The following is a 57,671-nucleotide window of genomic DNA, read 5'->3' as shown; positions in this document are numbered from 1 at the left end:
CCTTGGTTTGATGATCCAAAATATTGGGAAAGTCAGGTATTGGCATTTAAAGAACAAATTGCGGCGTTAAACGAAGCACCTTTGACCCTAATGCCGCAATGGTAACGTCTAAAAAAACAATAAAATGGAGATAATAATGAAAAAGCTGTTTGCACTTGTGACCACCCTTCTGCTGAGCCTATCTGCTCACGCAGCGCAATTTTCTGAAGGGGAGCACTACAAGGTTCTTGATCTTGAAGCATCAAAAAAACCAACGGTCACTGAGTTTTTCTCATTTTACTGCCCACACTGTAAAACTTTCGACCCAATCATTCGCCAACTAAAAGCGCAACTACCAGAAGGCGTGAAGCTAAACAAAGCACACGTATCCCTAATGGGTGGCGCAATGGGCAAAGAGTTAAATAAAGCTTTCGCTACCATGGTGGTACTGAAAGTAGAAGACAAGATGGCTCCAGTGATGTTTAACCGCATCCAGACAATGCGTAAAGCACCAAACAGCGCAGAAGAAGTGCGTCAAATCTTCCTTGATGAAGGTATTGATGCGAAGAAATTTGATGCGGCTTACAACGGTTTTACGGTTGACTCAATGGCACGTCGTTACGACAAGCAATTCCAAGATGCTGGTTTAACCGGTGTTCCTGCTGTTGTGGTAAATAACAAATACCTTGTTCAAGCACAATCAATTGAAAGCCTTGACCAATACTTTGCACTGGTGAATTACCTAACCACGTTGAAATAGTGGCCTTGAAGTAATCACATTTTTCGCCATTCATTTGGCCACATTCAATAAGGGAGCTTCGGCTCCCTTATTATTTTTTACTTTCCAACCGATACGACTCAACATTATTGCCTACCCATTAGTCCTATTAATACCCGACAAAAAAACATTGTAGCAATCAATCCCCCCCTTGAAGAAAGCACACCACGGCAACTTCTATTCGGCTACGATTACGACAACCATCTATGCTTTTGTTGCACTTTTGTGCAAAAAGACAACAAAAACGGTCGACAGAATAAACAATGTAAAAAAAACAGAGTCATACAGGTGATCAATAAGTAGCAACAGAAATAAATAACAACTCATGATGCATTTTTAGAAAATAATAGATTCGCCCAGCGAATAAAAAAGAGTAAAATCCGCGCCGAATAAAATAATCATATGCAATTGTACAAACCCACTCGCAGTTTGGAATATCGAGCAGATTGATCAGATTTGTTGCACTACACTCTTTTTTTGATCACTTTTTTATCCAAGCGAAGCCATGCTGGTTAGGTAAGTTGCGCGGAGATATACATAAATGAAATTACAATACAGCTTACTAGCACTTGCCATCGTAAGTGGCTCAAGCTTTGCTCAACTGTCTGATACAGCAGGTTTTAGTGGTGAAGTATCAATCAGTACTGGTTTTTACTCAACTGAATCAAACCTAAACACCAACGATGACAACAAGAAAATTGATGACCTAGGCGCGCCTAGTGACTCAGTTTCTGGTGCGCTAATTCTGCCACTAGGTAACGTTGCTTATACATTTGGTAACGGCTTAAACCAACAGTTCTACGCGGGTACGTCTCGTGAAGATATCGCCACTGGTACACTAGCGTTTGAACTCGGTTACAAATACCAACTAGCGTCAGGCATGATCATCAATGCGTCTATGCTGCCAACCATCATGTCTGGTGAAGTTTGGGCTGACCCATTCGTAACAGGTACTGATCGTAAAACCACCGATGAAGATGGCAACGCCTACCGCCTAAAAGTGGAAAACATTGCTGGCTCTAAATTCTCAGTAGACATGGCGTACGCAATTAAAGATATTGAAAATGAGCAATCAGGTGTTAGCCACCCAGACTTAAGCTCAGCTGAACTGAATAGCCTACGTCGCGACTCAAAAGGCTTCATATTCAAGACCGATTACAAACTGGCACTGGATCAAACACACCATCTTAACGCCACGTCTGTCTTACACCAATATTGATGCTGATGGTGATGTAAACTCATTCACGGGTTACGGTGTTGAGCTAAGCTACTTCAAGTTGATGGAGCGTCACCAACTAGCCCTAACTGGTGGCTTCAAAACGCGTGACTACGATGCGAACTTCCCTGGCACAGGTAAAGCTCGCCAAGATGATGAATTCAGCCTATTCGCTGCTTATGAATACGCAAACATCATGGATTGGCAAGATTGGTCTCTGATTTCACTTGTTGGTTTCACTAACAGCGATTCAAACATCGACTTCTACGACCGCACCGATTACATCATGTCAGTGGGTATGAACTACCACTTCTAATCTGACTGATTATCAATTTAAGCCCACCGAACTTGGTGGGCTTTTTTATATCGTTATTTCCCCCTCAGATGTCAGCTATACCGCTTGTGCGTGCAAATGGCGCATTAATCGATCCATTGCGCGATAACCTAGCGCTTCAGATAAATGTGCTCGTGAAATCTGCGCTTCACCAGCCAAGTCAGCAATGGTGCGCGCCACTTTAATGATGCGATGATAGGCGCGAACCGATAAGCCTAAACGATGCAACGCTTGCTCTAAAAATTGCGCGTCACTTCTATCAAGGTGGCAGTATTGCTCGATCTCTCGACTGCCCAATAGAGCATTGGCTTTACCACTCCGAGCAAGCATCTCCTCGCGAGCTTTTTCCACGCGGGCTTTCACCACCTCAGTCGCTTCTCCTCGCTCACCACCTTCGGCCAATGTCCCTTGTGGCAAGGCTGGGATTTCTAACGACATATCAAAACGATCCAACAACGGCCCTGACAAACGACTTAAATAACGCAGTGCCGCTTGGGAGTTGCCATGACTTTGCTTGGCATCATAATGACCACTTGGGCTAGGATTAAGCGCTCCGACTAACTGAAAGCGCGCAGGAAAACGGGTTTTGCCCTGCGCACGGGAAATAATAATCTCGCCAGATTCCAGCGGCTCACGTAATGCATCCAGCACTTTACGTTCAAACTCAGGCATCTCATCGAGAAATAACAGCCCATTATGCGCCAAAGAAATCTCCCCCGGCCTAGGAACCGAGCCACCACCGACCAGTGCAGCCATTGAACTGGAGTGGTGCGGCGAGCGAAATGGCCGACATTTCCAGTTAAATTGATTGATTTCTTGCTGGGTCAGCGAAGCCACCGAGGCTGACTCTAACGCTTCATCATCCGACATTTCTGGCAGCAAATCGCGCAGGCGTGAAGCGAGCATGGTTTTACCGGTGCCCGGAGGGCCAAGAAACAACAAGTTATGATGACCCGCGGCAGCGATTTCCAGCGCACGCTTACCCTGCTGCTGACCAATGATGTCACGCAGATCTCGCGCATGAGTGGCGATATGTGGCTGCGTATCGGTTTGGTGCAAGGCTAATGCTTGTTGACCACACAGGTCGGCGCACACCTCAAGCAAGCTTTGTGCTGATTTATGTTTTTCTTTACCCACCAATGCGGCTTGGTCACCATTGCAATGGGGGACCACCAAACGGCGTCCTTGTTGCTGCGCGATCAGTGCCGCGGGCAACACGCCTTTCACCGCTCGCAATTCCCCTGATAATGCCAGTTCACCAATAAACTCACTTTGAGTGAGTGGATTGAGTGGAATTTGCTGTGAAGCCGCTAAGATGCCTAACGCAATTGGCAAATCAAAACGGCCACCTTCTTTGGGTAAATCGGCGGGCGCTAAATTGACCGTAATCCGCTTGGCCGGAAACTCAAAACGCGAGTTAATGATCGCGCTGCGCACGCGATCACGAGACTCCTTCACCGTTGTCTCTGGCAAACCCACCAGCGCAAAACCCGGCATGCCATTACTAATGTGCACCTCAACCGTCACCAACGGCGCTTCCACGCCCACCGATGCACGGCTGTATACCACAGCTAAACCCATACATTCCCTTATTATGTTCACTTTTAAGGCGGCTATTTCTATAGCACCTTTGTTATATAGCGTGGCGACTTGCTGAGATAATGTGAAAAAAGAATGAGTTTTTGCTTGTCATTTAACGGATATGTGTGATACCACTAGAGACGCAAACAATTACGTACCATATTACGCACACGCAACCATTAGATATTAATAATGACATTAAACGCCCGCTCACATGCACTGATTGCCCTGATTATCGTGGTCATTATTAGATTGCGCGGGGTCTAGTGGGCTAAAGAAAGCCAAGAATTAGATAAACCCCCGCACTGAAAAGTTCGGGGGTTTTTTTCAATCAATTAAGATAGAAATCAGACAGGCAAGACCAGCAAATTATAATCAACTCTCCGCACATCGCTCATGAACGAGCAGGATTACTTGGCGAGAGAGTACAGGAAGAATGGGAGCGCACATGAAGTGCAAACAACACAAGGACAGCTACCAAGGTAGCGCAGGAGGTGGTCAATGACCGGTGCAGAATTAGTTGTAGCCGCACTGGCACAACAAGGAATTAAAACCGTATTCGGTTACCCTGGCGGTGCCATCATGCCAATCTACGATGCGCTCTATGATGGTGGCGTGGAGCACATCCTCTGCCGCCACGAACAAGGCGCGGCTATGGCAGCAATTGGTATGGCGCGCGCAACGCAAGATGTCGCCGTGTGCATGGCAACCTCAGGCCCTGGCGCGACCAATCTGGTCACTGGCCTTGCTGATGCTTTCATGGACTCCATTCCTCTGGTTGCAATCACTGGTCAGGTCGCTAGCTCCCATATCGGTACCGATGCCTTCCAAGAAATGGATGTGATCGGCATGTCGCTTTCTTGTACCAAACACAGCTACCTCGTCACCGACATCCAAGAGTTAGCGCCAACGTTAGCCGAAGCATTTGAAGTGGCGAAAACCGGTCGACCTGGTCCGGTGATTGTGGATATCGCCAAAGATGTTCAGCTAGCCCAAGCTCCTACATCAATCTTACCCCCTTGCACGCCGCCGGATCACCCCGTGGTCAGCAGTGAAGCGCTAAGTCATGCTCAACAACTACTAAGTAGCAGTTCTCGCCCGGTTTTATACGTGGGTGGTGGGGTACAACTGAGTAATGCCACCGACACGGTTCGCGAGTTTTTGCGCATCAATCCTATGCCATCAGTAAGTACCCTCAAAGGCTTGGGCACCATCGAGCGCCATGATTCACATTACCTTGGCATGCTCGGTATGCACGGCACCAAAGCCGCTAACCTTATCGTCCAAGAATGCGATCTCTTATTAGCGGTTGGGGCGCGTTTTGATGACCGTGTGACAGGCAAGCTCGATACCTTTGCTCCTAATGCCAAGGTGATTCATATCGATGTGGATGCCGCTGAAATCAATAAACTCAGAACCGCCAACGCACCTCTGCGTGGGGATGTAAAAGCAGTATTGCCTCTACTGGAACTGACCCACGACATTACGCCATGGCTAAGCCACAGCGAGAGCCTGCGTACGGGCTTTACTTGGCGCTATGATCACCCAGGTGAACTTATTTTTGCTCCGGGCTTATTAAAACAACTCTCCGACATGATGCCAGATAGTTCGATTGTCTCGACCGATGTCGGCCAACATCAGATGTGGGCAGCACAACACATTCAGCCACGTGAACCGCAAAACTTCATCACCTCAGCTGGGCTTGGCACCATGGGTTTTGGCCTACCTGCCGCAATGGGCGCTTCGGTTGGTCGCCCTGACGATCAATCCATCCTTATCACTGGTGATGGCTCATTCATGATGAATGTCCAGGAACTTGGCACGCTGAAACGTCGCCAGATTCCAGTCAAGATCGTACTGCTCAACAACCAACGTTTAGGCATGGTGCGCCAATGGCAATCGCTGTTCTTTGATGGTCGCCATAGTGAAACCATTTTGGATGACAACCCTGACTTTGTGATGCTAGCAAAAGCGTTTGATATTCCGGGTAAGACCATCACTAAAAAAGAAGAAGTTGAACCGGCTCTAAAAGAGATGCTTGCAAGTAAAACTGCCTACTTACTTCATGTATTAATTGATGAGGAAGAAAACGTATGGCCACTCGTTCCACCGGGTGCGTCAAACAGTGAAATGCTGGAGAACACTTAACATGGAAAGATACTTACTTGATATCAAAGCGGACGATAAACCGGTTCTTCTTGAGCGTGTTCTTCGCGTGATTCGCCATCGTGGTTTCATCATCAAACAAGTGGCGGCAACACAAAACCATGAAAGCCATGTCGCCAGTGTGGAAATCATTGTCGACAGCGATCGTCCGATCACCTTTATTACCAATCAAATTGAAAAACTGTGGGATGTTCGCACTGTCGATGTAACCAAAATCGCTCGTGACCAACTACCAAATAACAACTTACAACAAAAAGTTTGTGCATAAGGAAGGCAATACAATGGCGACAAATACAGCAGATTATATTTGGTTTAACGGCGAAATGGTGCCTTGGGCTGAAGCGAACGTTCACGTACTCACGCATGCAATGCATTACGGCACATCCGTATTTGAAGGGGTACGTTGTTACAACACGCCTAAAGGCCCGATTGTTTTCCGTCACCGTGAGCACGCACAACGCCTGAAAGATTCAGCAAAAATCTACCGCTTCCCAATCCCTTATACGGTCGATGAAATCATGGAAGCAACTCGTGAAACCTTGCGTCAAAACAAACTCGAAAGCGCCTACATTCGCCCACTCGGCTTTGTTGGCAACGTCGGTTTAGGTGTTTGCCCACCGGCAGACACCGCAATGGAATTAATCATCGCCGCCTTCCCATGGGGTTCATACCTTGGTGAGGAAGCGTTAGAAAAAGGCGTCGATGCGATGATTTCCAGTTGGAACCGCGCCGCACCCAATACCATCCCAACCGCCGCAAAAGCGGGTGGTAACTATCTTTCATCACTGCTAGTTGGCGGTGAAGCGCGTCGTCATGGCTATGACGAAGGGATTGCACTGAGCGTTGATGGCTACCTGTCAGAAGGTGCCGGTGAGAACATCTTTGTCATTAAAGATGGCGTCATTTTGACCCCACCAACCACCAGCGCGATCCTACCGGGTATCACCCGTGATTCGATCATGATACTGGCGCGCGATATGGGTTACGAAGTTCGCGAAGCCAATATTGCCCGTGAAGCACTGTACCTTGCTGATGAAGTATTCATGACCGGAACCGCTGCAGAAGTGGTTCCCGTTAGCACTGTCGATAAAATTGAAGTTGGCTGTGGTAAACGAGGCCCAATAACCAAAGCGCTGCAAGCGGCGTATTTTGGTCTATTCAATGGCACCACTGAAGATAAGTGGGGTTGGTTAGATTACGTTTACTCACAAGAAGCCGCAAAGTAGTAGAGGAATAAGGATATGCCTAAATATAGATCTGCCACCACCACCCACGGTCGTAACATGGCAGGCGCACGCGCATTATGGCGTGCCACCGGTGTCAAAGAAGAAGATTTTGGTAAGCCGATTATCGCGGTAGTGAACTCTTTCACCCAGTTTGTTCCAGGCCACGTCCATCTTAAAGATATGGGCCAACTGGTTGCGGGCGAAATTGAAAAAGCTGGCGGCATCGCCAAAGAATTTAATACCATCGCCGTTGATGATGGAATCGCGATGGGCCATGGCGGCATGCTGTACTCGCTGCCTTCACGTGAGCTGATCGCTGATTCGGTTGAATACATGGTGAATGCCCACTGCGCCGATGCGATGGTGTGTATCTCTAACTGTGACAAAATCACTCCGGGGATGATGATGGCCGCGATGCGCCTAAATATCCCCGTAATCTTTGTATCTGGCGGCCCAATGGAAGCGGGCAAAACCAAACTTTCCGATCAAATAATCAAGCTAGATCTGGTTGATGCGATGATCCAAGGTGCCGATCCAACCATTTCCGATGAACAAAGTGAGCAAGTGGAACGCTCTGCCTGCCCAACTTGTGGTTCATGTTCTGGCATGTTTACCGCCAACTCGATGAACTGTTTGACCGAAGCGCTGGGTTTATCTCAGCCAGGCAATGGCTCAATGCTGGCAACGCACGCCGATCGTGAGCAACTGTTTATCAATGCCGGTAAACGTATTGTCGAATTGACTCGTCGTTACTACGAGCAGGATGACGCCTCTGCACTGCCACGCAATATCGCTGATCGCGCTGCATTTGAGAATGCGATGGCGCTGGATATCGCGATGGGCGGATCAAGCAACACCGTTCTGCACCTGCTCGCCTCAGCGCAAGAAGGTGAGATCGACTTTGATATGAATGACATCGACCAGATGTCTCGCCGCGTGCCGCATCTATGTAAAGTTGCACCTTCGACACCAAAATACCATATGGAAGATGTTCACCGCGCAGGTGGCGTGATGGCCATTCTCGGCGAACTTGATCGTGCTGGATTACTCAATAACCAAACTCGCACAGTGCTTGGTCTAACCATGCAAGAGCAGCTCGCTCAATACGACATCATGCAAACCGAAGATGAAGCGGTGTTGAAGTTCTTCCGCGCAGGTCCAGCTGGCATTCGCACCACCAAAGCTTTCTCGCAAGATTGTCGTTGGGATCGCCTTGATGATGACCGCGTTGAAGGCTGTATCCGCACCAAAGAAAACGCCTTTAGCCAAGAAGGCGGCTTAGCGGTGCTTTCGGGCAATATCGCGTTAGACGGTTGTATCGTTAAAACAGCTGGGGTTGATGAAGGCAGCCTTGTATTCCAAGGCCCTGCGGTGGTATTTGAAAGCCAAGATACCGCGGTTGACGGCATTTTAGGTGGCAAAGTCAAAGCAGGCGATGTGGTCGTGATCCGCTATGAAGGCCCGAAAGGTGGCCCAGGTATGCAAGAAATGCTTTACCCAACCACCTACCTAAAATCAATGGGGCTAGGTAAGTCTTGTGCCCTACTGACCGATGGCCGCTTCTCTGGCGGCACTTCAGGTTTATCGATCGGTCACGTTTCACCAGAAGCGGCGAGTGGCGGCACCATTGGTTTGGTGAACGATGGCGATATTATTGCCATTGATATCCCGAGCCGTTCAATCTCACTGCAAGTGAGCGAGTCAGAATTGGCAGAGCGCCGTGCTAAGCAAGATACTTTCGGTTGGAAACCAGTCGATCGCCAACGTACCGTGTCATTAGCGCTAAAAGCTTATGCCAGCTTAGCCACCAGTGCCGACAAAGGTGCGGTACGCGATAAAAGCAAATTAGAGGGCTAATCAATGGTCAATAATGGATTGGTAGAAGATCTATCGCCCGACCAAGCCTTGCCATCTGGCGCAGATTATCTGCGTCAGGTGCTGCGCGCGCCGGTATATGAAGTCGCAACAGTGACACCTTTGCAAGCGATGCCTCGCTTATCTGCCCGGCTCAACAATCAGGTACAGCTTAAACGCGAAGATCGCCAACCGGTACACTCGTTTAAACTGCGCGGCGCCTACAACATGGTCGCGAGCTTAACTGAAGAACAAAAAATCGCGGGTGTCATAGCCGCATCAGCTGGCAACCACGCTCAAGGAATGGCGTTATCTGGTACGAAACTTGGCATTAAAACCACCATCGTTATGCCAAAAACCACGCCAGATATCAAAGTAGACGCCGTACGCAGTTTTGGCGGCAAAGTGGTTCTACACGGCAACAACTTCGATGAAGCCAAAGCCGAAGCGGAGCGCTTATCAGCCAAGCATGGCTACACCTTCGTGCCCCCATTTGATCACCCACTGGTGATTGCAGGCCAAGGCACCATTGGTATGGAGATGCTACAGCAAAATGGGCACTTGGATTACATCTTCGTACCGGTCGGTGGTGGAGGTTTAGCCGCAGGGGTTGCCGTATTAGTCAAACAACTGATGCCTGAAATTAAAGTCATCGCCGTTGAACCGGAAGATTCAGCCTGCTTAAAAGCCGCACTGGATGCGGGTGAGCCAGTGGTTCTTGATCAAGTCAGCATGTTTGCCGATGGCGTAGCGGTAAAACGCATTGGTGACGAAACTTTCCGTTTATGCCAAAAATACATCGATGGTCACGTTACGGTATCAAGCGACGAAATTTGCTCGGCAGTGAAAGATATCTTTGAAGATACTCGCGCCATTGCGGAGCCATCTGGTGCTCTAGCACTCGCTGGCTTGAAGAAATATGTTGATAAACAACAACTGACGGGGAAGCGTTTAGGCACGATTTTGTCGGGCGCCAACACTAACTTCCACGGTTTACGCTACGTATCAGAACGTTGTGAGTTGGGTGAGAAGCGTGAAGGTTTATTAGCCGTCACGATTCCTGAACGCCAAGGCGCTTTCTTTGAATTTTGTAATTTGATTGGTGGCCGTGCCGTGACGGAGTTTAACTACCGTTATAACGACGATTCCTTAGCCAACATTTTTGTTGGTGTTCGCCTCAATGACGGCCAAAGTGAGTTAGATAACATCATCCAAGATCTGCGTGCCGGTGGCTATCCGGTTGTCGATCTCTCTGATGATGAGATGGCCAAACTGCACGTACGTTACATGATTGGTGGCAAACCATCGAAACAACTGAAAGAACGGTTATACAGCTTTGAGTTTCCAGAATATCCCGGCGCACTACTGAAATTTCTTAGCACTCTGGGTACCCATTGGAATATCAGCCTGTTCAACTACCGCAACCACGGCGCGGATTATGGTCGAGTATTGTGTGGTTTTGAATTAGATGAGCAAGATTTAGCCCGCTTCTCGCTGCATTTAAGGGAATTGGGCTATCAATGCAAAGATGAGACTAACAACCCGTCTTATCAATTCTTCTTATCGTAATACGTCAATCGTCAGCCGCTTTCTACGGCCTGATAGAAACCGCTCAACAAAGTCAGCCCTCTCGGCTGACTTTGTTCTATTCTAATCAAGTCAACGCACCTTAATCATGCGCAAAGCGCATAGACTCAATGCTAAAGTTTCATTTTCGTCATACCACATTCCAGACTACACTATCGTTAGTTAATTAATTGCTGTCCCTAAGTGGAGAAACCTATGTTTAACGCTCTGATTTTAAACCAAGAAGAAAAACGTACCATTGCTGCTATCGAGCAGATCGATGAATCACAACTGCCTGAAGGCGATGTATTGATCGAGGTGGATTACTCCTCTTTAAACTTTAAAGACGGCCTAGCGATCACTGGTAAAGGTAAGATCATTCGTAACTTCCCAATGGTACCGGGTATTGACCTTGCGGGTACGGTGATTAGCTCAGAAGACAACCGTTACCAAGCGGGTGACCATGTTGTACTGACCGGTTGGGGCGTAGGTGAAAATCATTGGGGCGGAATGGCGCAACGTGCTCGCCTAAAAGCAGATTGGTTAGTACCACTACCACAAGGCTTAGACAGCAAAAAAGCGATGATGGTGGGTACAGCTGGCTTTACCGCAATGCTTTGTGTACAAGCACTGCTGGATGCCGGTGTAAAACCTGAAGCGGGTGAAGTTCTCGTTACAGGCGCAAGTGGTGGCGTGGGCTCTGTCGCAGTAACACTGCTTGCTCAGCTAGGCTACAAAGTGGCAGCCGTGACGGGCCGTGTTGAACAAAATGGTCCACTACTAGAAAAACTAGGTGCTAGCCGTATTATCGATCGCAGCGAATTTGCTGAGCCAGCTCGCCCACTAGAAAAACAAATCTGGGCTGGTGCGGTAGACACCGTTGGTAGCAGCGTACTGGCCAAAGTACTGGCACAAATGGATTACAACAGCGCAGTAGCCGCTTGTGGCCTTGCGGGCGGCTTTGACCTTCCGACGACGGTTATGCCGTTTATCTTACGTAACGTACGCCTACAAGGGGTAGATTCAGTTTCATGCCCATTTGAAAAACGTATCGCAGCATGGGAAAAACTGGTTGAGCTACTACCAGACAGCTACTTTGAACAAGCATGTACTGAAGTAGAATTGGCTGAAGCGCCAAAATACGCTGAAGACATCACCAATGGTCAAGTGACTGGTCGTGTTGTGATCAAGCTATAAGCGCTTCTGAGTCATCCCTTAGAGTGAGGAACGAGCGAGTAAGGAGTCTCTATACGCTAGAGATTCCGGACATTTCGTTCCTCTATTCCGGAATGACATGTCTCATTCTTTTCGATCAATCTAAACCCATATCTTCAATACGCTTGGCAATCAAACGACTGCACTCTTCTTTAACAATCGCTCGTAACCACTCTTGGGCTGGTGAATGCTCACAGCGCGGATGCCAAATCAATGAATAGTCAAATGGCGTGAAGTGAAACGGCAACGGTTTCACCACCAAGTCATAACGCTCAGCAACCAAATAAGCCAAATCAGCGGGAACCGTAATGATCAACGGCATGGTATCCACAATCGCCAATGCTGCTTCCAAATGATAAGCCCGTAACACCATACGACGCTGTGGGTGACCAACCAAGGCTTGTTCTATTAGTGCTTTCACCCCATCACTCACTGCAATCATCGCGTGAGGATAGCTAAGATAATCGTCTAGACTCATCTCTTGCTCCGCCAGCGGATGCTGTTTAGAGAGCAAGCAAAATACGCCAACGCGGCCAATGACTTCACTACATAACGGGTCAACGGTCCCAATCGGACGACAAATCGCTAAATCTGCCCCTTCGTAGGTCAACTGATCGGCCAATCGGTCATGCTGCAATGGCAAGAAATTAAGCGACACCAGCGGCGCTTCTTGATAGATGCGGGGGAGTGCAAACGGCAAAATCGTTTGTAATGCATAATCGGTCGTCGCGATGGTAAAGGTTTGCTCGCAACGCTGTGGATCAAACTCACGAGGTGACAGCAGTTGACGTAACGACTCCAGCGGGTCCCCTAAACGCGCATTAATCTCTAACGCTTTTTCGGTTGGGATCAGTTGCTGTCCTTGACGAGTAAACAGTGGATCGTTGAGTAAGGTGCGTAAGCGACCTAGCACTCGGCTCATCGCCGACTGACTGAGGTTGAGTCGCGTCGCCGCTTTGCTGACACTGCTTTCTTCAATTAACACTCGCAGTGCGACCAATAAATTCAAATCACGACGATAGATATCTTCTAGTTCCACTTCACTCATCCAAGCTCGATTGATGCTCTAAGTGTACTATTAACAAGTGGAATTTATCGAGTCATCATCGCGATAACTGTCGGTCGCTCTCGATAAATGACTTGCAAAAAAATCCCGCCTTTCGGCGGGGAAGCCCAAGAAAACTGGGGATAGTGTCGGAATGTAGTCGTGTGGAAACAATACCGTGTGCTGATATACGATGTGATAAAGCAACGCTTGCCTCTGGACTCTTTAAGCCAAATCCCTACAATTATGACTTAAATGGCAAGCTACATCAGACGTCGCCTTATACAGATAGAGCCTTAAAGCGATGGGTTTATCGCGGCAGACGACAACTCAAACACGTTTAAAACTCCTTGGTCACAATTAATTGTTACCAACTTGTTAATTAAATTAAAACAAAATGATCACTTTGCCAAGTGATTATTGAATATTTTTTCTCCACGCGTATTATCTGCGCCTCGTAAAGCAAACAAGTGACGACCATGACATTCAATCCAGAACAGGCTACGCATACTCTAGAAGCAGAAGGACTACGCTGCCCAGAGCCAGTGATGATGGTCAGGAAGACAATCCGTAACATGCAAGAAGGGGATGTACTGCTCGTCAAAGCAGATGACCCATCAACCACTCGTGACATTCCGAGTTTTTGCCGCTTTATGGATCATCAATTAGTTGCTGCGCAAACCGAACAACTACCTTACCTGTATCTCATTAAGAAGGGGTTGAGCTAAACTTCGCTCAGTTCGTAGAGAGATAAAATGAAAAACGGCTGCCTAGGCAGCCGTTTGATTATTCGTCGTATTCTATGGTTCGAATTTCCGCTTGCAGCTTGTGAATCTGCTTTTGCATCACTCGCATCTCTTCATGCATCGGAATTATATGGGCGACACGAATCCATGATTCAACCGTTAATCCCGCCAAAATGATCGCACCTGCAACCATCGGCAACCACATGTCGGTCAGCATCATGCCAAGCAATGTCAGCACCAAACCAAAAGTAAATAGATAGCTTTGACTCTTTGGGGACATCCCCATATAACGTGTCAGCATACTGTCGCCCTCCACCACTATTGTTATGGTTAAAGTAGCATGACAATGATGACACTTATATGTCATCGGTCACGCATTTCACCGATTTTACCTTCAAACGATCACCGATCTCTAACAACATATTGAACGTACAGCTCAATGTAACAAGATAAAAAAAGGCCCTAACCAAAGGTTAGAGCCTGAATCGCGTGAGGTCACTTTAATCCGCAGATTATTAGCTACGTGGTTTTAGATCCAACACGTGCAGTAGACGCTCTGGTGTTCCTTCCCAAATCATAGGACGACCTTTCGGGTTGTCTTTTGTCCACCAGCCAGTAAAGCGCTTAGTGTTGTATTGGTAGAAGTTAGGACCAGACAATACCGGAACCGTCACTTGATTTTCTGCAATCAACGCTTGGATATTATTCGCAATTTGGCGCTGCTCTTGGCTATCCGCTGTTTTGTAGAAGCTGTCTAGCAACTTATCCAAATCAGCGTTTTTCCAGTGGTGCATCGCAAAGCGCGGCATACCTTCAGAGCCTTGTAGGCGCGAGTGGTAACCACTATCCCAGTAAGTATGCGGCGTTGGACCATGGAAATAGTTGGTGTAAGCGATGTCGTAATCCGCATTAATCATCGCATTGTTGTAGATAGAGAAGTCAGGAGTACGTGCTTTCACCTTAATACCCACTTCTGCCAACTGCTCCGTCGCCAACATAACGGTGTTGTTAAAGTCCGTCCAACCTTGCGGTGACTGAATGTTTAACTCAAACGTCTCACCTGATGGCGACTCAACAAAGCCATCGCCATTGATGTCTTTATAGCCTGCTTTCGCAAGAGCCGCTTTGGCTTTTTCGGCTGAGTAGGTCATAAACGGCTTGTACTTATTATGCGTTTTTTCATCTGACCACGTTTCAAACGCGTAGCCTAGACCCGATGCAAAGTCATTCAATACTGCGTTGCCATAGTTAGCAATATCAATCAGTGTTTGACGATCCAGAGCCATTGAGAAAGCACGGCGGAACTCAACATCGCTCAACACTTCATGCTTCACTTTATCTTTTGACTCATAGTTAAACACAAAGGCTTGTGTCCCTGCAGGTGGATACCAGTAACCATGATCCGAGGATGCCGCTAAATACGTCTGATCAATGTCTGGAACGAACGAACCCGCCCAGTCGATGTTGGAATTCATTAACTCACCCAACACTTGGTCATTGTGGTTCATTTGCGGTACGCGCAGACAGTCGACATCTAGGCTCGCGTTATCCCAGTAATTTGGGTTACGACACTGCAGGAACAAGGTTGAAGTAAATTGAGGCAGTTCGGTGAACGGACCAGTACCAATTGGGTTCGGGTTCATAAACGCAGCTGGATCTTCAACACTCTTCCACTGATGCTCAGGCACAACGGGTACTAAAGCAATCTCGTAGCTGATGTTGGTGTTCACTTCATTAAGGTGGAAACGCACTTGGTAAGGGCCTAATTTTTCCACTGACTTAATTTTAGTGTTGATACCGCGATCATCGATATTTGGGTTCGCTTGAACCAAGTTGAAGGTAAACACCACGTCATCGGCGTTGAATGTTTCACCATCAGACCATTTTACCCCTTCACGCAAATCAAAAGTGATGCTGAGAAGATCGTCACTCATTTGGTAACCCGTCGCAAGACGGAACTCAGGGATATTGCCCTTCAATTCATTGAAAACCACTAACGGTTCAAAAATGAAGTCACGCGCTGTATGCAAACGAGAAACAGCGTAAGGGTTAAAGTTACGAATCAATGACGCATTATGGTTTGGGATAATCGTCACTTTGGACAGACTATCCAGATCAGCAGCAACCACAGATTGCGCAGATAGAGTCAATGCAGAAGCAATCACTGCAGAGAGTAAAGTGGTTTTCATAGCAATACCTTATGAATGGATACGACCACAAAATAACCACTTTCCTCACAAGCAGCAATCCAACCAAAATCACCAAATAAAACATAAGGTTGCACACATGTTACATCCAACCTTCCATTTGACCGATGAGCGACGTCTTTTTTTCTTGCTTTGCGATATATTAGCGATTCAATTCAAATTTTATGTTTCAAAATGGTAGAAAATTACAACACTTCGAAATAAAAAGGGCGGCCTTAATCATCGGTGAGAAATGCGAGCTGATTAAAATTTCAACACCAACTCGCCGTCATTAATGCTCACTATTTAAGACGTTTCTATCATAACCCCCCATGCCAATCACCCCTGCGAGCACCAACAAACACCAATATTGCGAAGCACCCGCCCATACGATAGCAACCCTAGCGTCGTAACGAAAAATGCCCCTTTAAATTCGATTTAAGCCGTTTAAAGATAAATATGCGGAGAAATAGGCAAACTTAACCTTTCTGGCTATGAAATAAGCAACATTGCCTCTACTCCCATCTACAATATCTGGGTATACTTGATTGTTATTTTTTTTAAATCATTCAGAAGAATCGCGCGAACCTGACTATGCAAAAATACGATATCAAAACCTTCCAGGGAATGATCCTCGCGCTGCAGGATTATTGGGCTCAAAATGGTTGTACGATTGTTCAACCGCTAGATATGGAAGTAGGTGCTGGCACCTCTCACCCAATGACATGTCTACGTGCACTTGGCCCAGAGCCAATGGCAACAGCGTATGTTCAACCTTCACGTCGTCCGACCGATGGTCGCTACGGTGAAAACCCGAACCGTCTGCAGCACTACTATCAATTCCAAGTAGCACTAAAACCATCTCCAGATAACATTCAGGAGTTGTACCTAGGCTCACTTGAAGTTCTTGGTGTCGATCCGCTTGTTCACGATATTCGCTTTGTTGAAGACAACTGGGAAAACCCAACATTGGGTGCTTGGGGTCTTGGCTGGGAAGTTTGGCTAAACGGTATGGAAGTAACGCAGTTTACTTACTTCCAACAAGTTGGCGGCCTTGAGTGTAAACCAGTGACTGGCGAGATCACTTACGGTATTGAACGTCTAGCAATGTACATCCAAGAAGTTGACTCAGTGTACGACTTGGTATGGAACGTCGCACCAGACGGTTCAAACGTCACTTACGGTGATATCTTCCACCAAAATGAAGTTGAGCAATCAACTTACAACTTTGAACACGCAGACGTTGAATTCCTATTCGGCTTCTTCGAGCAGTGTGAGAAAGAGTGTAAAAAGCTACTTGAACTTGAGAAGCCATTACCTCTGCCAGCTTACGAGCGCATCCTAAAAGCAGGCCATGCTTTTAACTTGTTAGACGCCCGTAAAGCTATCTCAGTTACTGAGCGTCAACGTTACATCCTTCGTATCCGCGATCTGACTAAGTCTGTCGCAGAAGCGTACTACGCATCGCGTGAAGCACTGGGTTTCCCAATGTGCCGCTCAGCAGAACAAAAAGCGAATAACGAGGAGAAGTAACCCATGGCGCACAATTTTCTAATTGAACTAGGTACCGAAGAGCTGCCACCGAAAGCACTTCGCTCACTAGCAGAAGCGTTTGCCGCAAACTTTGCTGCAGAACTAAACAACGCTGAAATCGCATTTGACGATCTTAAGTGGTACGCGACCCCTCGTCGCCTTGCGCTTAAAGTGGCAAACCTAGCAGCAAGCCAAGCAGACAAAATCGTTGAAAAACGTGGCCCTGCCGTTGCTGCTGCGTTTGATGCAGAAGGCAACGCAACCAAAGCAGCTCAAGGTTGGGCGCGTGGTTGTGGCATCACTGTTGACCAAGCTGAGCGCATGGTGACAGACAAAGGTGAATGGCTACTGTTCAAACAAGAAGTGAAAGGTCAGCCAGTTAAAGAGCTTGTGGTCGATTTTGCGGCGAAAGCACTCGCAAACCTACCAATCCCTAAAGCAATGCGCTGGGGTAACTCTGACATTCAATTTATTCGCCCAGTAAAAACGCTAACGATTCTACTTGGTGATGAGCTGATCGAAGGTGAAATCCTTGGCGTGGCTTCTGCACGTACTCTACGTGGTCACCGCTTCATGGGTGAGCGCGAGTTCACGATTGATTCTGCCGATCAATACCCTGCGATTCTTGAAGAGCGCGGCAAGGTAATGGCCGATTATGATGCGCGTAAAGCCATCATCCTGGCTGATGCTCAAAAAGCAGCAGCAGCGGTAGGTGGTGTTGCGGATCTAGAAGATGACTTGGTTGAAGAAGTGACTTCATTGGTTGAATGGCCAGTTGTGCTAACCGCCAAATTTGAAGAAGAGTTCCTAAAAGTCCCTTCTGAAGCCTTGGTTTACACCATGAAAGGTGACCAAAAGTACTTCCCTGTCTACGATGACAACAAGAAGCTACTACCAAACTTCATCTTTGTATCAAACATTGAGTCGAAAGAACCTCGCTACGTTATCGAAGGTAACGAGAAAGTGGTTCGTCCACGTCTAGCGGACGCGGAATTCTTCTTCAATACTGACCGTAAGAGCCCGCTGATTGATCGCCTGCCGCAACTTGAAACGGCGATCTTCCAGAAGCAGCTTGGTACGATTAAAGACAAGACAGACCGCATCACTGAACTTGCTGGCTACATTGCTGAGCAAATCGGTGCTGACGTTGAGAAATCTCAGCGTGCTGGCCTGCTAGCGAAATGTGACCTAATGACCTCGATGGTATTCGAATTTACCGATACCCAAGGCGTTATGGGCATGCACTACGCCACACATGATGGTGAAGATGAGCAAGTTGCACTGGCACTTTACGAGCAATACATGCCTCGTTTCGCTGGTGATGACCTACCAAGCACGGGGATCTCTTCAGCCGTTGCGATGGCTGATAAGCTAGATACGATTGTGGGTATCTTCGGCATTGGCCAAGCACCAAAAGGTTCAGATCCATTCGCACTACGTCGTGCATCTCTTGGTGTACTACGTATCATCGTTGAAAACGGCTACAACCTAGATCTTGTTGATTTGATCGCGAAAGCGAAATCGCTACTTGGCGACAAGCTAACTAACGCGAACGTTGAAGCTGACGTACTTGAATTCATGCTAGGTCGTTTCCGCGCATGGTACCAAGATGCTGGCTTTAGCATCGATATCATTCAAGCGGTATTGGCACGTCGTCCAACGAAACCAGCTGATTTCGACCAACGTGTTAAAGCGGTATCTCACTTCCGTGAGCTAGACGCAGCAGAAGCACTGGCAGCCGCGAACAAGCGTGTGGGTAACATCCTAGCGAAATTCGATGGCGAACTTGCCTCTGAAATCAATCTAGCACTTCTGCAAGAAGATGCAGAGAAAGCGCTAGCTGAAAGCGTTGAAGTGATGACAGAAGCGCTAGAGCCTGCGTTCGCAACGGGTAACTACCAAGAAGCACTAAGCAAACTGGCAGACCTACGTGAGCCAGTAGATGCATTCTTCGACAACGTAATGGTTATGGCTGATGATGAAGCACTGAAGACGAACCGTCTGACGCTACTGAACAACCTACGTAACCTATTCCTACAGATTGCCGATATTTCTCTACTGCAAAAGTAGTCGGCTAGATAAAACGTTCAATCTGTGCGGATAAACGCTAGTGTAAAAAGCCCAGCTCATCGAGTTGGGCTTTTTTTATTGAATTGCGATTTTGTGCTTTGCGTCTCTTATCCATTACGGTATGTTCAAGGATTACTCGATTCGTCAGCAATGTACTGGCGCCACGCACATGAAAGCAAACACAATGTATTAGGTTTAACAGCACATGCAGTTCTCTAAATTTGGTGAAAAATTCAATCAATACTCTGGGATAACCCAGTTAATGGACGATTTAAATGATGGCCTACGCACGCCAGGTGCCATCATGCTTGGAGGAGGCAATCCTGCCGCCATTCCTACCATGCTCGATTACTTTCACCAAGCCAGTGACGAGATGCTCGCCAATGGAGAGCTCATAGCTGCGCTTGCCAACTATGATGGACCACAAGGTAAAGATGCTTTTGTAAAAGCATTGGCACGACTGTTCCGCGAAACCTACGGTTGGGATATCTGTGAGAAGAACATCAGCCTAACCAATGGCAGCCAAAGTGGCTTCTTCTACTTATTTAACTTATTGGCAGGTAAACAAGCTGATGGGTCACATAAGAAAGTCTTACTGCCACTGGCACCTGAATACATCGGCTATGGTGATGCAGGCATCGATGAAGATATTTTTATCTCCTACCAACCAGACATTGAGCTACTGGATAACGGTTTATTCAAATACCACGTCGATTTTGAACAACTGACGGTGGATGATTCCATTGCTGCGATCTGCGCATCACGTCCAACCAATCCAACAGGTAATGTGCTGACTGACGAAGAAATCCATAAACTGGATAAACTGGCTCGCCAACACAACATCCCACTGATCATTGATAATGCTTACGGCTTGCCGTTCCCAAATATCATCTTTGCTGACGTTCAGCCTTTTTGGAATGACAACACCATCTTGTGTATGAGCCTATCGAAACTCGGCTTACCTGGTGTGCGCTGTGGCATTGTGATCGCCAATGAAGCAATCACTACGGCGATGACGAATATGAATGGCATCATTAGTTTAGCGCCAAGCAGTGTCGGCCCAGCCTATGCTAACCATATGATCGAAAAAGGCGATTTGCTCAAACTCAGCACCGAAGTAATCAAGCCTTTTTATCAACAGAAAGCCCTGCGCGCAGTCGAGTTATTACAACAAGCGATCACCGATGAGCGCTTTCGTATTCACAAACCTGAAGGGGCGATTTTTCTTTGGTTGTGGTTTGATGAGCTGCCTATCACCACCATGGAACTATATGCGCGCTTGAAAGCACGTGGTGTTTTGATTGTACCGGGTGAATACTTCTTTATTGGTCAGGAAGAAGGTTGGGATCATGCCCATCAATGCTTGCGTATGAACTATGTTCAAGATGATGAGATGATGCAAAAAGGCATTACTATTATTGCAGAGGAAGTGGCAAAAGCTTACGCGGGTTAAGCAGGTCTATCCAACTCTGCCTATAAATAAAAAGAGCGCCCTTTCCTTGATGGAACGGCGCTCTTTCTCATTCTATAACGTTCGCGGTGAGTTGCGAACGATAGTCACAATAATTAGTTGTTATCAATCAACTGGCTGCCACCAATGGCAATCTTACGTGGTTTCATTGCTTCTGGAATTTCACGAACCAAATCAATATGCAATAAACCATTTTCCATTGAAGCGCCGGCCACCTTAACATAATCCGCTAATTGGAATTTACGTTCAAAATCACGCTCTGCGATACCTTGATAAACGTAGTTTTTGCCTTCTTCAGCTTTACGTTCACCCTTCACGATCAGCATATTTTCATTCTGAGTCAGATCAAGCTGCTCTTCAGCAAAACCAGCAACCGCCATAGTGATACGGAAGTTATGCTCATCTTTTTGCTCAATGTTATACGGAGGGTAACCGCCAGATGTGTTTTTCGCTGTTTGGTTTTCCATCAAGTTGAACAGACGGTCAAAACCAATCGCATTACGGTATAGTGGTGAGAAATCTACATTACGCATAATCCTATCCTCTTTTTAAGCAATAGTCTCAGCCCGGATGAAGGTCATCCATATGGCGCATTTATGCAAGACAGCGCCGAGCTAAGGGATTCAATCATTCATTCCTCTGACCTACTCTTTAGGTACGTGGACATGATGTCGAATCGAGAGTTAAGTTGTGAGCTAACACTGAGTATCCTCTCCTGAGCGATCTCGTTTAGCGATTTCAGAGGTGCCAATCTTCTCTTGTTGAGCAAGCTAGCTTTCCCTCTTCATTAATAGATATATGACCCGATCCGGCCACTTTCAAGCGATCTGCTGAAACTTTTATATTTATAGTCCAAGATCCCGACTCATTCGTTCCTCGCTCTCGAGGATGACGCGCTAATATGCGGAGAATGAAAAACGCCAATCCACTTTTTCTGTAAACGTCGTGCTCTCAAAACCAAGCGTTACCGCAGCCATATCTCGTTTCTCAACTCTCGGCTCGTTTATTTCACGCAATAAAAAACGCAGACATTACTGTCTGCGTTTTTAAATTTAGACGACAAATCAGCGTCTACACATCCAAGTTAGCAACCTTCAACGCGTTCTCTTCGATGAAGTTACGACGCGGCTCTACTTGGTCACCCATCAGAGTCGTAAACAATTGGTCTGCGCCTACCGCATCTTCAATCGTTACTTGCATCATGCGACGCGTTTCTGGGTCCATGGTGGTTTCCCAAAGTTGATCTGGGTTCATCTCACCTAGACCTTTGTAGCGCTGTAGGCTTAGACCACGACGCGACTCTTTGATTAACCACTCAAGTGCTGCAGCAAAGCTTGCTACTGGCTGAGTACGCTCACCACGTTTAATGTACGCGCCATCTTCAATCAAGCCATCTAACGCTTCAGAAAGAGAGGCTAGTTTGCCGTATTCTTTTGAATTCAGTAGATCTGCGCTCAACGGATAGTAATGCGTCACACCGTGAGTACGAACAACGATCTTAGGTAAGAAGATACCCAGTTCTTCGTTTGCTTCCACTTCAAAGCTGTATTGGCTTGCGCCCACTTCTTTGGCATTTAGCTGATCAACGAGGTTTTGAGTCCACGCTTGAACTGCCGCGGTCTCTTTACATTGTTCAACCGTAATACGCGGGATGTAAAGCAACTCATGAATCATTGCACGAGGGTAACGACGGCTCATACGATCAACTAATTTAATCGTTGCGTTGTACTGTTGTACTAGTTTCTCTAACGCTTCACCACCTAATGCTGGCGCTTCTGCGTTAACGTGTAGAGAAGCATTATCCAATGCCAAAGCAACTTGGTATTGGTTCATTGCATCTTCATCTTTGATGTACTGCTCTTGCTTACCTTTCTTCACTTTGTAAAGTGGTGGCTGAGCGATGTAGATGTAACCACGCTCAATTAGCTCTGGCATTTGACGGTAGAAGAAGGTCAACAATAGCGTACGGATGTGCGAACCATCGACGTCAGCATCCGTCATGATGATGATGTTGTGGTAACGCAGTTTATCTGGGTTGTACTCGTCACGACCGATACCACAGCCTAGTGCTGTGATAAGCGTTGCCACTTCTTGAGAAGAGAGCATTTTATCGAAACGTGCTTTCTCTACATTTAGGATTTTACCTTTTAGTGGCAGAATCGCTTGGTTCTTACGGTTACGCCCCTGCTTGGCTGAGCCGCCAGCAGAGTCCCCTTCCACAATGTAGAGTTCAGAAAGCGCAGGGTCTTTCTCTTGGCAGTCTGCCAGTTTACCTGGGAGACCGGCTAAATCTAATGCGCCTTTACGACGAGTCATTTCACGCGCACGACGCGCAGCTTCACGAGCACGCGCTGCATCGATGATTTTTGAACAAACCATCTTCGCTTCGGTTGGGTTCTCAATTAGGAACTCAGCTAATTTCTCACCCATTGCCGATTCAACGGCTGATTTCACTTCAGATGAAACCAGTTTGTCTTTAGTTTGGCTTGAGAATTTTGGATCAGGCACTTTCACCGAAACAACAGCCGTTAGACCTTCACGTGCATCATCACCTGAAGTGGCCGTTTTCGCTTTCTTAGAGAAGCCTTCTTTATCCATGAATGAGTTTAACGTACGCGTTAGTGCCGCGCGGAAACCAGCAAGGTGAGTACCACCATCGCGTTGAGGGATGTTGTTAGTGAAACAGTAGATGTTCTCTTGGAAACCATCGTTCCACTGCATCGCCACTTCAACCGTGATGCCATCTTCACGTTCGAAATCGAAATGGAAAATTTTCTCAATGATAGGCGTTTTGTTGGTGTTTAAATGCTCAACGAAAGCTTGGATACCACCTTCAAACTCAAAGTGGTCGCTCTTATCTTCTTCACGCTCATCGATCAATTTAATTGATACGCCAGAGTTCAAGAAAGAGAGTTCGCGTAGACGCTTGGCAAGAATATCGTAATGGAATTCAAGAACGTTCGTAAACGTTTGATCACTTGGCCAAAAACGAATTTTTGTACCCGTCTTTTCAGTATCGGCAATCACCGCAAGAGGCGCTTGAGGCTCACCGTGGCAGTAAGTCTGTGTATGTACATGACCACCACGCCAGATCGTTAGCTCTACTTTTTCTGATAGTGCGTTTACTACTGAAACACCTACGCCGTGTAGACCACCCGATACTTTGTACGAGTTATCATCAAACTTACCACCAGCATGAAGAACCGTCATGATAACTTCAGCTGCTGAAACGTTCTCTTCTGGGTGTAATTCGGTTGGAATGCCACGACCATCATCACTGACTGAAACTGAGTTGTCCTCATGGATTGTCACAACGATGTCTTTACAGTGACCAGCCAACGCTTCATCAATTGAGTTATCTACCACCTCAAAAACCATGTGGTGAAGACCGGTGCCATCATCCGTGTCGCCGATGTACATACCTGGACGCTTACGTACCGCATCCAGACCCTTCAGTACTTTAATACTCGATGAATCGTAATTTTCAGACATGAATTATCTTCCGCTATTTATCGTTGCTCTATTGTGCCATGTTCCACATGGAACATCTTGCCATTCTCACCGCGCATGTCGGCAATATGGCTTTCGGTTATAGAACTTACAAAAACTTGAGCCCCCGTCTCTTTTAAGCAGTCTGCGAGACGCTTACGACGTTGACTATCTAATTCCGATGCAAAGTCATCAATAAGGTAAATGCATTGCTTTCCGGTCATTTCCGTTAAGTGTTGTCCTTGCGCGACGCGCAATGCACACACCATCAACTTAAGTTGACCACGTGATAGCACATCTTCAACTGGTGTTGCGTTTACCTTGATGCGTAAATCCGCTTTGTTTGGCCCACTAAAGGTGTAGCCTAACGATTGGTCACGCTCGAAGTTTTTCTCGAGGATTTCCTGATAAGGAGTGTCCTTATCCCAGCCTCTATAATACTTCAATTGAATATCAAATTCTGGCAAAAATAGCTTACATAGTTGCTCAGCTTTGGCGCTCATCTGCTCGATATACAGAGCGCGCCATTGGCTTATATTCTCAGCCAAACGCGCCATTTCTTGATCCCAATAACTGAGCTCTCGATAACTGCGCGCCGTTTTCAATAACGCATTACGTTGCTTGTTTAATCGCTTAAAGCGACCCCAAGCATCAAAAAATGCATTTTCGGTGTGAAACACACCCCAATCAATAAATGCACGACGATGTTTTGGCCCATCCGTCAACAAATCAAACCCTTCAGGGTGAATAAGTTGCAGTGGTAACACCTGCGCCAATTGAGCCAATTTTTGCCCAGATTGACCGCCTATTTTAACCTCTGTCGTGCCATCACGCTGCTTATTAATGCCAATTGGTAGCTCAAATTGATCCGAGTTCAAAAAACGGCCATGTACAAACAGCTCGTCACACTCATTTTGGATCACGCGTCCAGTTAGCGAACTCTTAAAAGAGCGACCATGTCCGAGCAAATAGATCGCTTCTAAGACACTGGTTTTGCCGCTGCCATTTGGGCCAATAAGAAAGTTAAAGCCTGCTGATAGGTCAATATCACAGGCTTTAATGTTTCGAAATTGCTGAATAATTAGACGAGAAAGCGGCATGCTAGAGTCGAATTGGCATCACCACGTAGAGTGCGCTGTCATCATCAGCGTTTTCAATCAACGCACTGGCGTTGGCATCTGACATTGATAAGCGTACTTTTTCGCAACGAAGCGTATTAAGCACATCCAGAACATAACTCACGTTAAAACCGATTTCGATCGCGTCACCTTCAAAGGTCACGTCTAACATTTCTTCGGCTTCTTCTTGCTCTGGGTTATTAGCGGTAATGCGCATTTCGTTATCAGCAAGATTAACGCGCACACCACGGAATTTTTCATTCGATAGAATCGCTGCACGTGAAAAGGCTTGGCGCAACTCATCACAACCCGCTTCTAGGGTTTTGGTCGTTGTTTGCGGCATTACGCGACGATAATCAGGGAAACGCCCATCCACCAGCTTAGAGGTGAAAACAAAGTTGTTCACTTCAGCACGAACGTTTGAACTACCAATTTGCAAAACAACCGGCTGCTCAGGTGCATCCAGTAGTTTCACCAATTCTTGTACGCCTTTACGCGGAACGATGATCTGCTTAGTTGCAAAATCAGCGCCTAGAGACACTAAAGAAACCGCCATACGGTGGCCATCAGTCGCCACGCTACGCAGTGTGGTGCCGTCGATTTCAAATAGCATGCCGTTAAGGTAGTAACGCACATCTTGGTTCGCCATAGAGAATTGTGTTTTCTCAATCAAACCGCGCAGTTCTGCTTGGGTCAGTGACACTTCAACTTCACTTTGCCAATCTTCAATATTAGGGAAATCATTAGCTGGCAATGTCGCCAATGAGAAACGGCTACGGCCAGAACGCACTTGAACGCGATCGCCTTCGAGAATAAAGGTGATCACAGAGTCATCAGGCAGGCCACGACAAATATCGAGGAACTTACGTGATGGCACAGTAATGCTACCAGCTTCAAAATCCCCTTCGAGCGTGACACGGCTGATCAACTCTACTTCTAAATCGGTGGCCGTCATGGATAAGGTATTTTCTTCAACCTTAAGCAAGAGGTTACCTAAGATAGGCAGTGTTGGACGCCCACCTAAAGCACCCGACACTTGTTGCAGGGGTTTAAGTAGATGACTACGTTCGATGGAAAATTTCATAATGCGCTCTTGTTTGAATTCGTTATGGCTTTACGTTTGGCTACGATTCTTTAGCCAATATTAGCAACTGTCTAGAATACCGCGAATTACGATGAAAGGGTACGAATCAAGTTAGAGTAATCTTCTTTGATATCGTGGCTTTCTTCACGCAGTTGAGCAATCTTACGACAAGCATGCAATACCGTCGTATGGTCACGACCACCAAATGCATCACCGATTTCCGGCAAGCTGTGGTTGGTCAATTCTTTCGATAGTGCCATCGCTAACTGGCGAGGACGCGCAACGGAACGAGAACGGCGTTTTGACAATAAGTCAGCCACTTTAATCTTGTAGTATTCCGCCACGGTTTTTTGAATATTGTCGATGGTCACCAGCTTCTCTTGTAGAGCCAGCAAGTCACGCAATGCTTCACGCACAAAATCAATCGTAATTGGACGACCGGTAAAGTTGGCATTGGCAATCACGCGGTTCAATGCGCCTTCCAGCTCACGAACGTTCGAACGTAGACGCTTCGCAATAAAGAACGCCACTTCATCCGCAAGGTGAATTTGGTGATCCTCGGCTTTCTTCATCAAGATCGCCACGCGCGTTTCAAGCTCAGGTGGCTCGATCGCAACGGTCAGACCCCAACCAAAGCGAGATTTTAAACGATCTTCTACGCCGTTGATCTCTTTGGGATAACGGTCAGAAGTAAGAATGATCTGTTGATTGCCTTCCAATAACGCATTGAAGGTATGGAAGAATTCTTCTTGAGAACGCTCTTTATTCGCAAAGAATTGAATATCATCGATAAGTAACGCGTCAACACTGCGGTAGTAACGTTTGAATTCTTCAATCGCGTTGTTTTGCAGTGCTTTCACCATATCTTGCACGAAGCGCTCTGAGTGCATGTAGATAACTTTCGCGTTCGGCTTGTTATCAATAATAGCGTTACCAACCGCATGCAAAAGGTGGGTTTTACCCAAACCCGTACCACCGTACAAAAACAGTGGGTTATACGCTGTGCCCGGGTTATCAGAAACCTGGCGAGCCGCAGCTAAACCAAGCTGGTTAGATTTACCTTCAACAAAGTTATTAAACTTATGCTTTGGATTGACGTTTGAGCGGTGGTTAATATCCGCCAACGCTTTATCGTCATCCCAGGTTTTATGTACTGGCTTGCGCGCTTGCAACTGTGCTGGCGCTGATGATTCAGCGGCTACATCTGCTGGTGTGCGTTTAGTCGGCGCCGGTTTTGGCGCAGCAACTGGGCGACTACCTACTTCAAAACGTAAGTTCGGGATATCGTTACCACAGTACTCTTGCAGTAGACGATTAATACTATTGAGATACTTATCGCGTACCCAATCCAACACAAAACGGTTAGGTGCAAATAAGGTAAGTGTATTATCACTGAGCTCCGCTTGTAGCGGACGTACCCACATACTGAATTCTGTAGCTGGTAGCTCTTCTTGAAGCTGTTGCAAACATTGCAACCAAAGCGAAGATGACACAGTGCCCCCACTCGAAGTAAATAGATCGGAAAAGATTAGCGATTTTACCTGTTGATAACCAAGATCACCAGCGATTGATCGGTGATCCAGTGAATAAGATCCAAGTTATTCACAATTATTTTGTGATTATTCGCTGGATCATCACACCTCACCCCAGCCTTACCCACAATTTGATCCACATTTGCCTACTTTTACTCAGATCATCACTTTGGTGATAACTCTGTGAATGAATGTTTTTTTGATCACGTTATCCACAACGTCATCTTTCATTATTGGGCAACGTATTACCCGTCATCAACGCGATGTGAATAAACTACTATCAACAAACTTATTACTAACCTGTCTAGGTTATCGCTCTTGGTTATTTATCGAATCAAGTCACCAGACAGTAGTATTTACTCCCATAATTAGATGGAGTCTCAATATGAAAAACTGGATTAAAGCAGCCGTTGCTGCAATCGCACTATCCGCTGCCACCGTACAAGCCGCAGATGCCGCTATCACTGAGGTAAAAGTGGGGATGTCAGGTCGCTACTTCCCATTTACTTTTGTGGAAAAAGATAAATTACAGGGGTTTGAAGTCGATTTATGGGATGAGATAGGTCAACGTAACGGCTACCAAGTGGAATACGTGACCGCGAGCTTTTCTGGTTTATTCGGCTTACTGGAAACAGGTCGTATCGACACCATCTCCAATCAAATCACCATCACCGAAGCGCGCCAAGCCAAATTCCTGTTTGCGGATCCTTATGTGGTTGATGGCGCACAAATTACCGTTCGTAAGGGGAATGACAGCATCCAATCCGTGACCGATCTGGCCGGAAAAACCGTGGCGGTCAATTTAGGATCGAATTTTGAGCAACTATTGCGCAGCTACGATAAAGACAACCAAATTACGATCAAAACTTACGATACCGGTATTGAGCATGATGTCGCGTTAGGTCGCGCCGATGCATTTGTGATGGATCGCCTTTCTGCACTAGAGTTAATTAAAAAGACTGGGCTTCCGTTACAGCTGGCAGGTGAACCGTTTGAAACCATCGAAAACGCCTGGCCATTTTTAAACAACGCTCGTGGCCAGCAACTGCAAAGCGAAGTCAACCAAGCACTCGCCGCTATGCGCGCCGATGGCACATTAGCCACAATTTCTGAGAAATGGTTTGGAGCGGACATTACGCACTAAAGCGTTGTATTACTCGCCACACCAATGGCTCGTCAAACAAAGGTGGATTTATTCCACCTTTTCTTTCTTTTTTAGGTAAACATTTATGGGATTCGATTTTCACTACATGCTGGAACTGATGCCGATCTTGCTTAAATATCTCGGCACCACAATGGAAATGGCCACGTTAGGGTTGGTTTTCGCGCTCACTTTAGCGGTCATTTTGGCCAATATTCGCGTGTTTCGCATCCCGATGCTTGATCAACTCAGCCAGCTCTACATTAGCTTTTTCCGCGGTACACCGCTGTTAGTACAACTATTTTTACTCTATTACGGTTTACCGCAAATCTTTCCGATCATGGTCGGTGTCGATGCGTTTAGTGCTGCCGTAATCGGCCTTACTTTGCATTTTGCCGCCTACATGGCTGAAACGATTCGAGCCGCCATTATCGGTATCGATCGCAGCCAAATGGAAGCCAGTTTGTCTGTTGGAATGACCACTACTCAAGCGATGCGCCGCATTATTTTGCCGCAAGCAACCAGAGTCGCTCTCCCTTCATTGATGAACTATTTCATCGATATGATCAAATCAACTTCGTTAGCTTTTACCTTAGGCGTAGCCGAAATTATGGCGAAAGCGCAGATGGAAGCCTCTTCGAGTTTCCGCTTTTTTGAAGCATTTTTAGCCGTTGCATTAATTTATTGGGGCGTAGTACTGATTTTGACCCGAGTGCAAACATGGGCAGAAGTAAAATTAAATAGGGCCTATTTACGATGATCCGACTAAATAACATTCACAAACACTTTGGCGATACCGAGATATTAAAAGGTATTGACCTTGAAATTAATCAGGGAGAGATCATCGTTATTATCGGTTCAAGTGGCACCGGTAAATCGACACTATTACGCTGCGTAAACTTTTTAGAGCAAGCCGATCAAGGCTCGATTCAAATTGATGATGTCATCGTCGATACCGCGAAACACAGCAAGGCAGAAGTACTCGCGCTACGAAGGAAAACTGCTTTTGTGTTTCAAAATTACGCTCTGTTTGCTCATATGACAGCACAACAAAACATTGCTGAAGGCCTGATTACTGTGCGCGGTTGGACAAAAAAGGCCGCATTAGAAAAGGCACAGCAAATACTTGATAATATTGGACTTAGCGACAAAGGTGACAGCTATCCCGCCGCCCTTTCTGGTGGTCAACAGCAACGTGTAGGCATTGGCCGAGCGATGGCCCTTCAGCCCGAACTGCTGTTATTTGATGAACCAACTTCGGCACTCGATCCAGAATGGGTAGGTGAAGTATTACAGTTGATGAAACAGCTCGCGATCCAGCATCAAACCATGCTGGTGGTCACTCATGAAATGCAATTTGCCAAAGAAGTTGCCGATCGTGTGATCTTCATGGCGGATGGGCATATTGTTGAACAAGGATCGCCACAAGAGTTGTTCGATAATCCCCAAGATCCAAGATTGCAAAAATTTCTCAATCAGGTGTCGGCAAAATAAAGATCAAGATAAGGATCGTTTGATCCTTGAGATTTTGCTCACACTACGTATAATCGCCCGACGCGGAATTTCACACACATGAGTCGTTGACACAATTTGTGAGTGTGATTACAATTCCGCCTCTTTGTTGAGAGGCGTCGGTTGTCCTCTATATATATAAAGAAGACTACATGCCCACGCCGGGTTAACTAAAGAACCTAAAACTACTGATCAGTAAGGTAATTATCATGAAACGCACTTTTCAACCTACAGTTCTAAAGCGCAAGCGTACTCACGGCTTCCGTGCACGCATGGCTACTAAGAACGGCCGTAAGGTTATCAATGCACGTCGTGCAAAAGGCCGTGCGCGCCTGTCAAAATAATAATTAATTTATTTTGAATACGTACGCGTTCAATCGGGAGTTACGCTTGTTAACTCCCGAGCATTATCAAAACGTCTTCCAGCAAGCTCATCGAGCAGGCTCACCTCATTTCACCATCATTGCACGCAATAATAACCTATCTCATCCTCGACTAGGTTTGGCTGTTCCTAAGAAGCAAATCAAAACTGCTGTTGGTCGCAACCGCTTTAAACGTCTATCTCGTGAAAGTTTCCGTAATCATCAACATCAACTTCCAAACAAAGATTTTGTTGTAATTGCCAAGAAATCTGCGCAAGATTTAAGCAATGACGAAATGTTTAACCTATTTGAAAAGCTATGGCAGCGTCTGTCTCGCCCATCACGTGGCTAGCCATCGGCGTCGTCCGACTCTATCAAGGCCTCATTAGTCCTCTAATCGGACCACGCTGTCGTTTCCATCCAACTTGTTCAAGTTACGCTGTAGAAGCGCTGAAAGCTCACGGTTTTGTAAAAGGATGTTGGTTATCCAGCAAACGTCTATTAAAATGCCACCCTCTAAGTGAAGGGGGCTTTGACCCCGTTCCACCAATTCAAAAACAAGACAGAGATAAATAACGATGGATTCTCAACGTAATATCCTGTTAATCGCTCTAGCTTTGGTGTCCTTTCTACTTTACCAGCAATGGAATGTAGCTAAGAATCCAGCGCCGCAAGCGATTGAACAGGCTCAATCAAGCAGCTCCCTACCTGCACCATCTTTTGCCGATGAGCTTGACCCAGCGCCATCTCAACAGGCAGCTGCAAAAATCATTACTGTAACAACGGATGTATTAACTCTGTCTATTGATGCGGTTGGTGGTGATGTTGTTCAAGCTGATTTAAACCAATACTCAGCAGAATTGGATTCTCCAGAACGTTTTGAACTACTGAAAAACGAACCTGGCCATCAATTTATTGCTCAAAGTGGTCTTGTTGGCCCACAAGGCATCGATTTAAGCAGCACTAACCGTCCTGCTTACACAGTCAGCGCAGATAGCTTTAAACTAACTGATGGTGTTGATGAACTTCGCATCCCTATGACTTTCTCTGCTAATGGCCTTGATTACGTCAAAACCTATGTATTAGAACGTGGCAGCTATGCGGTTAACGTTGAGTACGATGTGGTCAACAACTCAGGCAACAATGCGACTTTCGGTATGTACGCCCACCTACGTCAAAACGTAATGGATGACGGCGGCAGCATCACTATGCCAACTTACCGTGGCGGTGCTTACTCGACTCAAGACGTTAACTACAAGAAATACAGCTTCGATGATATGCAAGATCGCAACCTGTCTCTTAACCTGACTGACGGTCAAGGTTGGGCAGCAATGATCCAGCACTACTTCGCAACAGCATGGATTCCTCGTGACGAACCAGGCACAAACTTGTACACCCGTGTAATTGGCAACCTTGCTGATATCGGTGTACGCATGCCAAACAAAACCATCGCAACGGGTGACACTGCAAACTTCACCGCAACGCTATGGGTAGGTCCTAAACTGCAAAATCAAATGGCAGAAGTCGCACCGCACCTAGACCTAGTAGTCGATTACGGTTGGTTATGGTTCATCGCGAAGCCACTACACTCACTATTGTCGTTTATTCACGGTTTCGTGGGTAACTGGGGTGTGGCAATCATCTGTTTGACCTTTATCGTTCGTGGTGCCATGTACCCACTAACGAAAGCACAATACACTTCTATGGCGAAAATGCGCATGCTACAACCTAAGTTGGCAGCAATGCGTGAGCGTATCGGCGATGACCGTCAACGCATGAGCCAAGAAATGATGGAATTGTATAAGAAAGAGAAAGTGAACCCGTTAGGCGGCTGTTTACCTCTAATTCTACAAATGCCTATCTTCATTGCGCTTTACTGGGCACTAATGGAATCGGTTGAGCTTCGTCACTCACCATTCTTCGGTTGGATTCACGATCTATCAGCGCAAGACCCATACTACATCTTGCCATTGTTGATGGGTGCGTCGATGTTCATGATTCAAAAAATGAGCCCAACAACCGTTACCGATCCAATGCAGCAGAAGATCATGACCTTTATGCCGGTTATGTTTACCTTCTTCTTCCTGTTCTTCCCATCAGGCCTAGTACTGTACTGGTTGGTATCGAACATCGTAACGCTTATCCAGCAATCGCTAATCTACAAAGCGCTGGAAAAGAAAGGCTTACATACTAAGTAAGCAATAAATCAAAGACAAAGGCGGCCAAAAGGTCGCCTTTTTTATTTGAGCTGATTACAATTCAGCTAATTATGTTTTTATCGCGCCAATACGGCACATTCAATCACAGGCACTCTTTATGACTACAGATACCATTGTCGCTCAAGCTACCGCACCGGGTCGTGGCGGTGTCGGTATTATTCGCGTCTCAGGCCCTTTAGCTGAGAAAGTGGCACTTGAAGTGGCAGGCAAGGCGCTACGCCCTCGTTACGCGGAATACCTGCCATTTTGCGACGAAGCAGGCAAACAACTCGATCAAGGCATTGCACTCTTCTTCCCTAACCCTCACTCCTTTACTGGTGAAGATGTTTTAGAGCTGCAAGGCCACGGTGGTCCCGTAGTCATGGATATGCTGATTAAACGCATTCTAAAAATTGACGGCATCCGTACCGCACGTCCTGGCGAATTCTCAGAGCGCGCTTTCCTGAACGATAAGTTGGATTTGGCGCAAGCAGAAGCGATTGCAGACCTTATTGATGCCAGCTCAGAAGAAGCGGCGAAATCCGCGCTGCAATCACTGCAAGGCGCTTTCTCACAACGTATTAATACCTTGGTCGATTCTCTTATCTATCTGCGTATCTATGTTGAAGCGGCGATTGATTTTCCAGAAGAAGAAATTGATTTCTTGGCCGATGGTAAAGTCTCTGCGGATTTACAAGCCATCATTGATAATTTGGCAGCGGTGCGCAAAGAAGCCAACCAAGGTTCGATTATGCGCGAAGGGATGAAAGTGGTGATCGCTGGACGCCCGAATGCGGGTAAATCCAGTCTATTGAATGCATTGTCAGGTAAAGAGTCAGCCATTGTGACCGATATTGCCGGCACAACACGTGATGTTTTACGTGAACATATCCATATTGATGGCATGCCACTGCACATTATTGATACCGCTGGCCTTCGTGAAGCATCCGACGAAGTTGAAAAAATTGGTATCGAACGCGCTTGGGATGAAATAAAACAAGCCGATCGCGTATTATTTATGGTTGATGGCACCACCACTGATGCCACCGATCCAAAAGAAATTTGGCCTGATTTTGTTGATCGTTTACCAGATAACATCGGTATGACGGTTATTCGCAACAAAGCGGATCAAACAGGTGAAGATCTTGGTATTTGCCATGTTAATTCTCCAACATTAATCCGTTTATCGGCTAAGACTGGCCAAGGGGTCGATGCACTGCGTAATCACCTAAAAGAGTGTATGGGCTTTGCTGGCGGCCACGAAGGCGGCTTTATGGCACGTCGTCGCCATTTAGAGGCACTAGAGAAAGCAGCAGATCATCTCGATATTGGTCAACAGCAGCTTGAAGGCTATATGGCTGGAGAGATTTTGGCTGAGGAGCTACGTATTGCTCAGCAACACCTAAATGAAATCACCGGTGAGTTTAGCTCAGACGACTTACTTGGACGCATCTTCTCTTCATTCTGTATCGGTAAATAATGCAAAAACGCGCCCTTGAGGCGCGTTTTTTAATTCAATCTCGCTAACGTTTTTCCTAACGAAGCATTGGTAATAAGGAAATCAAATGATTCATATCATTACTGGCAGCACCTTAGGGGGTGCAGAGTATGTCGGTGATCATCTTAGTGATCTGCTGATAGAAAAGGGCTTTGAAACAACGATCCATAATCAACCTAATTTGGATGAGATCAAGAACGATGGCGCTTGGTTGATCATCACTTCAACCCATGGTGCTGGGGATTACCCAGACAACATTCGCCCTTTTATTCAAGCGCTACAGACAACACCACCTAAAATGTCAGAGGTGAAATTTGCAGTATTAGCGATTGGAGATTCAAGCTATGACACCTTCTGTGCGGCAGGTAAACACGCTCATGATTTGCTGCTAGATATCGGCGCAAATGCCATTTCTGATTGTTTTACCATCGATATATTGGCTCATTCTGTCCCAGAAGACGCCGCTGAAGCTTGGTTAAGTGACAATATTAACCAGTTATAGGTCCAATTTTGCTTAACAAGGTCAGCTCTCGCTGGCCTTTTTTTACGTCTGTGGATAGAAACAGACAGCTTGGTTCGATTCAAGCGAACAAAAAACAACCGAACGGACTGTGTATAACTAGTACGTTATCCGGTGATTAACCTATAGTTATCCCAATAACAACTTTGATCATCACGACCCCCTGTGTATAACTACCCTTTTTGATCCCAGCTAATCCTCATCATGATCAAAGTAAGATCACATGATATGATCCATAAAAGATCCATGATCTTGTTGATCATTTTTCACTTATCCACAGAGATCGTCGATCCTAATAATAGATCTAATAAAAGATCATATATATAGATCTTATATATATTAACTTCGCCCACTAAACTTAAAAAACACAAAAGCCTTTTTCTCTCTACACGAAAGCAGGTAGAATATCGCTCTTTTATCTGTCCGAATTATCTGAATACCAGAGGTCAGTTCATGCTTTATCACGAAAACTTTGACGTCATTGTTGTTGGTGGCGGTCACGCAGGAACGGAAGCCGCACTCGCATCAGCGCGTACAGGGCAAAAAACCCTCTTACTCACCCATAACATTGACACTTTAGGGCAAATGTCTTGTAACCCTGCCATTGGTGGTATTGGTAAAGGTCATCTTGTCAAAGAAGTCGATGCTATGGGCGGATTAATGGCACAAGCCATTGATCATGCTGGTATTCAATTTCGCACTCTCAATGCATCAAAAGGTCCAGCGGTACGTGCTACTCGCGCTCAAGCGGATCGAGCGTTGTACAAAGCGTACGTTCGCGATGCTTTAGAAAATGCGCCAAACCTCACCTTGTTCCAACAATCAGTCGATGATCTTATTGTTGAAAACGATCAAGTGATGGGTGTTGTAACCCAAATGGGCCTTAAATTCCGCGCTAAAGCTGTTGTATTGACCGTTGGCACCTTCCTTGGTGGTAAGATCCATATCGGTATGGAAAACAGCGCAGGTGGCCGCGCAGGCGATCCTCCTTCGATCGCTCTTGCCGATCGTCTACGTGAAATGCCATTCCGTGTTGATCGTCTAAAAACCGGTACTCCACCACGTATCGATGCTCGTAGTGTCGATTTCTCAGTGTTGGAAGCGCAACACGGTGATAACCCAACGCCTGTATTTTCGTTTATGGGTTCACGTACTCATCATCCACGACAGATTCCATGTTTTATCACTCATACCAATGAGCGTACGCATGATGTTATTCGTAACAACCTTGACCGCAGCCCGATGTATGCTGGTGTGATTGAGGGTATTGGCCCACGTTACTGTCCGTCGATTGAAGACAAAGTGATGCGTTTTGCGGATAAGAACAGTCACCAAATTTTCATTGAACCTGAAGGTTTAACCACACACGAACTCTATCCAAATGGTATTTCCACCAGCTTACCGTTTGATGTTCAAGTACAAATTGTTCGTTCGATGAAAGGCTTTGAAAACGCCCATATCGTGCGTCCAGGTTACGCAATTGAGTATGATTTCTTTGATCCTCGCGATCTGAAACATACCTACGAAACCAAATTTATTAGTGGTTTATTCTTTGCTGGTCAAATCAACGGTACCACCGGCTACGAAGAAGCGGCGGCACAAGGTTTGATGGCCGGTTTGAATGCGAGTCTCTTCAGTCAAGACAAAGAAGGTTGGAGTCCACGCCGTGATGAAGCTTACGTTGGCGTATTGATTGACGATTTGTCGACCATGGGTACCAAAGAACCATACCGCATGTTTACCTCACGTGCTGAATACCGTTTGTTGCTGCGTGAAGATAATGCCGACCTACGTTTGACGGAAAAAGCCCGTGAACTTGGCTTGATTGATGATGCTCGTTGGGCACGCTTCAACGAGAAAGTGGAGAACATGACGACAGAGCGCCAACGTTTGAAAGAAACGTGGATGAATCCAAATTCTGTCGGTATTGATGCGCTAAACAGTGTGCTGAAAACGCCAATGGCGCGTGAAGCTAGCGGTGAAGATCTTTTGCGTCGTCCTGAAATGACGTATGCACAATTGACTCAGCTTGATGCATTTTCTCCAGCACTGGAAGATCAGCAAGCGGCTGAGCAAGTTGAAATTCAAGTCAAATACGACGGTTACATTAAGCGTCAACAAGAAGAAGTGGAGAAATCACTTCGTCATGAGAACACGAAACTGCCCGTTGATCTTGAATACAGCGATGTGAAAGGTTTATCGAATGAAGTGGTGCTTAAGCTAAACGACGCCAAACCAGAAAGTATTGGTATTGCATCGCGTATCTCCGGTATCACGCCAGCTGCGATCTCTATTTTGCTCGTGCATCTAAAAAAACACGGCTTATTGAAAAAAGGCGAGGAAGCTTAATGTCGCTATTACGCCAAAAGCTTGATCAATTAATTGATCAAACAGATTTATCCGTGACGGATCATCAACGTGACCAGTTAATTGGTTACGTTGAAATGCTCAATAAGTGGAATAAAGCCTACAACCTGACTTCAGTACGCAATCCAGAAGAAATGTTGGTGAAACATATTCTAGATAGCATCATTGTCAGCACTCATTTAGAAGGTGAGCGCTTTATCGATGTCGGTACCGGCCCTGGTTTACCTGGTATTCCATTGTCGATCATGTGCCCAGAGAAAGAGTTCCATTTATTGGATAGCTTGGGTAAGCGTATTCGCTTTATCAAGCAGGTTGTGCATGAGTTAAAAATCGAAAACGTGACGCCGATTCAAAGTCGAGTGGAAGAGTATCTACCTGAAGAGAAGTTTGATGGTGTACTAAGCCGAGCCTTTGCTTCAATGTTAGATATGGTTGAGTGGTGTCATCATTTACCGAAAGAAAACACCGGTCGCTTTTTAGCATTGAAAGGCCAATTATCACAGGATGAGATTTCAGAGCTCCCAGAGTGGTGTTATGTGACCGATGTCAAAGCTTTGCAAGTTCCTCAATTGGAAGGTGAGCGTCATCTAGTAATCTTATCGCGCAAGGAATAATAGCGAGGTAGATCGTGGGAAAAATTGTAGCCATTGCCAACCAAAAAGGCGGTGTTGGAAAAACAACGACTTGTATAAACTTAGCCGCATCTATGGCCGCGACTAAGCGCAAGGTATTGGTTATCGATCTTGACCCTCAAGGCAACGCGACTATGGCCAGTGGTGTCGATAAGTATCAAGTTGACGCCACTGCTTATGAGTTGCTTGTTGAAGATGTGCCGTTTGAAGAAGTCGTGGTGACGAAAACGTCTGGCCACTACGATCTTATCGCTGCAAATGGCGATGTGACGGCCGCTGAAATTCGATTGATGGAAGTGTTTGCGCGCGAAGTTCGCCTAAAGCAAGCGCTTGCGTCGGTTCGCGATAACTATGATTTCATCTTTATCGATTGTCCTCCTTCTCTAAACCTTCTTACAATCAATGCGATGGCGGCTGCAGATTCTGTGCTAGTGCCAATGCAGTGTGAGTACTTCGCACTAGAGGGTTTAACCGCGTTAATGGATACCATTAGTAAACTCGCAGCTGTTGTAAATGAGAATCTCAAAATCGAAGGGCTACTACGAACGATGTATGACCCTCGTAACAGACTGTCTAATGAAGTATCTGATCAATTGAAAAAACACTTTGGTGACAAAGTGTACCGCACCGTTATTCCTCGCAATGTTCGTCTCGCAGAAGCGCCAAGCCATGGTAAGCCTGCGATGTATTACGACAAATATTCTGCTGGAGCCAAAGCCTATTTAGCGCTGGCTGGCGAAATGTTACGTCGCGAAGAAGTACCTGCATAAATCATCATAATTTAAGGAACGTAAACTCATGTCTAAACGTGGTTTAGGTAAAGGGCTTGATGCTCTTCTTTCGACCAGTTCATTGGCGCGCGAAAGACAGCAAACAGCCATCAATAGCCAAGCTTTGTCTAGCAATGGTGAGTTAACGGAACTTAGCGTAACCAGCTTACGCCCAGGCGTGTATCAGCCACGCAAAGATATACAGCCAGAAGCGTTAGAAGAGTTGGCTGCCTCTATTGAGTCACAAGGCATTATCCAGCCAATAGTGGTTCGTATGGTGGAAGGTGGCCGTTATGAGATCATTGCCGGTGAAAGACGTTGGCGTGCGGCGAAAAAAGCCGGCCTTAGCCAAGTACCGTGTTTGATCAAACGCGTCGAGGATCGTGCTGCGATCGCGATGGCATTGATCGAAAATATTCAGCGTGAAGATCTGAATGTCATCGAAGAAGCGCAAGCATTAGAGCGCTTACAAAATGAATTTTCACTGACACATCAACAAGTCGCTGATGTGATTGGTAAATCTCGAGCTGCTGTGAGTAACATATTACGTCTAAATCAGCTCGAAAATGATGTAAAGAGTTTAGTCTCTGGTAATCAGCTTGATATGGGGCATGCTAGAGCTCTATTGGCCTTAGAAGGTGCTCAGCAGATTGAAATTGCTCAGCATGTCGCGCACAAAAATCTGACCGTTCGCCAAACCGAGCAGTTAGTGAAAAAGTGTCTACAGCCTCAGGTTGAAGTAAAAAGCGTGTCACACGACGAAGAAACCCAACATATGTCACAAAAATTGAGTGAAATGCTGGGTGCAAAAGTGTCGATTGTCCGTTCTAATAACGGCAAAGCAAAAGTCACCATTAGTGTGGAAGAGCCCGAAAAGCTGGCACAATTGATTGCCAAGTTAGAGAGCTAGATGAGATAATTGATCTCAATCAATTTATGCAAAAAACGAATTTTTGTGTAAAAGTTGTCGGTTTGTAAACAAAATTGTAACTTTTTGCTGTGTTTTCATTGCATTCAGTTCGACTCACCGTATAATTTTTGCAAATTTCCTCAGCGTCTAAGGATGTCTCGCTGTGGATTTTACTAGAGGTACGAATACATGGTAGCTGCGTTGGCTAGACCAGGACGAGAGCTTGCTAAGCAATTGTTAATGATCCAGCTTGGCGCGGTTACATTAGTGGCGGCGGGAATGGCTGCGACTGTGAATGTTGAATGGGGTCTTTCTGCACTTATTGGCGGCGGCATTTTTGTCATTGCTAATGCGGTGTTTGCTTTATGTGCTTTTGCATTTAGCGGCGCGCGGGCAGCAAAGAAAGTTGCAGCATCTTTTTTTACAGGTGAAGCGCTAAAAATCCTTATCACAGTAGCTCTCTTCTCTCTTGTCTACATGTATATACAGGTGGAACTTGTTCCCCTAAAACTAACCTATTTACTGGCACTAGGTATTAATATCTGTGCGCCAGTGCTATTCATTAACAACAATAAATAGGATGAGTTATGGCTGCGCCAGGTGAAGCGCTAACACAATCCGGATATATTGCCCACCACCTCTCTAACCTCTCTTTAGCTAAGTTAGGTTTAGTAGCGGAAGAAGCAAGCTTCTGGAATGTACATATCGATAGCCTGTTATTTTCTTGGTTTACTGGTTTAATTTTCTTAGGAATTTTTTACAAGGTCGCGAAGAAAGCAACAGTCGGTGTACCAGGTAAGCTTCAGTGTGCTGTAGAAATGATCGTTGAATTTGTCGCGGAAAACGTCAAAGACACGTTCCATGGACGCAACCCTCTGATAGCGCCTTTAGCACTAACTATCTTTTGTTGGGTATTTTTAATGAACGTGATGGACTTAGTTCCTATCGATTTCTTACCTTACCCAGCAGAGCATTGGCTCGGAATCCCTTACTTGAAAGTGGTACCGTCAGCTGATGTGAACATCACCATGGCTATGGCACTAGGCGTATTCGCTCTGATGATTTACTACAGCATCAAAGTGAAAGGTCTGGGCGGCTTTGCAAAGGAATTGGCTTTACATCCATTCAATCACCCAATCATGATCCCGTTTAACCTGCTGATTGAAGTGGTATCGCTACTGGCGAAACCTCTATCACTTGGTATGCGTCTATTCGGTAACATGTTTGCTGGTGAGGTTGTATTCATCCTTTGTGCGGCAATGCTACCATGGTACTTACAATGGATGGGCTCACTACCATGGGCAATTTTCCATATTTTGGTAATTACGATTCAAGCATTCGTGTTCATGATGTTAACTATTGTTTATCTATCAATGGCACACGAAGATAGTGATCATTAATTTTTTTAAGCTTTTTATTTGGGCACATAAGCCAACAACTATAAATTGGAGATAGTAATGGAAACTTTACTGAGCTTTTCTGCAATCGCCGTAGGTATTATCGTCGGTCTTGCTTCTCTTGGTACAGCGATTGGTTTCGCACTTCTTGGTGGTAAATTCCTTGAAGGTGCAGCACGTCAACCAGAAATGGCTCCTATGCTACAAGTTAAGATGTTCATCATCGCTGGTCTACTTGATGCGGTTCCAATGATCGGTATCGTAATCGCGCTACTGTTCACTTTCGCAAACCCATTTGTGGGTCAACTAGCAGGCTAATTAACAACTCTGTTAATTGTATTTTTGTAGTTGATTCTTAAAAGGGAGTAGCTGTTGTGAATATAAACGCAACTCTGCTAGGTCAAGCAATCTCGTTCGCACTGTTTGTGTGGTTCTGCATGAAATATGTATGGCCGCCACTAATGAGTGCGATTGAAGAACGTCAGAAAAAAATCGCTGACGGTCTACAAGCGGCAGAACGAGCTTCTAAAGACTTGGACCTAGCACAAGCCAACGCTTCTGATCAATTGAAAGAAGCGAAGCGCACAGCAACTGAGATCATTGAGCAAGCGAACAAGCGTAAAGCTCAAATTCTAGATGAAGCTCGTGAAGAAGCTCAGGCAGAACGCCAGAACATTCTTAATCAAGCTGAAGCGGAACTTGAAGCTGAACGCAACCGTGCGCGCGATGACCTGCGTAAACAAGTTGCGACTCTGGCTGTCGCTGGTGCTGAGAAAATCCTTGAGCGTTCTATCGATATCGATGCGCAAAAAGATATTCTCGACAACATTACTGCAAAACTTTAAGTCTGGGGGCGCATATGTCTGATTTGACTACTATCGCACGCCCCTATGCTAAAGCAGCTTTCGACTTTGCAGTGGAAAAAGATCAACTAGACCAATGGGGTCAGATGTTGTCTTTTGCTGCTGAAGTTGCCAAGAACCAACAAGTAAAAGAGCTGTTAACCAGCTCTATGTCTGCCGATAAATTGGCAGAAATATTTGTTGCTGTTTGCGGTGAACAAGTTGATGCACACGGTCAAAACCTATTGCAGGTAATGGCTGAGAATGGTCGTTTAACGGCCCTTCCTGATGTAAGTGAGCAATTCTTCGCATTGAAGAAAGAACATGAGAAAGAAATCGATGTTGATGTTATTTCAGCATTTGAACTTTCAAGTGAACAGCTAGCAAACATCAGCAGCAAACTTGAAGTGCGTTTAGCGCGCAAAGTGAAGCTGACTTGCAGTGTAGATCAGGCCCTACTTGGTGGGGTAATAATTCGAGCCGGAGACCTAGTCATCGATGACTCAGCGCGTGGTCGTTTGAACCGCCTGAGCGATGCATTGCAGTCTTAATGGGGATTGGAGCATGCAACTTAATTCCACTGAAATTAGCGATCTAATCAAACAACGTATCGAATCTTTCGAAGTTGTTAGTGAAGCTCGCAACGAAGGTACTATCGTATCGGTAAGCGATGGTATCATCCGCATTCACGGCCTAGCGGACGTGATGCAAGGTGAAATGATTGAATTACCGGGTGGCCGTTATGCACTAGCACTTAACCTTGAGCGTGACTCGGTTGGTGCGGTTGTAATGGGCCCATTTGCTGACCTTAAGGAAGGCATGAAAGTTACAGGTACTGGCCGCATTCTTGAAGTGCCAGTTGGTCCAGAATTGCTAGGTCGCGTAGTGAACACACTAGGTGAACCTATCGATGGTAAAGGTCCAATCGAAGCGAAACTAACTTCACCTGTAGAAGTGATTGCACCAGGCGTAATCGACCGTAAATCGGTAGATCAACCTGTGCAAACTGGTTACAAGTCAGTTGACTCAATGATCCCAATCGGTCGTGGTCAGCGTGAACTTGTTATCGGTGACCGTCAAACTGGTAAAACAGCGATGGCGATCGATGCAATCATCAACCAGAAAAACTCTGGTATTTTCTCAATCTACGTAGCTATCGGTCAGAAAGCATCGACTATCGCTAACGTGGTTCGCAAACTAGAAGAGCACGGCGCACTAGCAAACACTATCGTGGTTGTGGCATCGGCTTCTGAATCTGCTGCGCTACAATACCTAGCGCCATACGCAGGTTGTGCGATGGGTGAATACTTCCGTGATCGCGGCGAAGACGCACTGATTGTTTACGATGATCTATCTAAACAAGCTGTTGCTTACCGTCAGATCTCTCTACTACTAAAACGACCACCTGGCCGTGAGGCATTCCCTGGTGACGTTTTCTACCTTCACTCGCGTCTACTTGAGCGTGCAGCTCGTGTAAACGAAGAGTATGTAGAGCGTTTCACTAATGGTGAAGTGAAAGGTAAGACCGGTTCTTTGACTGCGCTTCCTATCATCGAAACTCAAGCTGGTGACGTTTCAGCATTCGTACCGACTAACGTAATCTCGATTACCGATGGTCAGATCTTCCTACAAACTGAGCTATTCAACGCGGGCGTACGTCCAGCAGTTGACCCAGGTATCTCAGTATCTCGTGTAGGTGGTTCAGCGCAAACGAAAATCATCAAGAAGCTATCTGGCGGTATCCGTACAGCACTAGCTCAGTATCGTGAACTAGCGGCATTCGCACAGTTCTCGTCTGATCTTGATGACGCAACGAAGAAGCAGCTAGACCATGGTCAAAAAGTTACAGAGCTAATGAAGCAGAAACAATATGCTCCTATGTCTGTATTTGACCAAGCGCTAGTTATCTTTGCGGCAGAGCGTGGCTACTTGGCAGATGTTGAAATCAACAAACTGCTCGATTTTGAAGCTGCTCTACTATCGTATGCTCGCAGTCAATACGCTGAATTTGCAGCTGAGATCGACAAGACGGGTGCTTACAACGATGAAGTTGAAGCTCAGTTGAAAACACTGACTGACGACTTCAAAGCAACCCAAACTTGGTAATAGGTCGGTGGCAGTAATGCCACCAACTAATGGAGAGTAACGATGGCCGGCGCAAAAGAGATACGTAATAAAATCGGTAGTGTTAAAAGCACGCAGAAAATTACGAAAGCTATGGAAATGGTAGCCGCTTCAAAAATGCGTCGTTCTCAAGACGCAATGGAAGCATCTCGTCCATATGCTGAAACAATGCGTAAAGTGATCGGTCATGTGGCTAATGCAAATCTAGAGTACCGTCATCCGTACCTAGAAGAGCGTGAAGCCAAGCGTGTTGGTTACATCATCGTTTCGACAGACCGTGGTCTGTGTGGTGGTTTGAACATTAACGTGTTCAAAAAAGCCCTAACAGACATGCAAACTTGGAAAGAGCAAGGTGCTGAAGTAGAACTGGCTGTTGTCGGTTCGAAAGCAACGGCTTTCTTCAAGAGTAGCGGCGCGAAAGTGGCTGCTCAGGTTTCTGGTTTGGGCGATAGCCCAAGTCTTGAAGACCTTATCGGTTCTGTTAGCGTTATGCTTAAGAAATACGATGAAGGTGAACTGGATCGCCTGTATGTGGTTTACAACAAGTTTGTGAACACCATGATTCAGCAACCAACGATCGATCAATTGCTACCTTTGCCTAAATCGGACAGCGAAGAGATGCAGCGTGAGCACTCATGGGACTACATCTATGAGCCTGAACCAAAGCCTCTATTAGACACACTTCTAGTGCGTTACGTAGAGTCTCAGGTTTATCAGGGTGTCGTCGAGAACCTTGCTTGTGAGCAAGCGGCTCGAATGATTGCGATGAAAGCTGCAACGGATAACGCGAGTGACCTGATTGAAGATTTAGAACTTGTGTACAACAAAGCCCGTCAGGCTGCGATTACACAAGAACTGTCTGAAATCGTATCAGGCGCAGCAGCGGTTTAAGCTTAGGTTAAACGAAATAGTTTAGAGGATTAACGATGGCTACAGGTAAGATCGTACAGATCATCGGTGCGGTAGTCGACGTAGAGTTCCCACAGAGCGATGTACCTAGTGTATATGACGCTCTAAACGTTACGGACTCAAAAGAGCGTTTAGTTCTTGAAGTTCAGCAACAGCTAGGCGGTGGCATAGTTCGTTGTATCGTTATGGGTAGCTCAGATGGTTTACGTCGCGGAGTTGAAGTTGTAAACACTGGCGCTCCAATTTCAGTACCAGTAGGTACTAAAACCCTAGGTCGTATCATGAACGTTCTAGGTGACGCGATTGATGAGCGTGGTGAGATCGGTGCGGAAGAGCTTTACTCTATCCACCGTGAAGCACCAAGCTACGAAGAGCAATCAAACGAAACAGCACTTCTAGAAACCGGTGTTAAAGTAATCGACTTGATTTGTCCATTCGCTAAGGGTGGTAAAATCGGTCTATTCGGTGGTGCAGGTGTAGGTAAGACCGTTAACATGATGGAACTTATCAACAACATTGCATTACAACACTCAGGTCTATCTGTGTTTGCGGGTGTTGGTGAACGTACTCGTGAAGGTAACGATTTCTACTACGAGATGCAGGAAGCAGGTGTTGTAAACATCGAAAAACCTGAAGAATCAAAAGTAGCGATGGTTTACGGTCAGATGAACGAGCCACCAGGTAACCGTCTACGTGTTGCACTGACGGGTCTAACGATGGCAGAACGTTTCCGTGACGAAGGTCGTGACGTACTACTGTTTATCGATAACATCTACCGTTACACACTTGCAGGTACAGAAGTATCAGCACTACTAGGTCGTATGCCATCAGCAGTAGGTTACCAGCCTACACTTGCTGAAGAAATGGGTGTACTACAGGAGCGTATCACGTCAACTCGTCAAGGTTCTATCACGTCTGTACAGGCGGTATACGTACCAGCGGATGACTTGACTGACCCGTCTCCAGCAACAACGTTCGCGCACTTGGATGCAACGGTTGTACTTAACCGTAACATCGCAGCGATGGGTCTATACCCTGCGATCGACCCACTAGATTCTACATCTCGTATGCTAGATCCATTGGTTGTTGGTCAAGATCACTACGACACTGCTCGTGGCGTTCAGCAGACACTTCAGCGCTATAAAGAGCTGAAAGACATCATTGCTATCCTAGGTATGGACGAGCTATCTGAAGCTGATAAGCAAGTTGTATCTCGTGCACGTAAGATTGAGCGTTTCCTAACTCAGCCTTACCACGTAGCAGAAGTATTTACAGGTGACCCAGGCGTATACGTATCTCTTAAAGAGACTCTACGTGGCTTTAAAGGTCTACTAGCTGGTGAATACGATGACATTCCAGAGCAAGCGTTCATGTACTGCGGTACGATTGACGATGCAATTGAGAATGCTAAGAAGCTATAAGGCTAACTAGGAGGCGATATGGCAGCAATCCCTTTTCATCTAGACGTTGTTAGTGCAGAGAAAAAACTTTTCTCTGGCCTAATTGAAACGTTTCAGGTGACCGGTAGCGAAGGTGAACTTGGTATTTTCCATGGTCACACTCCGCTGTTGACCGCTATCAAGCCTGGTATGGTGCGTATAGTTTTACAAAACGGCCATGAAGAAATTATTTATGTTTCTGGTGGTATGATAGAAGTACAACCAAGTACAGCAACTGTACTGGCTGATACGGCTATCCGTGGTGAAGAGCTAGACGCAGCGAAGGCAGAAGAAGCCAAACGTCGCGCTGAAGAGAATATTCAGAATCAGCATGGCGATATGGACTTCGCACAAGCGGCCAGTGAACTGGCTAAAGCCATTGCTCAGCTACGAGTTATCGAGTTGACGAAAAAACGCCGTTAATTTGCATTAAAGGTGTTTTATAAATGATAAAGGCGGTCATTAGACCGCCTTTTTGTTTATCTGTTGGCAAATTTTTAAATGTGGCATTAACTATTACCAGTGACATGTTTACAATAAGCCCCTAATTATAAATCGACGTCTACGGGTTAAATAATGAAATTCAGTGCTGTAATTCTTGCCGCGGGTAAAGGTACCCGTATGTACTCCAATATGCCAAAGGTTCTGCATACATTGGCAGGCAAACCGATGGCAAAGCATGTGATTGATACTTGTGCCGGACTGGGTGCGCAAAACATCCATCTAGTGTATGGCCACGGCGGCGATCAAATGCAAGCGACCTTGACGGATGAGTCGGTTAACTGGGTATTGCAAGCTGAGCAACTGGGTACTGGCCACGCTGTGGATCAGGCCTCTTCTGAATTTGCCGACGACGAAAAAATTCTGGTGCTTTACGGTGATGTACCACTGATCTCTTCAGAAACGGTTGAGAACTTATTGGATGCGCAACCAACGGGCGGTATTGCACTGCTTACGGTGGTATTAGACAACCCAATGGGCTATGGCCGTATTGTGCGTAAAAATGGCCCTGTAGTGGCGATCGTGGAGCAAAAAGATGCGACCGATGAGCAGAAATTAATTAAAGAGATTAACACGGGTGTGATGGTTGCAACCGGTGGTGATCTAAAACGTTGGTTGGCGGGCTTAAACAACAATAACGCTCAAGGTGAATACTACCTAACCGACGTGATTGCGGCAGCGCATGAGGAAGGTCGTGCAGTTGAAGCGGTTCATCCGGTCAACCCGATTGAAGTAGAAGGCGTTAACGATCGTGCTCAGCTTGCTCGTTTAGAGCGTGCCTTCCAATCGATGCAGGCGCAGAAACTACTTGAGCAAGGAGTGATGTTACGTGACCCAGCTCGCTTTGATTTACGTGGCCAACTGCAATGCGGTATGGACGTTGAAATTGATGTTAACGTGATCATTGAAGGTTCCGTCTCCATTGGTGATAACGTAGTGATTGGTGCCGGTTGTGTACTGAAAGATTGTGAAATCGATGACAATACTATTATTCGCCCATACAGCGTGATTGAAGGCGCGACGATTGGTGAAGAGTGTACCGTCGGTCCATTTACTCGTCTTCGCCCTGGTGCCGAGCTGCGTAAAGATGCGCATGTGGGTAACTTTGTTGAAGTTAAGAATACTCGCTTAGGTGAAGGTTCAAAAGCTAACCATCTTACTTACCTTGGTGATGCTGAAATCGGTCAACGAGTGAATGTTGGTGCCGGTGTGATTACCTGTAATTATGATGGTGTGAACAAGTTTAAGACCATTATTGGCGACGATGTATTCGTTGGTTCTGATAGTCAGCTTATTGCTCCTGTGACGGTTGCAAATGGCGCAACTATTGGTGCTGGTACCACATTAACCAAAGATGTCGCTGACGGTGAGTTAGTGATCACTCGCGCGAAAGAGCGTAAGATCACTGGCTGGCAACGTCCGGTAAAGAAAAAGTAATCGTGCTGGCTGCGCCACTCATTTACTAGATACGAAAAAGCCGCTCACTGAGCGGCTTTTTTATTTGTATGGATTATACCGTGCAGATTATTTTTCGTCACTGACAACACGAGAGTTGTCTGGTGCGGTGAAATGGTTGGCAAGTTCACGGTTAGAAACGACATATCCAATCCACATGCCACCCATACAAATCACGATTGCAATACCCGTCACCACGAGCGCTTGGCTTGCCATTGATGCAACAAGCGCACTCGCTAGACTGCTTACACAGATTTGTAAGCTATTCTGCAAACCCGCTGCGGTTGCTGGGCTCTGTTTTGCACTGCCTAGAGCGCGGCTTACTACGATTGGGTACATAGCACCGTTTGCCACCGCGATTAAACAGAACGGCGCTAGGATTGGCCAGATAGAGCTTAGCTGCCACTGTGAAGCAACAAAAATCATAATGGCTGAAGTACTGAACAGCGCAATCAATTGACGAAGAATCTTTTCATCACCGTATTTCGCAACGGCACGCTTACCGAAGTAACCACCGACCATAAACGCGATGGTTTGTGGAATGAAGCTAAGACCAATATCTTTTGCTTCGTAGCCCAGCTTTGCCATGATTTCTGGCATACCGGTTAGGTAAGCAAAGAAAGCAGCAGAAGCAGTAGCAAACATCATTACGTTACCAAGATAGGTCTTTGAGCTCAGTAGCGCTTTAATGTCACCTTTAATTGAGGTTTGTTTCACTTCAACGTGTTCTTTTGGCTGCATCAGTGTTGCCGCTGCCAGTAATACACCGATCAAGGTTAGGCAGACAAAAATCGAGTGCCAACCAAAGTTGTCAGCCAGCAGTACCCCTAGCTGAGGTGCTAAAGCTGGCGAAAGTGCGACCAAAGGCATAATGGTGGCAAAGACTTGTTGGCTAGTACTCGCTTCATAGCGTTTGATGACCATTGCTTGCCAAATAACCGCAGGGGCACACACACCAATCGCTTGAACAAAGCGTAGGCTCAGTAACTGCCATACTTGCTCACTAAACGCTAAACCGAGTGATGCGAGAGTAAAGACAATCATACCGGCGAATAGTGTATTACGGTGGCCATATTTATCGGACGCTAAGCCCCACAGTAACTGACCACTTGCCATGCCAACCAAGAAAATGGTTAACGATAGTGCAATTTGCTCTGGACCGGTCGCAAAGTCGATTTCCATCGCTTTGAATGCTGGAAGATACATATCGGTCGCAACAAAGCCCAACATGGACAGTGCAGCAAGGTAAAAAAGTTGTAGTTTGGATACTGTCATAATTATATTCAAAAAAATTGATTGATTAACGACCTTGCTAGTGTCGTTTTAATAAGGGTTATTATTCTATTTTTGATTGTATTGAATTAGAAACGTTAAAAATTGCGGTTATCAATCAAAAAATTTGAAAGCTAACTAGGCTCGGGCTAGGCTAGGTGATGGATTATTTCGGTTTGTTGGTATAGAAGTATGTTTTCAAAGTCGTCATTAGAAATGCTCGACACCGTCGCGCGTTTAGGTAGTTTTACCGCCGCAGCTGAAGCGCTCCATAAAGTGCCTTCGGCGATCAGCTATGGTGTGCGTCAGATTGAGCGAGATCTCGGTGTGGTGCTGTTTCGCCGCTTACCACGTAAAGTGGAATTAACCACTGCTGGGGAATTGTTTATTGTCGAAGCACGCAGCATGTTGAGACAGATGGAGGAACTGACAGCGCAAACTCGTCGTGCAGCTCATGGCTGGCAAAAAACACTGCGTCTTACACTCGATAATGTCGTTAAGCTGGATAAGATGAAGCCTTTGATTGAAGACTTTTATCAGACCTTTCAACATGCAGAACTGCAGATCAATATGGAAGTGTATAACGGCTCTTGGGAAGCGATCTCCCAAGGTCGTGCCGATATTGTCATTGGTGCTACTTCAGCCGTCCCTGTTGGTGGTGATTTTGAAGTTCGAGATATGGGCCGACTTGAGTGGGCCTTTGTGATGTCGCCTTTGCATCCTTGTGCTACCGCGGAGAATTTAGAAGAAAGCTTCGTCAGTCAATTTCCCTCAATTTGTTTAGATGATACGTCTAATGTTTTACCGAAACGCCACAATGTCCATTACGCTCAGCAACGTCGCTTACTATTACCGAATTGGCATAGTGCAATAGAGTGTTTAAGAAATGGTGTCGGTGTTGGCTTTATGCCACGCCATATCGCTCAGCCTTTGATTAAAGAAGGGATGCTGGTGGAACGAGAATTGGCTGAACAGAACCCATTGAGCCAATGTTGTATGGTGTGGCGCAAGGATGATAATCACCGCATGATTGCGTGGATGGTGGATTATTTAGGTTCAAGTGAGCAACTTTATCGTGATTGGTTGCAATCAACATAGAACAATAGCCGAGTGAGCTATTGTTCTATTGCTGGTGTTGTTGCTGTTACGGGCGCTCAAAAATAGTAGCAATACCTTGGCCTAAGCCAATACACATAGTAGCAAGCCCATATTTCGCTTCCTTTGCTTCCATCAAATTGATCAAAGTGGTTGAGATCCTTGTGCCGGAACAGCCAAGTGGGTGACCCAATGCGATCGCGCCGCCATTCAAGTTGATCTTCTGATCCATGACATCGAGCAAACCAAGATCTTTGGCAACAGGTAGTGCTTGTGCAGCAAAGGCTTCGTTAAGTTCAACCACATCGATATCTGCAATGGTTAACCCCGCTCGCTTAAGGGCTTTTTGGGTTGCGGGTACTGGCCCATAGCCCATGATGGAAGGATCACAGCCAGCGATAGCCATCGATTTCACTCGAGCGCGAATGGGTAAATCGAGCTCTTTGGCTTTTTCTTCACTCATGATCAGCATAGCCGAAGCTCCATCTGATAGTGCTGAGGAGGTGCCAGCGGTGACGGTACCATTGACAGGATCAAACACCGGGCGAAGCTTTGCTAATCCTTCTACTGAGGTTTCTGGCCGGATCACCTCATCAAATTCTAAGCTAAACAAGCTACCATCTTCAGCATGACCTTCAGTGGCTAGAATTTCATTATTAAAACGGCCTTCAATCGTTGCTGCATAAGCTCGAGCGTGTGAGCGGGCGGCAAATTCATCTTGCTGATCGCGGCTTATTCCATGTAGCTTGCCCAGCATCTCTGCTGTTAAGCCCATCATACCTGCCGCTTTTGCCACGGTTTTTGACATGCCAGGATGAAAATCGACCCCATGATTCATTGGGACATGGCCCATGTGTTCAACACCTCCGACTAAACATATGTCGGCATCACCTGTCATAATGGCGCGGCTAGCATCGTGTAATGCTTGCATTGATGAACCACATAAACGATTGACGGTGACCGCGCCAATTTCTATCGGTAAACCGGCCAATAGAGCGGCGTTACGTGCAATATTGAAACCTTGCTCTAGTGTTTGCTGTACACACCCCCAGTAAATATCTTCGATTTGATGTGGATTTACGGTCGGATTACGTTTCAGCAATCCTTTCATTAAGTGCGCGGACAGATCTTCTGCACGAACATGGCGATAAGCGCCGCCTTTTGAACGACCCATTGGTGTGCGTAAGCAGTCAACAACGACGACGTTTCTTGTCTGTATAGTCATTTCGAATCCTTCCTAAATCGAACCTTGTTGTTGGCTGTCATAAAAACACTCACCTTTAGCTGCCATATCGACTAGCAGCTGTGGCACCTGATACATAGCACCAAGGTGTTGATGTTGTTTCGCTTGCTCTATGAACGTGTCGATACCCAGTGTGTCTAAGTAACGGAATACACCGCCCCTAAATGGTGGGAAACCTAAGCCATACACTAATGCCATATCGGCTTCTTGAGGTGAGGCGATGATGCCCTGTTCAAGGCACAGCACGACCTCGTTGATCATCGGAATCATCATGCGTTGAATAATGATGTCTTGTTCAAAATTTTGTTGGCTTGCACACACGTCGGCCAATATTGGAATAATCTCCTCAGAGAAGGCTTTGTTAGGTCTTCCTCTTCTATCAACACTGTATTGATAGAATCCATGACCATTTTTTTGCCCGTAACGATTGGCTGCAAATAATGCATCAATCGCGTCATTATCTTGTTTCGCCATACGTTCAGGGAAACCCTGCGCCATTACCGCTTGGGCATGGTGGGCGGTATCAATCCCAACGACATCCAGTAGATAAGCAGGGCCCATCGGCCAACCGAATTGACGCTCCATGATTTTATCAATGTGGGTAAAGTCTGCTCCGTCACGTAGCAATAAGCTAAAGCCAGCGAAGTAAGGGAAGAGGACTCGATTGACGAAGAAGCCTGGGCAATCATTAACGACAATCGGAGATTTACCCATTTTTGCCGCGTAAGCCACGACACGGTTGATGGTTTCTTCTGAGGTGTGTTCACCGCGGATGATTTCCACCAAAGGCATACGATGAACAGGGTTGAAAAAGTGCATGCCACAGAATTTATCTGGGCGTTGTAGCGATTTTGCTAATAGATTGATGGGAATGGTCGACGTATTTGAGGTGATGACACTATCGTCACTGACATACTGTTCAACTTCACTCAATACCGCGGCTTTGATTTTGGGATTCTCAACGACCGCTTCCACAACGATATCTACGTCATCAATACCAGCATAATGGAGAGAGGGGGTGATTGAGGCGAGAATACCTGCCATCTTGAAGCCATCAATACGACCGCGGGATAATCGTTTATTCAGCAGCTTAGAAGCTTCGCTCATGCCGAGATCAAGTGAAGATTGGGCGATGTCTTTCATTAAGACGGGAACCCCTTTTAAGGCAGATTGATAAGCAATACCTCCACCCATAATACCAGCACCCAGCACGGCAGCGCGTTGTGTTTCTTTGTTAGCAACTTTGGCAGACTGTTTTGCCAAGCTCTTAATATATTGATCATTGAGAAATAGGCCAACTAGGGCTTTGGCTTCTTCTGACTTTGCGAGTTTAACGAAGTGCTTACGCTCTATATCGAGCGCGTCATTGCGTTCCGCGCGAGCTCCTTCTTCTATCGCGGTCACGGCAGTCATGGGAGCGGGGTAGTGAGGCCCCGCTTTTTGTGCGACAAGACCTTTTGCAGTGGTAAAGCTCATCATGGCTTCTAGCTTACTCAACGTCAGCGCAGATGTTTTTTGTCGACGTCGTGCTTGCCAATCAATCTTTTCATTGATCGCTTGTTTGAGCGTAGTGAGTGCTGACTCGTGCAGTTGTTCGCTATCAACAATCGCATCCAAAAGGCCTACTTTAAGAGCTTCTTCAGCGCGGCAAGCTTTACCTTGGGTGATTATTTCCATAGCGCTATCAGCACCGATTACTCTAGGTAAGCGAACACAACCGCCAAATCCCGGCATGATGCCTAGCTTTGTTTCAGGCAACCCAATGCTGGTGGTGTTGTCTCCAATGCGGATATCGGTAGCGAGTACGCACTCACATCCCCCACCAAGCACATGACCTTTCAAAGCCGCCAGTGTGGGAAAAGGGAGATCTTCTAATTTGCTGAATATTTGATTTGCAAATTGTAACCACTGATCGAGTTCATCTTCTGGTTTCGCGAACAAACTTAAAAATTCAGTGATATCGGCACCGACGATAAAGGATGCTTTGTTAGACGTGAGCAGCAGTCCATCGATTCCCGCGGTTTGTTTAATGACATCCAGTGCGGCATCAAGTGATTCTAAAGTGGCAAGATCGAGTTTGTTCACCGAGTTGCTTGAGTTGAAGCAGATCTCGACGATACCAGATTGCACTTCCTTTACATGTAGAGTATTGGCTTGGTAAATCATGTCTATCTCCGTGACATACAATCTACGATTGGATTTATAGTTATTCTGGTAAGACCAGTTATTTTAGTGTGGACTGGAGGTAACGTTAATTCAACACAAAGATTAAACAAAATATTAACATTGTGATTTGTGTATTCCTTCTCTTCTATTGTTAAAGGCGCGTGATAGACTTGCCGCTATTGATTTACACTCCGGCAAATTATGAACACTCAGCCTTATTTAATACCAGCGCAGGCCGTTGTCTTTGAAGAAGAGATCAAAAAGAGCCATTTCATTACCTATTTAGCCCACACTCCAAGTATAGAAACCGCCAAAGCCTTCGTTGAACAAATCAAAACGAAACATGCGGATGCACGTCATAATTGCTGGGGGTTTGTCGCTGGTCGTCCTGACGATTCGATGAGGTGGGGATTTAGTGATGATGGCGAACCTTCTGGGACAGCGGGTAAACCTATTTTGGCGCAATTATCAGGTTCAGGCGTAGGAGAAATCTCTGCGGTAGTGACTCGATATTATGGTGGGATTCGCCTTGGTACTGGTGGGCTTGTTAAGGCATATGGTGGTGGCGTTCAACAAGCATTAAAGCTGCTTCAAACTATCGAGAAAAAAATCACCACATTAATCACGCTCCAGTTAGACTATGGTTTTATGCCTGTCGCACAATCATTGTTTAGTCAGTTCGGTGTGCAAGAAGTTGAGGCACAATATAGTGATGAAGTTACGCTTACCCTTGAAGTTGAAGTGCGCCAGTTAGAGGCGTTTAGCCAGGCGATAATCAATAAAAGTGGCGCTAAAGCCGTAATAACCCCAATTAACGGGAAATAACAGGAACTCAGAAGCCTAGCTTCACACGTCAATAATCAATGCAATTTCGATCTATTATCCGAATCGTAGGGCTATTGCTTGCCCTTTTTAGTGTCTCAATGTTGGCTCCCGCCTTGGTTGCTCTTATTTACCGAGATGGCGCAGGGGTTCCCTTTGTCACTACTTTCTTTGTGCTGCTATTTTTTGGCTTTGTTTCTTGGTTTCCTAACCGAAGGCATAAGCATGAATTAAAGGCGCGAGATGGCTTTCTGATTGTGGTGCTATTTTGGACCGTAATCGGTAGTGCCGGATCATTACCTTTTTTATTATCCGATAACCCTAACGTATCAGTGACAGACGCCTTTTTTGAATCATTTTCGGCACTGACAACAACCGGGGCGACCGTTATCGTCGGTCTTGATCATTTACCTAAAGCGATTTTGTTCTACCGCCAGTTCTTACAGTGGTTTGGTGGTATGGGGATCATCGTACTCGCTGTGGCTATTCTGCCTGTGCTGGGCATTGGGGGAATGCAGCTTTATCGCGCTGAAATTCCAGGCCCAGTTAAAGACAGTAAAATGACGCCACGTATTGCCGAAACAGCAAAAGCATTGTGGTACATCTACTTAAGCCTGACTATCGCCTGTGCTTTGGCGTTTTGGCTTGCCGGGATGACGCCATTCGATGCGATTGGGCATAGTTTCTCAACCATTGCGATTGGTGGTTTCTCTACCCACGATGCAAGCATGGGCTATTTCGATAGTTACGCCATTAATATGATTACCGTCGTGTTCTTATTAATATCGGCTTGTAACTACTCTCTACACTTTGCTGCGTTTGCTTCTGGTGGTGTGCACCCTAAATACTATTGGAAAGACCCTGAATTTCGCGCTTTTGTCTTTATTCAGATACTACTGTTCTTAGTTTGTTTTCTGATGTTGCTTAATCATTTGGCGGCAGATTCAATTTACGAAGTGTTTGACCAAGCGTTATTCCAGACGGTTTCTATTTCGACAACTGCAGGTTTTACCACGACCGGATTTGCTGACTGGCCACTGTTTTTACCAGTGCTACTGCTTTTTTCCTCCTTTATAGGTGGCTGTGCTGGGTCGACGGGGGGCGGCATGAAAGTGATCCGCATTCTATTGCTGACCTTACAAGGTGCGCGTGAACTAAAACGTTTGGTTCACCCTAGAGCGGTTTACACCATTAAAGTGGGCGGTAGTGCATTGCCACAACGTGTCGTTGATGCGGTATGGGGATTTTTCTCGGCTTATGCACTCGTATTTGTCGTTTGTATGCTGGCGTTGATCGCTACCGGCATGGATGAGCTTAGCGCTTTTTCTGCTGTTGCAGCGACGCTGAATAACCTCGGCCCAGGTTTAGGAGAAGTCTCCCTACACTTTGGTGATGTAAATGATAAGGCGAAATGGGTTTTAGTGGTGTCTATGTTGTTTGGTCGACTAGAGATCTTTACTCTATTAATACTACTAACACCGACATTTTGGCGTAGTTAAGGATATCTCTTGAAAAAAGCACTCTTTCTTTATTCTTCCCGTGAAGGACAGACGATTAAAATTCTCCACTATATAGAGGAGCAATTGGCGGGGTATCAGTGTGAACTCGTCGATCTACACCAAGTTGATACCGTGGACTTATCGCTTTATGACCGAGTGTTGATTGGTGCCTCGATTCGTTATGGACACCTCAATAAAAAGCTCTATCAATTTATCGAGCGTCATCAGAAACAACTGGATAGTCATAAGGTCGCCTTTTTTTGTGTCAACTTGACTGCGCGTAAAGAAGACCAAGGTAAAGATACGCCAGAAGGTAGTGTCTATATTAAGAAGTTCCAGCGACTCTCTGTTTGGCAACCGAGCCTTATTGGTGTGTTTGCTGGCGCCCTCTATTATCCTCGTTACAATCTGTTTGACCGCACAATGATTAAATTGATCATGAAAATGACCGGTGGAGAGACGGATACCAGTAAGGAAGTTGAATACACCAACTGGAATAAAGTGGCCGTTTTTGCGGAAAAATTTAAAAATATCTAAAGAAACTCTCTATTTTAGCCTTTTTAGTTCGATTTTTAGTCGAACAGTTTAAAAAGGCTAAAAAACTTAACTTTGGGGGTTGCCAAGCTGATCACAATCCCTATAATGCGCACTCACTGACACGGCAAGGCTTCGAAAGAAACGAAAGCCGAGTTAGCAAGGTTATTTAGCCAAGCAAGTTGCTTGAAAGAAGTTTGAAAAAAGTGGTTGACACTAAACTTCAAATCGCTAAAATGGCCGTCCGCTTGAGAGAACACATTCAAGCGATGCT

General features: G+C 46.0%; 51 protein-coding genes and 1 pseudogene (1 of these 52 running past the window's edge). 40 read left to right on the top strand and 12 right to left on the bottom strand.

Annotated features, from left to right (window positions below; all coding sequences use genetic code 11):
• The 3 genes and pseudogenes from RH88_RS14580 to RH88_RS14570 form a co-directional block, all read left to right on the top strand.
• A protein-coding gene (locus tag RH88_RS14580; RefSeq protein ID WP_005597340.1) for a serine/threonine protein kinase crosses the window boundary here: on the top strand, positions 1-105 show its end. 882 nt of this gene lie to the left of the window's left edge; 105 of the gene's 987 nt are visible here — the last part of the coding sequence; the start codon falls outside the window, past its left edge; it ends in the stop codon at positions 103-105.
• A 31-nt stretch (positions 106-136) separates the two neighbouring features.
• Positions 137-739 (top strand): thiol:disulfide interchange protein DsbA/DsbL, encoded by a 603-nt coding sequence (locus RH88_RS14575; protein WP_005597338.1) that lies wholly within the window; start codon positions 137-139, stop codon positions 737-739.
• 559 nt (positions 740-1,298) lie between these two features.
• Positions 1,299-2,289, top strand: a pseudogene (locus tag RH88_RS14570) (DUF2860 domain-containing protein).
• 75 nt (positions 2,290-2,364) lie between these two features.
• On the opposite strand, the gene RH88_RS14565 reads toward RH88_RS14570, so the two are convergent.
• Complete coding sequence (locus RH88_RS14565) at positions 2,365-3,888, bottom strand: YifB family Mg chelatase-like AAA ATPase (protein WP_005597336.1); 1,524 nt, start codon at positions 3,886-3,888, stop codon at positions 2,365-2,367.
• A gap of 501 nt (positions 3,889-4,389) precedes the next feature.
• Between RH88_RS14565 and ilvG the strand changes: the two genes are divergently transcribed.
• The 6 genes from ilvG to acuI all read left to right on the top strand — a co-directional run bounded on the left by ilvG (position 4,390) and on the right by acuI (position 11,897).
• Complete coding sequence (gene ilvG, locus RH88_RS14560; protein ID WP_005597334.1) at positions 4,390-6,036, top strand: acetolactate synthase 2 catalytic subunit; 1,647 nt, start codon at positions 4,390-4,392, stop codon at positions 6,034-6,036.
• A gap of 1 nt (position 6,037) precedes the next feature.
• On the top strand, positions 6,038-6,322 hold the full coding sequence (gene ilvM / locus RH88_RS14555; RefSeq protein ID WP_005597332.1) for an acetolactate synthase 2 small subunit: 285 nt from the start codon (positions 6,038-6,040) through the stop codon (positions 6,320-6,322).
• 13 nt (positions 6,323-6,335) lie between these two features.
• The gene (locus RH88_RS14550) at positions 6,336-7,280 is read left to right on the top strand and encodes a branched-chain amino acid transaminase (RefSeq protein WP_005597331.1); all 945 of its coding nucleotides are present in this window, start codon (positions 6,336-6,338) and stop codon (positions 7,278-7,280) included.
• A gap of 15 nt (positions 7,281-7,295) precedes the next feature.
• Positions 7,296-9,137 carry a dihydroxy-acid dehydratase gene (gene ilvD, locus RH88_RS14545; protein WP_005597330.1) on the top strand — a complete coding sequence of 614 codons (1,842 nt, stop codon included), beginning with the start codon at positions 7,296-7,298 and terminating at the stop codon, positions 9,135-9,137.
• Between the two features lie 3 nt (positions 9,138-9,140).
• Positions 9,141-10,703 carry a threonine ammonia-lyase, biosynthetic gene (ilvA, locus tag RH88_RS14540; RefSeq protein ID WP_050798516.1) on the top strand — a complete coding sequence of 521 codons (1,563 nt, stop codon included), beginning with the start codon at positions 9,141-9,143 and terminating at the stop codon, positions 10,701-10,703.
• Positions 10,704-10,916: 213 nt separating this feature from the next.
• The gene (gene acuI / locus RH88_RS14535) at positions 10,917-11,897 is read left to right on the top strand and encodes an acrylyl-CoA reductase (NADPH) (protein ID WP_005597328.1); all 981 of its coding nucleotides are present in this window, start codon (positions 10,917-10,919) and stop codon (positions 11,895-11,897) included.
• 115 nt (positions 11,898-12,012) lie between these two features.
• Here the strand turns inward: acuI and RH88_RS14530 are convergent, their stop codons facing one another.
• On the bottom strand, positions 12,013-12,954 hold the full coding sequence (locus RH88_RS14530; RefSeq protein WP_005597327.1) for a LysR family transcriptional regulator: 942 nt from the start codon (positions 12,952-12,954) through the stop codon (positions 12,013-12,015).
• A 485-nt stretch (positions 12,955-13,439) separates the two neighbouring features.
• Here RH88_RS14530 and tusA point away from each other — a divergent pair, with 485 nt between their 5' ends.
• The gene (tusA, locus tag RH88_RS14525; protein WP_005597326.1) at positions 13,440-13,688 is read left to right on the top strand and encodes a sulfurtransferase TusA; all 249 of its coding nucleotides are present in this window, start codon (positions 13,440-13,442) and stop codon (positions 13,686-13,688) included.
• Positions 13,689-13,746: 58 nt separating this feature from the next.
• On the opposite strand, the gene RH88_RS14520 is transcribed toward tusA, so the two are convergent.
• Both RH88_RS14520 and RH88_RS14515 read right to left on the bottom strand, forming a co-directional pair.
• Entirely contained in the window at positions 13,747-14,007 is a 261-nt protein-coding gene (locus RH88_RS14520) for a hypothetical protein (protein WP_005597324.1), read from the bottom strand.
• A gap of 214 nt (positions 14,008-14,221) precedes the next feature.
• The gene (locus tag RH88_RS14515; RefSeq protein ID WP_005597322.1) at positions 14,222-15,895 is read right to left on the bottom strand and encodes an ABC transporter substrate-binding protein; all 1,674 of its coding nucleotides are present in this window, start codon (positions 15,893-15,895) and stop codon (positions 14,222-14,224) included.
• 591 nt (positions 15,896-16,486) lie between these two features.
• Here RH88_RS14515 and glyQ point away from each other — a divergent pair.
• The 3 genes from glyQ (at position 16,487) to RH88_RS14500 (ending at position 20,948) form a co-directional block, all read left to right on the top strand.
• Positions 16,487-17,425: a glycine--tRNA ligase subunit alpha gene (glyQ, locus tag RH88_RS14510; RefSeq protein ID WP_005597320.1), complete on the top strand. Its 939-nt coding sequence runs from the start codon at positions 16,487-16,489 to the stop codon at positions 17,423-17,425.
• Between the two features lie 3 nt (positions 17,426-17,428).
• On the top strand, positions 17,429-19,495 hold the full coding sequence (gene glyS, locus RH88_RS14505; RefSeq protein WP_005597318.1) for a glycine--tRNA ligase subunit beta: 2,067 nt from the start codon (positions 17,429-17,431) through the stop codon (positions 19,493-19,495).
• A gap of 205 nt (positions 19,496-19,700) precedes the next feature.
• Positions 19,701-20,948: a valine--pyruvate transaminase gene (locus RH88_RS14500; protein WP_005597316.1), complete on the top strand. Its 1,248-nt coding sequence runs from the start codon at positions 19,701-19,703 to the stop codon at positions 20,946-20,948.
• A 113-nt stretch (positions 20,949-21,061) separates the two neighbouring features.
• Here RH88_RS14500 and RH88_RS14495 read toward each other — a convergent pair whose 3' ends face one another.
• From RH88_RS14495 to dnaA, 5 genes are all read right to left on the bottom strand, one after another.
• Positions 21,062-21,499: an Hsp20 family protein gene (locus RH88_RS14495; RefSeq protein ID WP_005597308.1), complete on the bottom strand. Its 438-nt coding sequence runs from the start codon at positions 21,497-21,499 to the stop codon at positions 21,062-21,064.
• A gap of 538 nt (positions 21,500-22,037) precedes the next feature.
• The gene (gyrB, locus tag RH88_RS14490; protein WP_005597306.1) at positions 22,038-24,458 is read right to left on the bottom strand and encodes a DNA topoisomerase (ATP-hydrolyzing) subunit B; all 2,421 of its coding nucleotides are present in this window, start codon (positions 24,456-24,458) and stop codon (positions 22,038-22,040) included.
• Between the two features lie 17 nt (positions 24,459-24,475).
• On the bottom strand, positions 24,476-25,555 hold the full coding sequence (recF, locus tag RH88_RS14485; RefSeq protein WP_005597303.1) for a DNA replication/repair protein RecF: 1,080 nt from the start codon (positions 25,553-25,555) through the stop codon (positions 24,476-24,478).
• A 1-nt stretch (position 25,556) separates the two neighbouring features.
• On the bottom strand, positions 25,557-26,657 hold the full coding sequence (gene dnaN, locus RH88_RS14480) for a DNA polymerase III subunit beta (protein WP_005597301.1): 1,101 nt from the start codon (positions 26,655-26,657) through the stop codon (positions 25,557-25,559).
• Positions 26,658-26,743: 86 nt separating this feature from the next.
• Entirely contained in the window at positions 26,744-28,150 is a 1,407-nt protein-coding gene (dnaA, locus tag RH88_RS14475) for a chromosomal replication initiator protein DnaA (RefSeq protein WP_005597299.1), read from the bottom strand.
• A gap of 424 nt (positions 28,151-28,574) precedes the next feature.
• On the opposite strand from dnaA, the gene RH88_RS14470 reads away from it, so the two are divergent.
• From RH88_RS14470 to glmU, 23 genes are all read left to right on the top strand, one after another.
• Positions 28,575-29,333, top strand: coding sequence for an amino acid ABC transporter substrate-binding protein (locus RH88_RS14470; RefSeq protein ID WP_005597297.1), 759 nt, complete (start codon positions 28,575-28,577; stop codon positions 29,331-29,333).
• A gap of 85 nt (positions 29,334-29,418) precedes the next feature.
• Positions 29,419-30,090, top strand: a complete 672-nt coding sequence (locus tag RH88_RS14465; protein ID WP_005597295.1) for an amino acid ABC transporter permease — start codon at positions 29,419-29,421, stop codon at positions 30,088-30,090.
• Positions 30,087-30,824: an amino acid ABC transporter ATP-binding protein gene (locus RH88_RS14460; RefSeq protein ID WP_005597293.1), complete on the top strand. Its 738-nt coding sequence runs from the start codon at positions 30,087-30,089 to the stop codon at positions 30,822-30,824. Before RH88_RS14465 ends, RH88_RS14460 begins: the two co-directional genes overlap by 4 nt.
• A gap of 227 nt (positions 30,825-31,051) precedes the next feature.
• Entirely contained in the window at positions 31,052-31,186 is a 135-nt protein-coding gene (gene rpmH, locus RH88_RS14455; RefSeq protein ID WP_005378825.1) for a 50S ribosomal protein L34, read from the top strand.
• A 46-nt stretch (positions 31,187-31,232) separates the two neighbouring features.
• Positions 31,233-31,556 carry a ribonuclease P protein component gene (gene rnpA, locus RH88_RS14450; protein WP_231893138.1) on the top strand — a complete coding sequence of 108 codons (324 nt, stop codon included), beginning with the start codon at positions 31,233-31,235 and terminating at the stop codon, positions 31,554-31,556.
• A complete protein-coding gene (gene yidD / locus RH88_RS23040; protein WP_005597289.1) occupies positions 31,523-31,780 on the top strand; it encodes a membrane protein insertion efficiency factor YidD in 258 nt (85 codons plus the stop codon). The genes rnpA and yidD overlap by 34 nt, the downstream gene beginning before the upstream one ends.
• Before the next feature lie 2 nt (positions 31,781-31,782).
• Entirely contained in the window at positions 31,783-33,402 is a 1,620-nt protein-coding gene (yidC, locus tag RH88_RS14445) for a membrane protein insertase YidC (RefSeq protein ID WP_005597288.1), read from the top strand.
• Between the two features lie 118 nt (positions 33,403-33,520).
• Complete coding sequence (gene mnmE / locus RH88_RS14440; protein ID WP_005597286.1) at positions 33,521-34,882, top strand: tRNA uridine-5-carboxymethylaminomethyl(34) synthesis GTPase MnmE; 1,362 nt, start codon at positions 33,521-33,523, stop codon at positions 34,880-34,882.
• Positions 34,883-34,967: 85 nt separating this feature from the next.
• Positions 34,968-35,402: an FMN-binding protein MioC gene (gene mioC / locus RH88_RS14435; protein WP_005597284.1), complete on the top strand. Its 435-nt coding sequence runs from the start codon at positions 34,968-34,970 to the stop codon at positions 35,400-35,402.
• Between the two features lie 471 nt (positions 35,403-35,873).
• The gene (mnmG, locus tag RH88_RS14430; RefSeq protein ID WP_005597282.1) at positions 35,874-37,769 is read left to right on the top strand and encodes a tRNA uridine-5-carboxymethylaminomethyl(34) synthesis enzyme MnmG; all 1,896 of its coding nucleotides are present in this window, start codon (positions 35,874-35,876) and stop codon (positions 37,767-37,769) included.
• Positions 37,769-38,401, top strand: a complete 633-nt coding sequence (gene rsmG, locus RH88_RS14425) for a 16S rRNA (guanine(527)-N(7))-methyltransferase RsmG (protein ID WP_005597272.1) — start codon at positions 37,769-37,771, stop codon at positions 38,399-38,401. Before mnmG ends, rsmG begins: the two co-directional genes overlap by 1 nt.
• A gap of 14 nt (positions 38,402-38,415) precedes the next feature.
• On the top strand, positions 38,416-39,189 hold the full coding sequence (locus RH88_RS14420; protein ID WP_005597269.1) for a ParA family protein: 774 nt from the start codon (positions 38,416-38,418) through the stop codon (positions 39,187-39,189).
• Positions 39,190-39,217: 28 nt separating this feature from the next.
• Complete coding sequence (locus RH88_RS14415; protein WP_005597267.1) at positions 39,218-40,099, top strand: ParB/RepB/Spo0J family partition protein; 882 nt, start codon at positions 39,218-39,220, stop codon at positions 40,097-40,099.
• Positions 40,100-40,288: 189 nt separating this feature from the next.
• Positions 40,289-40,678, top strand: coding sequence for a F0F1 ATP synthase subunit I (locus tag RH88_RS14410; RefSeq protein WP_005597265.1), 390 nt, complete (start codon positions 40,289-40,291; stop codon positions 40,676-40,678).
• An 8-nt stretch (positions 40,679-40,686) separates the two neighbouring features.
• Positions 40,687-41,499, top strand: coding sequence for a F0F1 ATP synthase subunit A (gene atpB, locus RH88_RS14405; RefSeq protein WP_005597252.1), 813 nt, complete (start codon positions 40,687-40,689; stop codon positions 41,497-41,499).
• A gap of 57 nt (positions 41,500-41,556) precedes the next feature.
• Entirely contained in the window at positions 41,557-41,814 is a 258-nt protein-coding gene (gene atpE / locus RH88_RS14400) for a F0F1 ATP synthase subunit C (protein ID WP_005372317.1), read from the top strand.
• Positions 41,815-41,870: 56 nt separating this feature from the next.
• Positions 41,871-42,341 (top strand): F0F1 ATP synthase subunit B, encoded by a 471-nt coding sequence (atpF, locus tag RH88_RS14395; RefSeq protein WP_005597251.1) that lies wholly within the window; start codon positions 41,871-41,873, stop codon positions 42,339-42,341.
• A 14-nt stretch (positions 42,342-42,355) separates the two neighbouring features.
• Positions 42,356-42,889, top strand: coding sequence for a F0F1 ATP synthase subunit delta (gene atpH, locus RH88_RS14390; protein ID WP_005597250.1), 534 nt, complete (start codon positions 42,356-42,358; stop codon positions 42,887-42,889).
• A gap of 13 nt (positions 42,890-42,902) precedes the next feature.
• Complete coding sequence (gene atpA / locus RH88_RS14385) at positions 42,903-44,444, top strand: F0F1 ATP synthase subunit alpha (RefSeq protein WP_005597249.1); 1,542 nt, start codon at positions 42,903-42,905, stop codon at positions 44,442-44,444.
• Positions 44,445-44,486: 42 nt separating this feature from the next.
• On the top strand, positions 44,487-45,353 hold the full coding sequence (atpG, locus tag RH88_RS14380) for a F0F1 ATP synthase subunit gamma (RefSeq protein ID WP_005597248.1): 867 nt from the start codon (positions 44,487-44,489) through the stop codon (positions 45,351-45,353).
• Positions 45,354-45,388: 35 nt separating this feature from the next.
• Positions 45,389-46,792 (top strand): F0F1 ATP synthase subunit beta, encoded by a 1,404-nt coding sequence (gene atpD / locus RH88_RS14375; RefSeq protein ID WP_005597247.1) that lies wholly within the window; start codon positions 45,389-45,391, stop codon positions 46,790-46,792.
• An 18-nt stretch (positions 46,793-46,810) separates the two neighbouring features.
• Complete coding sequence (locus tag RH88_RS14370) at positions 46,811-47,233, top strand: F0F1 ATP synthase subunit epsilon (protein WP_005597246.1); 423 nt, start codon at positions 46,811-46,813, stop codon at positions 47,231-47,233.
• 153 nt (positions 47,234-47,386) lie between these two features.
• The gene (gene glmU / locus RH88_RS14365) at positions 47,387-48,748 is read left to right on the top strand and encodes a bifunctional UDP-N-acetylglucosamine diphosphorylase/glucosamine-1-phosphate N-acetyltransferase GlmU (protein WP_005597245.1); all 1,362 of its coding nucleotides are present in this window, start codon (positions 47,387-47,389) and stop codon (positions 48,746-48,748) included.
• 87 nt (positions 48,749-48,835) lie between these two features.
• Here the strand turns inward: glmU and punC are convergent, their stop codons facing one another.
• Entirely contained in the window at positions 48,836-50,041 is a 1,206-nt protein-coding gene (punC, locus tag RH88_RS14360) for a purine nucleoside transporter PunC (protein ID WP_005597243.1), read from the bottom strand.
• A gap of 189 nt (positions 50,042-50,230) precedes the next feature.
• Here punC and punR point away from each other — a divergent pair, with 189 nt between their 5' ends.
• Positions 50,231-51,136, top strand: coding sequence for a DNA-binding transcriptional activator PunR (punR, locus tag RH88_RS14355; protein ID WP_005597241.1), 906 nt, complete (start codon positions 50,231-50,233; stop codon positions 51,134-51,136).
• A gap of 46 nt (positions 51,137-51,182) precedes the next feature.
• Here punR and fadA read toward each other — a convergent pair whose 3' ends face one another.
• Positions 51,183-52,358 (bottom strand): acetyl-CoA C-acyltransferase FadA, encoded by a 1,176-nt coding sequence (fadA, locus tag RH88_RS14350; protein ID WP_005597239.1) that lies wholly within the window; start codon positions 52,356-52,358, stop codon positions 51,183-51,185.
• 12 nt (positions 52,359-52,370) lie between these two features.
• Positions 52,371-54,542, bottom strand: coding sequence for a fatty acid oxidation complex subunit alpha FadB (gene fadB / locus RH88_RS14345; protein ID WP_005597238.1), 2,172 nt, complete (start codon positions 54,540-54,542; stop codon positions 52,371-52,373).
• 201 nt (positions 54,543-54,743) lie between these two features.
• On the opposite strand from fadB, the gene RH88_RS14340 reads away from it, so the two are divergent.
• Genes RH88_RS14340 through hemG form a run of 3 tightly spaced genes read left to right on the top strand, consistent with a single transcriptional unit; the run spans position 54,744 to position 57,400 of the window.
• Complete coding sequence (locus RH88_RS14340; protein ID WP_005597237.1) at positions 54,744-55,367, top strand: YigZ family protein; 624 nt, start codon at positions 54,744-54,746, stop codon at positions 55,365-55,367.
• 38 nt (positions 55,368-55,405) lie between these two features.
• On the top strand, positions 55,406-56,863 hold the full coding sequence (locus RH88_RS14335) for a TrkH family potassium uptake protein (RefSeq protein ID WP_005597235.1): 1,458 nt from the start codon (positions 55,406-55,408) through the stop codon (positions 56,861-56,863).
• A 9-nt stretch (positions 56,864-56,872) separates the two neighbouring features.
• Positions 56,873-57,400 (top strand): menaquinone-dependent protoporphyrinogen IX dehydrogenase, encoded by a 528-nt coding sequence (hemG, locus tag RH88_RS14330; RefSeq protein ID WP_005597233.1) that lies wholly within the window; start codon positions 56,873-56,875, stop codon positions 57,398-57,400.
• Positions 57,401-57,671 lie beyond the last annotated feature (271 nt).

It is taken from the genome of Vibrio scophthalmi LMG 19158 (assembly GCF_000222585.1).
GTDB classification, from domain to species: Bacteria; Pseudomonadota; Gammaproteobacteria; order Enterobacterales; family Vibrionaceae; genus Vibrio; species Vibrio scophthalmi.
This window is presented reverse-complemented; position numbering and strand designations above follow the sequence as displayed.

Coding starts and splice junctions, on each gene's coding strand:
- RH88_RS14575 (WP_005597338.1), top strand. CDS start 137: ATGAAAAAGCTGTTTGCACTTGTGACCACCCTTCTGCTGAGCCTATCT.
- RH88_RS14565 (WP_005597336.1), bottom strand. CDS start 3,888: ATGGGTTTAGCTGTGGTATACAGCCGTGCATCGGTGGGCGTGGAAGCG.
- ilvG (WP_005597334.1), top strand. CDS start 4,390: ATGACCGGTGCAGAATTAGTTGTAGCCGCACTGGCACAACAAGGAATT.
- ilvM (WP_005597332.1), top strand. CDS start 6,038: ATGGAAAGATACTTACTTGATATCAAAGCGGACGATAAACCGGTTCTT.
- RH88_RS14550 (WP_005597331.1), top strand. CDS start 6,336: ATGGCGACAAATACAGCAGATTATATTTGGTTTAACGGCGAAATGGTG.
- ilvD (WP_005597330.1), top strand. CDS start 7,296: ATGCCTAAATATAGATCTGCCACCACCACCCACGGTCGTAACATGGCA.
- ilvA (WP_050798516.1), top strand. CDS start 9,141: ATGGTCAATAATGGATTGGTAGAAGATCTATCGCCCGACCAAGCCTTG.
- acuI (WP_005597328.1), top strand. CDS start 10,917: ATGTTTAACGCTCTGATTTTAAACCAAGAAGAAAAACGTACCATTGCT.
- tusA (WP_005597326.1), top strand. CDS start 13,440: ATGACATTCAATCCAGAACAGGCTACGCATACTCTAGAAGCAGAAGGA.
- RH88_RS14520 (WP_005597324.1), bottom strand. CDS start 14,007: ATGCTGACACGTTATATGGGGATGTCCCCAAAGAGTCAAAGCTATCTA.
- RH88_RS14515 (WP_005597322.1), bottom strand. CDS start 15,895: ATGAAAACCACTTTACTCTCTGCAGTGATTGCTTCTGCATTGACTCTA.
- glyQ (WP_005597320.1), top strand. CDS start 16,487: ATGCAAAAATACGATATCAAAACCTTCCAGGGAATGATCCTCGCGCTG.
- glyS (WP_005597318.1), top strand. CDS start 17,429: ATGGCGCACAATTTTCTAATTGAACTAGGTACCGAAGAGCTGCCACCG.
- RH88_RS14500 (WP_005597316.1), top strand. CDS start 19,701: ATGCAGTTCTCTAAATTTGGTGAAAAATTCAATCAATACTCTGGGATA.
- RH88_RS14495 (WP_005597308.1), bottom strand. CDS start 21,499: ATGCGTAATGTAGATTTCTCACCACTATACCGTAATGCGATTGGTTTT.
- gyrB (WP_005597306.1), bottom strand. CDS start 24,458: ATGTCTGAAAATTACGATTCATCGAGTATTAAAGTACTGAAGGGTCTG.
- recF (WP_005597303.1), bottom strand. CDS start 25,555: ATGCCGCTTTCTCGTCTAATTATTCAGCAATTTCGAAACATTAAAGCC.
- dnaN (WP_005597301.1), bottom strand. CDS start 26,657: ATGAAATTTTCCATCGAACGTAGTCATCTACTTAAACCCCTGCAACAA.
- RH88_RS14470 (WP_005597297.1), top strand. CDS start 28,575: ATGAAAAACTGGATTAAAGCAGCCGTTGCTGCAATCGCACTATCCGCT.
- RH88_RS14465 (WP_005597295.1), top strand. CDS start 29,419: ATGGGATTCGATTTTCACTACATGCTGGAACTGATGCCGATCTTGCTT.
- RH88_RS14460 (WP_005597293.1), top strand. CDS start 30,087: ATGATCCGACTAAATAACATTCACAAACACTTTGGCGATACCGAGATA.
- rpmH (WP_005378825.1), top strand. CDS start 31,052: ATGAAACGCACTTTTCAACCTACAGTTCTAAAGCGCAAGCGTACTCAC.
- yidD (WP_005597289.1), top strand. CDS start 31,523: ATGGCAGCGTCTGTCTCGCCCATCACGTGGCTAGCCATCGGCGTCGTC.
- yidC (WP_005597288.1), top strand. CDS start 31,783: ATGGATTCTCAACGTAATATCCTGTTAATCGCTCTAGCTTTGGTGTCC.
- mnmE (WP_005597286.1), top strand. CDS start 33,521: ATGACTACAGATACCATTGTCGCTCAAGCTACCGCACCGGGTCGTGGC.
- mioC (WP_005597284.1), top strand. CDS start 34,968: ATGATTCATATCATTACTGGCAGCACCTTAGGGGGTGCAGAGTATGTC.
- mnmG (WP_005597282.1), top strand. CDS start 35,874: ATGCTTTATCACGAAAACTTTGACGTCATTGTTGTTGGTGGCGGTCAC.
- rsmG (WP_005597272.1), top strand. CDS start 37,769: ATGTCGCTATTACGCCAAAAGCTTGATCAATTAATTGATCAAACAGAT.
- RH88_RS14415 (WP_005597267.1), top strand. CDS start 39,218: ATGTCTAAACGTGGTTTAGGTAAAGGGCTTGATGCTCTTCTTTCGACC.
- RH88_RS14410 (WP_005597265.1), top strand. CDS start 40,289: ATGGTAGCTGCGTTGGCTAGACCAGGACGAGAGCTTGCTAAGCAATTG.
- atpB (WP_005597252.1), top strand. CDS start 40,687: ATGGCTGCGCCAGGTGAAGCGCTAACACAATCCGGATATATTGCCCAC.
- atpE (WP_005372317.1), top strand. CDS start 41,557: ATGGAAACTTTACTGAGCTTTTCTGCAATCGCCGTAGGTATTATCGTC.
- atpH (WP_005597250.1), top strand. CDS start 42,356: ATGTCTGATTTGACTACTATCGCACGCCCCTATGCTAAAGCAGCTTTC.
- atpA (WP_005597249.1), top strand. CDS start 42,903: ATGCAACTTAATTCCACTGAAATTAGCGATCTAATCAAACAACGTATC.
- atpG (WP_005597248.1), top strand. CDS start 44,487: ATGGCCGGCGCAAAAGAGATACGTAATAAAATCGGTAGTGTTAAAAGC.
- atpD (WP_005597247.1), top strand. CDS start 45,389: ATGGCTACAGGTAAGATCGTACAGATCATCGGTGCGGTAGTCGACGTA.
- RH88_RS14370 (WP_005597246.1), top strand. CDS start 46,811: ATGGCAGCAATCCCTTTTCATCTAGACGTTGTTAGTGCAGAGAAAAAA.
- glmU (WP_005597245.1), top strand. CDS start 47,387: ATGAAATTCAGTGCTGTAATTCTTGCCGCGGGTAAAGGTACCCGTATG.
- punC (WP_005597243.1), bottom strand. CDS start 50,041: ATGACAGTATCCAAACTACAACTTTTTTACCTTGCTGCACTGTCCATG.
- punR (WP_005597241.1), top strand. CDS start 50,231: ATGTTTTCAAAGTCGTCATTAGAAATGCTCGACACCGTCGCGCGTTTA.
- fadA (WP_005597239.1), bottom strand. CDS start 52,358: ATGACTATACAGACAAGAAACGTCGTCGTTGTTGACTGCTTACGCACA.
- fadB (WP_005597238.1), bottom strand. CDS start 54,542: ATGATTTACCAAGCCAATACTCTACATGTAAAGGAAGTGCAATCTGGT.
- RH88_RS14340 (WP_005597237.1), top strand. CDS start 54,744: ATGAACACTCAGCCTTATTTAATACCAGCGCAGGCCGTTGTCTTTGAA.
- RH88_RS14335 (WP_005597235.1), top strand. CDS start 55,406: ATGCAATTTCGATCTATTATCCGAATCGTAGGGCTATTGCTTGCCCTT.